Annotated in this window: 50 protein-coding genes (1 of these 50 only partly in view); 29 read left to right on the forward strand and 21 right to left on the reverse strand. The window is 45.8% G+C overall.

The features are described from left to right. Positions 1–94: 94 nt before the first annotated feature. Both ylqF and HGO26_RS06410 read right to left on the reverse strand, forming a co-directional pair. Positions 95–1,036, reverse strand: coding sequence for a ribosome biogenesis GTPase YlqF (gene ylqF, locus HGO26_RS06405; protein WP_011919190.1), 942 nt, complete (start codon positions 1,034–1,036; stop codon positions 95–97). A gap of 150 nt (positions 1,037–1,186) precedes the next feature. After that, positions 1,187–2,026 (reverse strand): isopenicillin N synthase family dioxygenase, encoded by an 840-nt coding sequence (locus tag HGO26_RS06410; RefSeq protein WP_168824015.1) that lies wholly within the window; start codon positions 2,024–2,026, stop codon positions 1,187–1,189. 359 nt (positions 2,027–2,385) lie between these two features. Between HGO26_RS06410 and HGO26_RS06415 the strand changes: the two genes are divergently transcribed. After that, on the forward strand, positions 2,386–3,291 hold the full coding sequence (locus HGO26_RS06415; RefSeq protein ID WP_168824017.1) for a bifunctional methionine sulfoxide reductase B/A protein: 906 nt from the start codon (positions 2,386–2,388) through the stop codon (positions 3,289–3,291). Positions 3,292–3,445: 154 nt separating this feature from the next. On the opposite strand, the gene hemB is transcribed toward HGO26_RS06415, so the two are convergent. Further along, entirely contained in the window at positions 3,446–4,429 is a 984-nt protein-coding gene (hemB, locus tag HGO26_RS06420) for a porphobilinogen synthase (protein WP_028760201.1), read from the reverse strand. A gap of 351 nt (positions 4,430–4,780) precedes the next feature. Between hemB and tsaB the strand changes: the two genes are divergently transcribed. The 7 genes from tsaB (at position 4,781) to rnd (ending at position 11,602) form a co-directional block, all read left to right on the forward strand. Beyond that, positions 4,781–5,494, forward strand: coding sequence for a tRNA (adenosine(37)-N6)-threonylcarbamoyltransferase complex dimerization subunit type 1 TsaB (tsaB, locus tag HGO26_RS06425; protein ID WP_168824019.1), 714 nt, complete (start codon positions 4,781–4,783; stop codon positions 5,492–5,494). A 106-nt stretch (positions 5,495–5,600) separates the two neighbouring features. Continuing rightward, entirely contained in the window at positions 5,601–5,915 is a 315-nt protein-coding gene (locus tag HGO26_RS06430; RefSeq protein WP_168824022.1) for a hypothetical protein, read from the forward strand. Further along, a complete protein-coding gene (locus HGO26_RS06435) occupies positions 5,908–6,636 on the forward strand; it encodes a M50 family metallopeptidase (protein WP_168824024.1) in 729 nt (242 codons plus the stop codon). The genes HGO26_RS06430 and HGO26_RS06435 overlap by 8 nt, the downstream gene beginning before the upstream one ends. A 210-nt stretch (positions 6,637–6,846) precedes the next feature. Beyond that, on the forward strand, positions 6,847–7,659 hold the full coding sequence (locus HGO26_RS06440) for a class I SAM-dependent methyltransferase (RefSeq protein ID WP_168824026.1): 813 nt from the start codon (positions 6,847–6,849) through the stop codon (positions 7,657–7,659). A gap of 21 nt (positions 7,660–7,680) precedes the next feature. Then, on the forward strand, positions 7,681–8,544 hold the full coding sequence (locus HGO26_RS06445; protein ID WP_168824028.1) for an alpha/beta fold hydrolase: 864 nt from the start codon (positions 7,681–7,683) through the stop codon (positions 8,542–8,544). Between the two features lie 204 nt (positions 8,545–8,748). Next, entirely contained in the window at positions 8,749–10,422 is a 1,674-nt protein-coding gene (gene fadD / locus HGO26_RS06450) for a long-chain-fatty-acid--CoA ligase FadD (RefSeq protein WP_028760195.1), read from the forward strand. Positions 10,423–10,492: 70 nt separating this feature from the next. Beyond that, positions 10,493–11,602 carry a ribonuclease D gene (gene rnd / locus HGO26_RS06455; protein ID WP_113939519.1) on the forward strand — a complete coding sequence of 370 codons (1,110 nt, stop codon included), beginning with the start codon at positions 10,493–10,495 and terminating at the stop codon, positions 11,600–11,602. Positions 11,603–11,694: 92 nt separating this feature from the next. On the opposite strand, the gene minE is transcribed toward rnd, so the two are convergent. The 3 genes from minE to minC are packed head-to-tail and all read right to left on the reverse strand — an operon-like array spanning position 11,695 to position 13,457. Continuing rightward, positions 11,695–11,952: a cell division topological specificity factor MinE gene (gene minE, locus HGO26_RS06460; RefSeq protein WP_028760193.1), complete on the reverse strand. Its 258-nt coding sequence runs from the start codon at positions 11,950–11,952 to the stop codon at positions 11,695–11,697. A 2-nt stretch (positions 11,953–11,954) separates the two neighbouring features. Beyond that, positions 11,955–12,764 (reverse strand): septum site-determining protein MinD, encoded by an 810-nt coding sequence (gene minD, locus HGO26_RS06465; RefSeq protein ID WP_006086391.1) that lies wholly within the window; start codon positions 12,762–12,764, stop codon positions 11,955–11,957. Between the two features lie 27 nt (positions 12,765–12,791). Continuing rightward, entirely contained in the window at positions 12,792–13,457 is a 666-nt protein-coding gene (minC, locus tag HGO26_RS06470; RefSeq protein WP_168824030.1) for a septum site-determining protein MinC, read from the reverse strand. A gap of 122 nt (positions 13,458–13,579) precedes the next feature. Between minC and HGO26_RS06475 the strand changes: the two genes are divergently transcribed. Both HGO26_RS06475 and HGO26_RS06480 read left to right on the forward strand, forming a co-directional pair. Further along, on the forward strand, positions 13,580–13,858 hold the full coding sequence (locus tag HGO26_RS06475; protein WP_028760191.1) for a YcgL domain-containing protein: 279 nt from the start codon (positions 13,580–13,582) through the stop codon (positions 13,856–13,858). A gap of 143 nt (positions 13,859–14,001) precedes the next feature. Continuing rightward, entirely contained in the window at positions 14,002–14,442 is a 441-nt protein-coding gene (locus HGO26_RS06480) for a YcgN family cysteine cluster protein (protein ID WP_028760190.1), read from the forward strand. Positions 14,443–14,614: 172 nt separating this feature from the next. Here the strand turns inward: HGO26_RS06480 and HGO26_RS06485 are convergent, their stop codons facing one another. Then, positions 14,615–16,135, reverse strand: coding sequence for a methyl-accepting chemotaxis protein (locus HGO26_RS06485; protein ID WP_105253108.1), 1,521 nt, complete (start codon positions 16,133–16,135; stop codon positions 14,615–14,617). A 469-nt stretch (positions 16,136–16,604) separates the two neighbouring features. Here HGO26_RS06485 and pheS point away from each other — a divergent pair, with 469 nt between their 5' ends. The 4 genes from pheS to lpxM all read left to right on the forward strand — a co-directional run bounded on the left by pheS (position 16,605) and on the right by lpxM (position 21,334). Beyond that, complete coding sequence (gene pheS, locus HGO26_RS06490; protein WP_168824032.1) at positions 16,605–17,588, forward strand: phenylalanine--tRNA ligase subunit alpha; 984 nt, start codon at positions 16,605–16,607, stop codon at positions 17,586–17,588. 15 nt (positions 17,589–17,603) lie between these two features. Then, on the forward strand, positions 17,604–19,991 hold the full coding sequence (gene pheT / locus HGO26_RS06495; protein ID WP_168824034.1) for a phenylalanine--tRNA ligase subunit beta: 2,388 nt from the start codon (positions 17,604–17,606) through the stop codon (positions 19,989–19,991). 3 nt (positions 19,992–19,994) lie between these two features. Beyond that, the gene (ihfA, locus tag HGO26_RS06500) at positions 19,995–20,291 is read left to right on the forward strand and encodes an integration host factor subunit alpha (protein ID WP_006081370.1); all 297 of its coding nucleotides are present in this window, start codon (positions 19,995–19,997) and stop codon (positions 20,289–20,291) included. A gap of 104 nt (positions 20,292–20,395) precedes the next feature. Continuing rightward, positions 20,396–21,334: a lauroyl-Kdo(2)-lipid IV(A) myristoyltransferase gene (lpxM, locus tag HGO26_RS06505; protein WP_168824036.1), complete on the forward strand. Its 939-nt coding sequence runs from the start codon at positions 20,396–20,398 to the stop codon at positions 21,332–21,334. Between the two features lie 155 nt (positions 21,335–21,489). Here lpxM and hypA read toward each other — a convergent pair whose 3' ends face one another. The 11 genes from hypA to hyaA all read right to left on the reverse strand — a co-directional run bounded on the left by hypA (position 21,490) and on the right by hyaA (position 33,818). Further along, a complete protein-coding gene (gene hypA / locus HGO26_RS06510) occupies positions 21,490–21,843 on the reverse strand; it encodes a hydrogenase maturation nickel metallochaperone HypA (RefSeq protein WP_168824038.1) in 354 nt (117 codons plus the stop codon). Next, on the reverse strand, positions 21,843–22,859 hold the full coding sequence (hypE, locus tag HGO26_RS06515; protein ID WP_168824040.1) for a hydrogenase expression/formation protein HypE: 1,017 nt from the start codon (positions 22,857–22,859) through the stop codon (positions 21,843–21,845). The genes hypA and hypE overlap by 1 nt, the downstream gene beginning before the upstream one ends. Then, complete coding sequence (hypD, locus tag HGO26_RS06520) at positions 22,852–23,991, reverse strand: hydrogenase formation protein HypD (RefSeq protein ID WP_168824042.1); 1,140 nt, start codon at positions 23,989–23,991, stop codon at positions 22,852–22,854. Before hypD ends, hypE begins: the two co-directional genes overlap by 8 nt. A gap of 62 nt (positions 23,992–24,053) precedes the next feature. Next, positions 24,054–24,299 carry a HypC/HybG/HupF family hydrogenase formation chaperone gene (locus HGO26_RS06525; RefSeq protein ID WP_028760183.1) on the reverse strand — a complete coding sequence of 82 codons (246 nt, stop codon included), beginning with the start codon at positions 24,297–24,299 and terminating at the stop codon, positions 24,054–24,056. After that, complete coding sequence (gene hypB / locus HGO26_RS06530) at positions 24,299–25,096, reverse strand: hydrogenase nickel incorporation protein HypB (RefSeq protein WP_168824044.1); 798 nt, start codon at positions 25,094–25,096, stop codon at positions 24,299–24,301. Before hypB ends, HGO26_RS06525 begins: the two co-directional genes overlap by 1 nt. Positions 25,097–25,283: 187 nt before the next feature. Then, the gene (hypF, locus tag HGO26_RS06535; RefSeq protein WP_425596653.1) at positions 25,284–27,803 is read right to left on the reverse strand and encodes a carbamoyltransferase HypF; all 2,520 of its coding nucleotides are present in this window, start codon (positions 27,801–27,803) and stop codon (positions 25,284–25,286) included. Next, positions 27,796–29,712 (reverse strand): Kae1-like domain-containing protein, encoded by a 1,917-nt coding sequence (locus HGO26_RS06540; RefSeq protein WP_168824048.1) that lies wholly within the window; start codon positions 29,710–29,712, stop codon positions 27,796–27,798. Before HGO26_RS06540 ends, hypF begins: the two co-directional genes overlap by 8 nt. Before the next feature lie 3 nt (positions 29,713–29,715). Continuing rightward, on the reverse strand, positions 29,716–30,273 hold the full coding sequence (locus HGO26_RS06545) for a HyaD/HybD family hydrogenase maturation endopeptidase (RefSeq protein ID WP_105252281.1): 558 nt from the start codon (positions 30,271–30,273) through the stop codon (positions 29,716–29,718). A 7-nt stretch (positions 30,274–30,280) separates the two neighbouring features. Beyond that, positions 30,281–30,955 (reverse strand): Ni/Fe-hydrogenase, b-type cytochrome subunit, encoded by a 675-nt coding sequence (cybH, locus tag HGO26_RS06550; protein ID WP_028760178.1) that lies wholly within the window; start codon positions 30,953–30,955, stop codon positions 30,281–30,283. Between the two features lie 19 nt (positions 30,956–30,974). Further along, complete coding sequence (gene hyaB / locus HGO26_RS06555; protein ID WP_168824050.1) at positions 30,975–32,678, reverse strand: nickel-dependent hydrogenase large subunit; 1,704 nt, start codon at positions 32,676–32,678, stop codon at positions 30,975–30,977. Between the two features lie 3 nt (positions 32,679–32,681). Continuing rightward, entirely contained in the window at positions 32,682–33,818 is a 1,137-nt protein-coding gene (gene hyaA / locus HGO26_RS06560; protein WP_028760176.1) for a nickel-dependent hydrogenase small subunit, read from the reverse strand. Positions 33,819–34,202: 384 nt separating this feature from the next. Between hyaA and HGO26_RS06565 the strand changes: the two genes are divergently transcribed. The 10 genes from HGO26_RS06565 to mepK all read left to right on the forward strand — a co-directional run bounded on the left by HGO26_RS06565 (position 34,203) and on the right by mepK (position 46,409). After that, positions 34,203–34,670 (forward strand): TlpA disulfide reductase family protein, encoded by a 468-nt coding sequence (locus HGO26_RS06565; protein ID WP_028760175.1) that lies wholly within the window; start codon positions 34,203–34,205, stop codon positions 34,668–34,670. Positions 34,671–34,673: 3 nt separating this feature from the next. After that, a complete protein-coding gene (locus tag HGO26_RS06570) occupies positions 34,674–34,892 on the forward strand; it encodes a DUF4266 domain-containing protein (RefSeq protein WP_028760174.1) in 219 nt (72 codons plus the stop codon). Between the two features lie 164 nt (positions 34,893–35,056). Next, the gene (locus HGO26_RS06575; RefSeq protein ID WP_168824052.1) at positions 35,057–36,376 is read left to right on the forward strand and encodes a DUF3570 domain-containing protein; all 1,320 of its coding nucleotides are present in this window, start codon (positions 35,057–35,059) and stop codon (positions 36,374–36,376) included. 130 nt (positions 36,377–36,506) lie between these two features. Continuing rightward, positions 36,507–37,415 (forward strand): FAD:protein FMN transferase, encoded by a 909-nt coding sequence (locus HGO26_RS06580; protein ID WP_168824054.1) that lies wholly within the window; start codon positions 36,507–36,509, stop codon positions 37,413–37,415. Between the two features lie 20 nt (positions 37,416–37,435). After that, positions 37,436–38,095, forward strand: coding sequence for a response regulator transcription factor (locus tag HGO26_RS06585; RefSeq protein ID WP_028760171.1), 660 nt, complete (start codon positions 37,436–37,438; stop codon positions 38,093–38,095). An 84-nt stretch (positions 38,096–38,179) separates the two neighbouring features. Beyond that, on the forward strand, positions 38,180–39,577 hold the full coding sequence (locus HGO26_RS06590) for an ATP-binding protein (protein ID WP_168824057.1): 1,398 nt from the start codon (positions 38,180–38,182) through the stop codon (positions 39,575–39,577). Positions 39,578–40,067: 490 nt separating this feature from the next. Then, positions 40,068–41,696 carry a glucan biosynthesis protein G gene (locus tag HGO26_RS06595; protein ID WP_049821716.1) on the forward strand — a complete coding sequence of 543 codons (1,629 nt, stop codon included), beginning with the start codon at positions 40,068–40,070 and terminating at the stop codon, positions 41,694–41,696. A gap of 23 nt (positions 41,697–41,719) precedes the next feature. Next, positions 41,720–43,903 (forward strand): glucans biosynthesis glucosyltransferase MdoH, encoded by a 2,184-nt coding sequence (mdoH, locus tag HGO26_RS06600; RefSeq protein ID WP_105252289.1) that lies wholly within the window; start codon positions 41,720–41,722, stop codon positions 43,901–43,903. A gap of 324 nt (positions 43,904–44,227) precedes the next feature. Beyond that, positions 44,228–45,706: a L,D-transpeptidase family protein gene (locus tag HGO26_RS06605; protein ID WP_425596654.1), complete on the forward strand. Its 1,479-nt coding sequence runs from the start codon at positions 44,228–44,230 to the stop codon at positions 45,704–45,706. Between the two features lie 154 nt (positions 45,707–45,860). Beyond that, on the forward strand, positions 45,861–46,409 hold the full coding sequence (mepK, locus tag HGO26_RS06610; RefSeq protein ID WP_028760165.1) for a peptidoglycan L,D-endopeptidase MepK: 549 nt from the start codon (positions 45,861–45,863) through the stop codon (positions 46,407–46,409). On the opposite strand, the gene HGO26_RS06615 is transcribed toward mepK, so the two are convergent. Beyond that, positions 46,360–46,791: a hypothetical protein gene (locus tag HGO26_RS06615; RefSeq protein ID WP_028760164.1), complete on the reverse strand. Its 432-nt coding sequence runs from the start codon at positions 46,789–46,791 to the stop codon at positions 46,360–46,362. The two genes, mepK and HGO26_RS06615, sit on opposite strands and share 50 nt — an antisense overlap. 303 nt (positions 46,792–47,094) lie before the next feature. On the opposite strand from HGO26_RS06615, the gene rplY reads away from it, so the two are divergent. Further along, on the forward strand, positions 47,095–47,382 hold the full coding sequence (rplY, locus tag HGO26_RS06625) for a 50S ribosomal protein L25 (RefSeq protein WP_028760163.1): 288 nt from the start codon (positions 47,095–47,097) through the stop codon (positions 47,380–47,382). A gap of 176 nt (positions 47,383–47,558) precedes the next feature. On the opposite strand, the gene tamB is transcribed toward rplY, so the two are convergent. Beyond that, entirely contained in the window at positions 47,559–51,539 is a 3,981-nt protein-coding gene (tamB, locus tag HGO26_RS06630; RefSeq protein WP_168824059.1) for an autotransporter assembly complex protein TamB, read from the reverse strand. Then, complete coding sequence (locus tag HGO26_RS06635; protein WP_028760161.1) at positions 51,536–53,386, reverse strand: autotransporter assembly complex protein TamA; 1,851 nt, start codon at positions 53,384–53,386, stop codon at positions 51,536–51,538. The genes tamB and HGO26_RS06635 overlap by 4 nt, the downstream gene beginning before the upstream one ends. A 120-nt stretch (positions 53,387–53,506) precedes the next feature. Between HGO26_RS06635 and HGO26_RS06640 the strand changes: the two genes are divergently transcribed. The 4 genes from HGO26_RS06640 to HGO26_RS22550 all read left to right on the forward strand — a co-directional run. Further along, on the forward strand, positions 53,507–54,538 hold the full coding sequence (locus HGO26_RS06640; RefSeq protein WP_168824061.1) for an isoaspartyl peptidase/L-asparaginase family protein: 1,032 nt from the start codon (positions 53,507–53,509) through the stop codon (positions 54,536–54,538). 387 nt (positions 54,539–54,925) lie between these two features. After that, positions 54,926–55,930, forward strand: a complete 1,005-nt coding sequence (locus tag HGO26_RS06645) for an isopenicillin N synthase family dioxygenase (RefSeq protein ID WP_168824064.1) — start codon at positions 54,926–54,928, stop codon at positions 55,928–55,930. A gap of 18 nt (positions 55,931–55,948) precedes the next feature. Continuing rightward, positions 55,949–57,109, forward strand: a complete 1,161-nt coding sequence (locus HGO26_RS06650) for a trans-sulfuration enzyme family protein (RefSeq protein WP_168824066.1) — start codon at positions 55,949–55,951, stop codon at positions 57,107–57,109. Between the two features lie 287 nt (positions 57,110–57,396). Then, positions 57,397–57,671, forward strand: the 5' portion of a protein-coding gene (locus tag HGO26_RS22550) for a DUF4118 domain-containing protein (RefSeq protein ID WP_425596655.1). 85 nt of this gene lie beyond the right edge of the window; 275 of the gene's 360 nt are visible here — the first part of the coding sequence; the start codon lies at positions 57,397–57,399; its stop codon lies off the right edge, out of view.

Genomic DNA, 57,671 nt, shown 5'->3' on the forward strand with positions numbered 1-57,671 from the left:
TAATGAGCACTATAAGCTGGAATATAAAAGTCATCAGCATCTTGTCTTTAACAAACTATGCGCCTTATATTCCAAATGCAGAGTGACAGGCTGACTAGTCGTTATGACGTTTGCCTGAACGTTTAAGTCTCTCTGCTGCCAGTTTGGCTTCTTTCTCTGCTTCTTTTTCGGCCATGATACGGGCGACTTCAATCTTTTCAAGCTCTGCCATCGCAGGCGTTTCTAGCGAGAGTAAGCCTATTTTCCCCGAGCGATATTCATGCAGTAATAACTCTGATGCCTTGTGCATATCGATGCGACCACCGGGACGCAGCGCACCACGTTTGCGGCCGATTTCCTCGAGAAGTGCGACATCATCCTTGGGTAATTCACTTAAGTTATAACGCTCACAAATCTCTTTTGGATAAGCGGTTAAGAAATACTTGGCGGCGAACAGGGCCACATCTTCATATTCCATTGCCGTATCTTTAATTGCACCAGTGACGGCAAGGCGATAGCTGCTCGCTTCGTTATCCACTTTGGGCCATAAAATACCCGGGGTATCCGACAGCACGATACCGTTACGTAAATTGATCCGTTGCTGGGTTTTGGTTACCGCAGGTTCGTTACCAGTTTTGGCGATAACACGGCCAGCTAAGGTATTTATAATGGTAGATTTCCCAACGTTGGGTATCCCCATGATCATAGTGCGAATGTCTTTTTCGGTTTTATCGCGACTTGGCACTAGCTTACGGCAGAGATCAGGGATTTTTTTCACCATTGCCGCTTGCAGCGTTGTGATCGCCGTGGCTTTGACGCCTTGCTCACGCTCTAAGTATTCAATCCATTGTGCGGTGATCTCTGGATCGGCCAGATCAGATTTATTGAGCAGTTTGATACAAGGTTTGTCGCCTCGAAGCTGAGCCACCATGGGGTTTTCGCTACTGTAGGGAATACGCGCGTCCAGCACTTCGATAACAAGATCGACCTGAGGCATTGCCTCTTCAATCTCCTTGCGTGCCTTGTGCATATGCCCCGGATACCACTGAATTGCCATGATAACGCCTTGTCCTAAATAACTTAAAGAACGGCTATTCTACCTTGAAGGTGGCGAATGTCATAAAAAAAGCGCCCTAAGGCGCTTTAATCGCTTAATCCTTGACTGTCTCTTGCGATTGTTACTTGGATTAATAGGCTGAATTAAGGCTTAGATCACCCCAAGTTCGCGCAATCTTTCCATTAGATAACTGTCAGCCGTATAGCGATCCGATAGCACGACTGCAGGGTTTGGATGTAAAAATAACGGCAAAGAGATCCGTGACTTGGTTTTATCCGTACCTTCAGGATTGATGACGCGGTGTGACGTCGATGGGAAATAGCCGCCAGAGGCTTCCTGTAACATGTCACCGATATTGATAATAATGTTGCCAAAATCGCTTGGGACATCTAACCAAGTGCCATCTTTGGCTTTCACTTGTAACCCAGGCTCATTGGCTGCAGGTAACACTGTGATAAGGTTAATATCTTCGTGGGCCGCGGCGCGAATGGCGCCCATTTCTTCACTGCCTGTCATCGGCGGGTAATGCAGGATACGCAGTAAGGTTTTTTGGCTATTGGTGATCATTTCTGGCAATGGCATCGAAAACTTGGCTTTTACGTCTTCTGGTGAGTAGGTTTCGATCCACTCTAATAGTTCTGCAGCCAGTGCGTTGGCTTTATCGTAATAGGCGAGAATATTGGCACGCAGTGAATCGGGGATACGGCCCCAAGGGTACACGTGGTAGTACTCTTTAATGTCTTTGACTGTGTTGCCTTTGGCGGTTTCAGAAATCGACGCTGGGAAGAAACCGTCGTGGGTTTCTTTTTTAAACATATAGTCGTTTTTGGCTTCTGAATTAAAAAAGGCTTGCCACTCGGTGTAGATGTCTTCAACTAAGCGCTTATCAATCGGATGATTAGATAAAACACCAAAGCCAGTTTCCCGAAGTGATTCAACGAATTGCTGGGCACTGTCTTCAGCGCGGTAATCAATGGTTTCTAATTTCATTTTGGTTTCTACTTGTTATATTTAGTTGTAATTTGACCCGCTGCAAGTGTAGCCGTGTGCTGATGTGGGTGCAAATACTCAGCTACTGTGATCTGGATCAACTGCCGTATTTTCCGTCATTTATGCAGTCGCTTATATAAGCACTTATATTAGTACTTACTTGAGTGGTAAGATTTTAGTCACCAAATCCGTTAGTATGGGCATTAGATTTGTTGTGATTGGATTGATGTCAGCTGCATTTTGAAGCCGAGTGCAAGAAATCTTGCTTGGAGTGGGTCTTATGTTGGCTTCCTTATAAATCAGCTTCTTAATCAAAGAATATCGAAATACACAACGACGTGAGTCGAAAGGGCATTAATATGAATAAACTGACCGATTTTGAACGCTATGTTATCGAAGAGAAAGGCACTGAACGCCCCTTTAGTGGTGAGTATTATGAGCACGATGCTAAGGGTTTGTATTTATGCAAAAAATGCCATGCCCCCTTGTATCGCTCTGAGCATAAATTTAATGCCCATTGTGGCTGGCCTGCCTTCGATGATGAAATTGCCGGCGCTGTAACCCGCCATATAGACGCTGACGGCCGCAGAACTGAAATTGTTTGTAGCCAGTGCAGCGGTCACTTGGGGCATGTCTTTGAAGGTGAAATGTTAACACCTAACAATATCCGTCACTGTGTTAACTCAGTTTCTATGGTGTTCAAAGGGATGGATGATGCTGTTGAACAAGCACCGAATCACTTTGCGACTTTTGGTGCTGGGTGTTTTTGGTGCGTCGAAGCGATTTTTAAAAGCCTAAAGGGCGTGGTGAATGTCACTTCTGGCTATGCTGGCGGTGATGCCCATGATGCCGATTATAAATCTGTTTGCTCGGGCCAAACCGGCCATGCAGAGGTTGTGCATATCGAGTTCAACCCTGAGGAAATTGATTTTACGACGTTATTACAGGTCTTTTTTGAGAGCCATGATCCGACCACGCTTAATCGCCAAGGTAATGATAAGGGGCCACAATATCGCTCCGTGGTGTTTACCCATAATGCTGAGCAGATAGAGCAAACTACCGCTATGCTGACTCAGTTAGCAGCAGCCAAGGTTTTTGATGCGCCGATAGTGACCCAAGTTTCAGCATTTGATACTTTTTATCCCGCTGAAAATTATCACAACGACTACTTCGCTTTACACGGTGAGCAGCCCTATTGTCAGATGGTCGTGCGTCCTAAAGTCGAAAAAGTGAAAGCCTTGTTTACAAGATTGCAGAAGGCTTAAGCGATTTAGCACAGGGTGTTAAATACAAAGACGCCACCGATAAAGGTGGCGTTTTTTATGGGGTTTCTAAAGTGCAAAACCTAGTTGTTCTCTTAACAAGCCGCTTAGCTTGGGTTTAACGATTAGCGTAACTTTTGATTCGCTACCGACGCAACTATCGGCTTTCAGTTAACCATTGGGCGTATTGTTTGGTGTAATAGCTGACAATCAAATCTGCACCCGCCCGCTTTAAGCCGATAAACGTTTCAGTCACCACCGCACGCTCATCCAACGCGCCCGCAAGGGCGGCAAATTTAATGCCCGCATATTCACCGCCGACTTGATAGGCGGCGAGTGGTAAGTGGGTTTCTTGTCTTAAACGGCTGAGCACATCTAAGTAGGGTGTGCCGGGTTTAACCATCAGGATATCGGCGCCTTCGGCTTCATCTAATGAGGCTTCTAACAGGGCTTGACGACCATTAGCATAATCCAGTTGATATCCCTTGCGATTTCCACTGAGTTCACAATCGACCGCGGCTCTAAAAGGACCGTAGAAGGAAGAGGCGAATTTTGCCGAGTGGGCCAGAATCGCCACATGTTCAAAACCTGCGGCATCGAGCCCTTGGCGAATGGCTTTTACTTGACCGTCCATCATGGCCGATGGTGCTAACATATCAGCGCCCGCTTTGGCGGCTGTTATCGATTGCTTAACTAAATTTTCGACTGTGAGGTCGTTGCAGACTTCATTATTGTGAACTACGCCGCAATGGCCGTGATCTGTGTATTCACAAAAACAAATGTCGGGGATCACCATCATCTCAGGCACGGTAGCTTTAATGGTGCGCACCATACGGGCGAGTAAACCATTGTCGTCCCATGTATCGCTGCCCTTATCATCCTTAGTGTGGGAAATCCCAAAGGGCATCACATAGCGGATCCCGAGGGCATAAAGCTCGCGAACTTCATCCGCCAGTGCGCTCTCAGGTAAGCGGCTGATGCCAGGTAGCGTGGAGATGGGCACGGCATGGGTGATGTGCTCTTCAATGAACAGGGGATGGATAAGATCGCTCAGTGAAATATGGGTTTCGCGCAGCAGATCGCGCATTGCTTCTGAATTACGTAAGCGTCTTAAGCGACGCAATGGAGGCGTGTTTAACATGAAATGTCCTTATCGAAGGCGGGTTAAAGCAATCGTACAATACTAAGGGAATAGCAAGGGATAAATTCGTCCCTTACTTTTGTGCTCTGACAATCAAAGTTGAAAAAGTTTCCCCAAGCGAGCTATATTCATTAATGAGTTTATTGATCATTGACTTAGATCACATAAATCCATCTCGTCCAGATTTGCGACTGAATATCATGCGGGCGCTATTTTAGCTGAGTTGCTTGCTTAGCCCTTTGTTTTCGGGCATTTGATGTTATTATTTGCGCCAGTTTTCTCATGGCATATTCGCGCAATACAGATTATGTAAATTTGATGCGAAATCTTGCCCGCTAATCCGGTTTTGAAATGACAATAACACACGAACACTCTGCTTGTATTCTTGCCTTAGACACTTGTACCGAATCCTGCTCAGCTGCGCTGCAATACCAAGGTCAGATGTATGCTGAACTTGCCGATGCACCGCGTGAACACAGTCAACGTCTGCTGCCTATGGTCGATTCAGTGCTCAAGCAAGCGGGCATTCGCTTAGATAAAGTGACTGCGATTGCTTACGGACGAGGCCCTGGCAGTTTTACGGGGATCCGTATCTGCACTAGCATGACGCAAGGTCTGGCACTGGGGTTAGATTTGCCTGTGATTGGTATTTCAACCTTAGCGGCAATGGCACAAATGGCGATTAGCCAGCATCAAGCCGAGCAAGTTTTGTGCGCCATTGATGCGCGCATGGGGGAAGTGTATTGGGGCCAGTTTGTGGCCGTTGACGGTATTGCAACGCTTGTCGGTAAAGAAGTGGTCAGTTCACCTGCGGACGTACAACTTCAGCTCGATACTCAAGCGCCAATTGTGGGCTGCGGCACAGGTTTTGATGCTTATCCCGATTTGCTGGCACTCGGCAAGGGGATTTTAGCTCTCGAGGCCGTGAAATATCCCGATGCAAAGGCTATGCTGATATTGGCTGAAGCAGGCATAAAAGCTGGACTGACAACCTCGGTCGATGAGCTTGAACCTGTGTACTTACGTGATACAGTCACATGGAAAAAGTTACCCGGTCGTGAATAAGCTGTTCTTTGCCTGAGTATCTGCGATAGAATCTCAGGCAATTAATGCTAAGCATTCTTTACGATGAATGGCTTAACGATGGATAGTGCAAACTTAAGGCTTCTTGATGCAAGTTAATGTGAATCAAATGAGTTTGACGAATGCCGTAGCGAGTAATAGACCCGCTATCGCTCAGGGGCTGACTGCGCCTGAATCGTCACGCCCAGTGATTGAGCAAGATGCCGTCGAAGCCCTTAGTTTAGAAACTCAGCCTAAAAGTAAAAACGCAGCGGGAAATTTACAGTCAAGGCTTGGTGCGCACCTCGAGTATGAGCAAGATACTCGCGGCCATCAGGGAGCGATTGCCCAATATTTACAAACCCAACATGCCGCCAAACGCGATGAAATTCAGCAAATGGTGGGTGTGGACTTGTATGCTTGAGCATCAAAAAACGTCTTCTAGTTCAACCTCGCGATTTTCCTCTTCTAAACTGACAGGCTTAGCCACAAGCGGTGTGCCAAGCCGTGGTTTGTTTATTATCGAGCTAGTTTTAGCTTTATTGATAACTCGAATTCCCTATTTGAGCGTGCCGTTTAAATGGCTTGAAAGCTATTTTCATGAACTGTCCCATGGCATTGCAACGATTTTAAGCTCGGGCGTGGTCAGCCATATTCAGTTGTTTCCAAACGGCGCAGGATTTTGTTTTAGCCAAGGCGGCTCGCCGATGTTTATTGGCTTTGCTGGGTATTTTGGCGCAGCCTGTTGGGGATATTTAATCTATTTATTAGCGACTTGGCCAAAGGGGATCCGCGTGAGTTTTGCCTTGCTAGGTGCCTTAGTCGTGCTAAGCGGCTTGCTTTGGGGCAGGGATATTCTCACGTTAGTGATTTTAGCTGTGCTGACTATTATTTTGTTGTTACCGCTTAAACTCAGTCAAAACAAAATATTGACTCAGTTTTTGCGTATTATTGGCTTGATGATCATGCTTAATGCACTTGCGAGTCCGACTGTGTTGCTCGGGCTTGATGGTCAAGGTGATGCAGTGATGTTGGCCGAGCGTTCTTGGATCCCCGTGTGGATTTGGGTGGGATTATGGTTATTAACCAGTGCCTGCGCTTTGTATTTTGCGTGGCGCCGCGTAGATAATGCTGCAAGTCGTTAGTTCTCAAGCTTGTTTAATGCCTCAGTCGTCTAGTGTTTTTCCCATCTTTTTTCTGCTTTGAACTTTGTTGATTTAGGTAAAGGTGATTTTGCTCATCACTTTGAGCCATAACCACTTATGTCACTCAAAGCTTAGTTTTCCGACTTCTATTCCTTGGATTTTTGGCCATTGGCTGCTAGGTTAAGCCTTCGGTATCCATGGAGAATTACAATGAAAAAAGTCACCTTAGTTGCCAGTCTGCTGCTTGCTGGTTTATGTTCGAGTGTTACCTATGCCGATGAAAGCTTAGATAAAGTCTTAAAAAGCGATTTTCGTCAGGCTAAAAATGCCAGTCGTGACGTTTATCGTCATCCCGCTGAAACCTTAACTTTTTTTGGCATTACCCCAAAACAGACTGTGATTGAACTCTGGCCGGGTAATGGCTGGTACAGTGAAATATTAGGGCCTTATCTTGCTAAAGAGGGCCAATATATCGCAGCCAGTTTCGAAACAGCTCCTGCAACAGATACTCCCGGAAATCGTTATCGCGCGAACGCGGGTACTAAGTATGCTACGTGGATGACGGCCAATAAAGACGTCATGGGCAATGCTAAGATTGTTACCTTCGATCCTCCACATAAGATGGATTTAGGTGCTGACGGTAGTGCTGATCTGGTATTAACCTTCCGAAATCTACATAACTGGGCATCGACAGATCAGCTGGAAAACGTGTTTGCCGCGTCTTATAAAGTGTTGAAGTACGGCGGTATCTTTGGCGTGGTAGAGCATAGAGCTAACGAAGGAATGAACTTCAGCACTGGCTATATGGATCAAGCGGCTATGGTTGCTTTAGCCAAAAAAGCAGGTTTTACCTTAGTTGAAAGTGCAGAAATCAATGCGAACCCCAAAGATACGAAAGATTACGCCAAAGGTGTTTGGACGCTACCGCCCTCTTTTGCCTTGGGTGATACCGATAAAGAAAAATACCAAGCGATCGGTGAAAGTGACCGTATGACACTTAAATTTGTCAAAAAATCATCTTAATTACCTGACATCAGAGGCATTATGTGGCAATCTTTCGCCCCCAAAAATCAAATCGAATTTGTATTACCTCATATTACGGTCGCGGGCCGATTATGGGGGGCGAAGGATAAACCTTTATTGCTTGCCTTACATGGTTGGTTAGATAACGCCAACAGTTTTGAACCTTTAACAGCGCATTTACTCGATTATCAAGTGCTCGCTATTGATTGGCCAGGACACGGCTTTTCTGCACATAGGCCGGGACACTATCCGCTGCATTGGATTGATTATTTGTATGATTTAGACGCGTTGTTAACGGCATTACCGCAAAAGCCAGCGGCAATGATTGGGCATTCGCTTGGCGGTATAATCGCCTCAGCTTACACGGCGACATTTCCCGAAAAGGTTAACAAGCTGGTATTGATTGAAGCGTTAAGCCCCTTGTCTGAGTTGCCAACGCAAGCTAAGGCGCGATTGAAAAAAAGCTTCTATCAGCATGAGAAGTATTTAACTCAGAAGCATGGGCAGGCAAAGATTTACGACAGTATAGATACTGCGGTGCGGGCGAGGGCACATTTAACAGGACTTGCCGAACCTTGGTGTCGTTTGTTGCTCGATCGTAATATGCAGCCCGAAGGTGATGGCATAGGTTGGCGTAGTGATCCTCGATTAAGATTAGATTCACCCCAACGATTAACCTTCGCCCAAGTTGATGCCTTGATGCAGGACATCAATGTCGAAACCTTATTAATTTGTGGCAAACAGGGATTTAGCCAGTTGCAGAGCGCGATACCTAAGGCCAGAACGTGGTTCAAGCATTTGTCTGAACACATAATTGAGGGCGATCATCATGTGCATATGGACAATGCCGAAGGCGTTGCACGTTTGATCCGCAAATTCGTTTAATAGGTTGCTTATATGGGTATAAAAAAGACGCTAGGTTTTTTGTTTTTTTTATGTGATGATGATCAAAATTAAAACGCTCGTATGATTTATGACGAGTAAATCAATAACTATAAAATGTAAGCCGGTATTTTAACTCGGTATTTATCGAGTCTTGACGCTTGTATGGATATTGTTTCCGCAGTTGTGGGGATTTAGGAGAGAGTAGTGGATCAGCCTTGGATTAATCATTTGCCAGAAGATGTGCCTGCTGAAATTAATGTGGAACAATACTCATCGCTTGTCGATATGTTCGAGACAGCGGTGGCTAAGTATGAAGATCAACCTGCATTTATCAACATGGGTGCCACGCTAACCTATCGTAAATTGGAAGAACGCAGCCGAGCATTCGCTGCGTATTTACAAAATGAATTAAAGCTTGAAAAGGGCGACCGTGTCGCCTTGATGATGCCAAACCTGTTGCAGTATCCCATTGCACTGTTTGGTGTTTTGCGTGCAGGTATGGTGGTTGTTAACGTTAACCCACTTTATACACCGCGCGAGCTTAAACATCAGTTGATTGACTCTGGCGCCAAAGCCATTGTGGTGGTGTCAAACTTCGCCCGCACTTTAGAAGAAGTGGTCGATCAAACTCCCGTTGAAAGCGTGATTATCACCAGTTTAGGTGATCAATTAAGTGCACCAAAACGCACCTTAGTGAACTTTGTGGTGAAGTACATCAAGAAGTTAGTGCCAAAATACGATTTACCCCATGCCTTATCAATGCGCGATACCTTATCAACGGGTCGTCGCATGCAATACATCAAACCTGAAGTCACTAACGATGATCTAGCATTTTTACAATACACAGGTGGTACCACTGGGGTCTCTAAAGGCGCTATGTTGACCCATGGTAATATTGTCGCAAACGTATTGCAGGCCGATGGTGCATATTCTCCCGCTTTAAACGATGGCAGTGAGTTTGTCGTAACGGCCTTGCCGCTGTACCACATCTTCGCCTTGACCGTGAATTGCCTGCTGTTTTTGCACAAAGGTAGTCAGAATTTACTCATCACCAATCCTCGCGATATCCCAGGATTTGTGGCTGAGTTGAAAAAGTATCCTTTCACCGCATTAACTGGGGTAAATACCTTATTTAACGCTTTAGTGAACAGTGATGATTTTTCCCAGTTGGATTTCTCACGCTTAAAACTCTCTATCGGTGGCGGCATGGCGGTACAAAAAGCCGTGGCGGATAAATGGCAAACTATTACTAAAACCCGTTTACTTGAAGGTTATGGTCTGACGGAAGCCTCACCCTTATTAACCTGTTGTCCATATAACTTAGACGGTTATAACGGTTCAATTGGTTTTCCTGCACCTTCGACACTGATCCAAATCCGTAATGATGACGGCAAGGTATTAGCCCAAGGCGAAACCGGCGAGCTGTTTGGTAAAGGTCCTCAGGTGATGAAAGGCTATTGGCAACGTCCTGAAGAAACCGCCAAAGTGATCGACACTGACGGCTGGTTAGCCACGGGCGATATTGGTTACATGGATGAGAAAGGTTTCTTCTATATTGTCGACCGTAAGAAGGATATGATCTTAGTCTCAGGTTTTAACGTATTCCCTAACGAAGTCGAAGAAGTGGTCGCACTTCATCCAAAAGTGATTGAAGTGGCTGCTGTTGGTGTGCCAAACGACGCCAGTGGCGAGTTAGTGAAGGTATTTGTGGTGGCAAAAGATAAATCTTTAACCGCTGAAGACATCATTAAGCACTGCCGTATTCATTTAACGGGATATAAAGTGCCGAAGCTGGTAGAATTTAGGGACGAGTTACCTAAAACCAACGTGGGTAAAATCTTGCGACGAGAGCTTAGAGACGAAGCTAAGCGCGCGTAAGATTGAAGCCGGCATTTGCCGGCTTTTGTTTTTATGGACTGTGATTGACCCACAGGATCTGGAGAAGAATTTGTCAGCGTTTCAATATGTGAGTGATGAAGTAAGCCTTAATGCCCTCGTTGCCCAATATAAACAGAGTAAGATACTCGTGTTAGATACCGAGTTTGTTCGTACTCGTACTTATTATGCCAAGTTAGGTTTGATCCAAGCCTATGATGGTAAAACCTTAGCTTTGATTGATCCGGTGGCTTTACCTGATTTAGCCCAGTTTTGGGCGCTGTTATCGGACCCGAATATCGTTAAGCTAGTGCATTCCTGCAGTGAAGACTTAGAAGTTTTTGCGCACTACGGTAAATGTCAGCCTACGCCTTTGTTTGATAGCCAAATTGCCGCCTCTTTGTGTGGTATGGGTCATGGGGTGGGTTATGCCAAGTTAGTTGAAACTTGCCTTGGTGAAGTGATCGATAAAGGTGAGTCGCGTACAGATTGGATCCGTCGTCCTTTAACGGAAGCCCAGTTAAGCTACGCCGCCAATGACGTCCTGTATTTGTATCAGCTCTATCCTCAACTGGAAGCGAAACTCAGCGCCCAAGGGCGTTTAGCTTGGTTATACGAGGAAGGGGAAAGGATGACTCAGGGCAGGCTTGCCGATCCTGATCTCGATACAGCCTATTTGAAAGTGAAAAATGCTTTTCAACTCACTGAAATTCAATTGGCTTACCTTAAAGTGCTCGCCAAATGGCGCCTTGAAAAAGCCTTAGTCCGTGATTTAGCCTTAGGTTTTGTGATCAAAGATCATGGTCTTATTGCATTAGCGAAGAAGCAACCTAAAACTTCGGCTGATTTGTTTAAGCTCAATGACTTGACCGAACAGGAAAAACGCATTCACGGCAAAGATTTATTACGTGTGCTACAAACTGCGGATTTGGTTAATTTACCCGAGTTAGTGGATGTATTGGCGTTAAAATCAGGCTACAAATCGGCCTTTAAAGCGATTAAAAGCTGTTTGGTCGAATTATGCGAAAAGCATGATGTGCCGCAGGAAATGCTCGGTTCTAAACGTCATATCCATGAGTTTTTGCAATGGCGTTGGGATAAGCAACAAGGGGATTTACCGGCAGTGTTATGCGGTTGGCGAGGGGAATTGGCAACTGAGGCTTTAGCAAAGCTTGAGGTCTAGTGCTTAATATTTCGTACTTGAATCCATTGCTGAAAAACATCCACATCAAAATGTCATCTTCAATTGAAGATGACATTTTTTGTGTCATCGACTTATCTGTCAGGCAAAGTGACGTTAAGCTCGAGTACCGACAGGTTGGCGTCGTTTTGATCTAACTGCACAGAAACTTGATCATCAGAAATCGGCACATATTTGCGAATAACGGCAATGATCTCTTGTTTCATCTGTGGGAAATAATCGGGAGTGTCCCTTTGTCCACGTTGATGAGCCACGATGATCTGTAGGCGCTCTTTTGCCATTACCGCAGTGCTAGGCTTTTTCTTGCTTTTGAAATAGTCGAGTAAAGACATAATTAGCTACCAAATATCCGTTGTAAGAAACCTTTCTTTTCTTCCGTAATAAAGCGTACTGGTACATCTTCACCCAGTAAGCGTGCGACTGTGTCACTGTAGGCTAAACCTGCATCACTTTCTTGGTCGATAATCACAGGTACGCCTGAGTTAGAGGCTTTAAGTACAGATTGTGACTCAGGAATAACGCCGAGTAACTCAATGGCCAGAATTTCTTGAACATCGTCGACACTTAACATTTCGCCCGATTTTACACGGCTCGGTGAATAGCGAGTCAAGAGTAAATATTCTTTTATCGGCTCTAGATTCAGTTCTGCGCGGCGTGATTTGCTTTGCAACATACCTAAAATACGGTCTGAGTCGCGCACTGAGCTGACTTCTGGGTTCGTGGTCACAATGGCGATATCGGCAAAATACAATGCCATCATAGCGCCTTGCTCAATCCCTGCGGGAGAGTCACACAGAATAAACTCAAAGTCTTTGGCCAAATCGTCTAGAACACGGCCGACGCCTTCTTTGGTCAGTGCATCTTTATCACGGGTCTGTGAAGCGGGTAAAACGAATAACTTATCGCAGCGTTTATCTTTGATCAGCGCTTGATTTAAATTGGCTTCACCATTGATCACATTAACGAAGTCATAAACAACACGACGCTCGCAACCCATGATCAAGTCTAAGTTTCGTAAACCTATATCGAAATCAATAACGACTGTCTTGTGTCCTTGCATGGCAAGACCGGTCGCAATTGCAGCACTCGATGTGGTTTTACCTACGCCGCCTTTACCTGAAGTGACAACAATAATTTGTGCCATGTTTCTCTCTATCCTTTGTTCTGCCATTTAGAGGGGCAATGATTCAACCATAAGCGACTCACCGTTTAGGCGAATGCAGCCGCTTTTATCTGAGCTATGTTGTTGTAGATTTTCAGCGAGCCAATATTGCCCTGCTATTGAAACGAGTTCGGCCTCCAGAGAGTGGGCAATGATAACGGCGCTGGTATCGCCCGCGGCGCCTGCCATGGCTTTCCCTCGTAATGCGCCATAGATATGAATGCTACCATCTGCGATGACTTCTGCGCCATTGCCTACCGCACCAAATATGATTAAATCACCATTTTTTGCGTAGACTTGTTGGCCTGAACGAATATTTTGCTTCACTATCTTAGTTTGGCGTGGGGCTGGCGGCGGGGTATTACTCTGTTTTCCCGCTTTGACTATGGCAAGGCCTAAGTCTTTTGCTTGTTTACTGAGTACGGTTGTCGCGCCCGTTATGCCAACAATCACTAATTGACGTGAGATCAGCAGATCCTTTAACGCACTTAAATTCAAGCTGTCGTGCTGAATGGCACTCAGATTGACGACTAAAGGAGCACCCAGAAAAAACTGAGGGGCCTGTGCCAACTTATGGTCTAATTCAGTCATGACAGCTTGTAAATCGCTGCTATTAATATGAAGCACTGAAAGAGTAAAAGAAGCGCCTTTTAACTCTAAGCTAGGTTTTGACATCCCGGCACTATTCTCCAGAAATCATCAGTCGGTTCGCTGATTTTACAATTAAATTACTAGGCGACCATGTTATAGTGTGCCCCATTGACTGGCAAGTTTGAACTATTGGATATTTGATTCTTATGCTATGTGCCGTTTATAAAAGTAGCCGAAAGGCTGATACTTATTTATTTGTGAAGAAAAGAGATTGTTTTGACGATGTTCCAGTGCCTTTGATGGAAATGTTTGGCGTGCCAAAGTTGGTGATGGTGTTTCCTATCGCTAAACGCGACGCGTTAGGAATGGCAGATATACATAAAGTCAGAGCAGCAATGGCAGAAAATGGCTTTTATTTACAAATTCCACCACCTCAGGTGAATTTATTGGCTGAGCATAAGTTGAGCCTTGGGATCAAAGATTAACCAGGTAGCATCAAGACGCTGCTAATGAGCTCTGGCGCGTCAAACCACACTCGTTAATCTCAGTGGCATTGCGTATCTGACGACAAATTAGTGTAAAATAGCCCGCATTGAGCGGGTTTTTTATTAAGAAGATACAGTTAATCATGGCATTTTGGCAGAGTAAAACATTAGCGCAGATGAGCACAACCGAGTGGGAATCCCTGTGTGACGGTTGTGGTAAATGTTGTTTAAACAAGTTGATAGATGATGAAACCGAAGACTTGTATTACACCAATGCAGCTTGCCTTTTGCTCGATCATCAAACGGCAGGCTGTCAGCATTACAGTGACCGTTTCACCTATGTCCCCCAATGTACAGTGATCACGATTGATAATATCCATGAGTTAACTTGGTTGCCCGACAGTTGTGCCTATCGCCGCCTAGCGGCAGGGCGTGAGCTACCGAGTTGGCATCCGCTGCTCACAGGCTCCAAAGAAGCGATGCATTTAGCGGGTATGTCGATCCAAGGCAAGGTGGTGGATGAAAGACGCGTGAAGGATATTGAAGATCATATCGTGCTATGGCCACTTAAAGACGTTGATTAACAGACGTGAATTCATTTTGCTGTAGCGTTATCGATTGAAAATTAACTTATTAATTGAAACGACACTTGTTGATTGGAACGTGACCGTCAGAATGAAAACAACAAGGGAGCGATTCGCTCCCTTGTGCATTTTGGGTGTTAAGTGAATTTAAATTCCATCAAATAATGCTCGACTAGATTTTTAATCCCACCATCAACTGATCAAGTTGACCAGCTGTTGCTTGCAGCTCATCACAACCTGAAACCGACTGGTTGGCCGATTGCTCCACATCGTGTGATTGGTTGCGAATTTCCATTAAGTTAGTCGCAATCTCGTTGGCCACTGCCGATTGCTCTTCGGCCGAGGTCGCAATTAGCACACTCATTTCAAACACTTTGTTGCTGTGGTGGGCGATAAACTCTAAGTCTTTACCCGTTTGCAGTACGTGTTGTTTACCTTCATTAGCTTGATTCACAGTACGTGACATCACTTGTGTCAGATTGCGAGTACCCGATTGAAGTGATTCGATCATGGTTTTGATTTCAACCGTTGCGGCCTGAGTTCTCCCCGCTAAAGTACGTACCTCATCGGCCACCACGGCAAAGCCACGACCTTGTTCACCTGCGCGTGCCGCTTCAATCGCCGCGTTGAGGGCCAGTAGGTTAGTTTGCTGGGAAATCGCATTAATGGTTGATACCACTTCATCAATTTTACTGGCGTTGTCATTGAGTACACCCACCGCATTTGAGGCCGCGGAGATCTCATCCGATAACACGTCAATAGCTTTGACTGTGGTTTCAATATCTTTCCCGCCCGCGCTAACCTGTTGATTGGCTTCTTGGGTTTCGGCTGAGGATTGTTCGGCATTGCGGGCAACTTCTTTCACTGCGGCGGTCATTTCTTCCATTGCCGTCGCTAAGGAGTCCAGATGTTGTCTCTGGTTTACCGCCAAGGATTGACCTTGCTGCGCAGTGCTACGAAACGATGATACAACTTCGCGTATTTTAGCGGTCGATTCTGCGATTTGCTTTACTAAGGTATGTTGACGTTCTACTAAGGTATCTATGCTGATGGCTAAGATACTGAACTCGTCCTTCACTTCGAAGAAGTTTAAACGCCCCGTTAAATCACCCGATGCGGCCCGTTTTAATGCCATCACCGTCGTATAAAGTGCGCCGCCTACGAAGGTTGAAATGTAATAGCTGAACAAAAATAGCACAAACAAGAGTGCCGCCATTAGGCCATAAACCAGTAGGTTATCGTTGGCGAGCAAGGCATCAATTTCTTTGCTGTCTAGGGGAATAATCGTGATCAGGTTTTGATCGTTAACCCGACTCACAGCTCTAGGTTGCTTACCGCTATCATCGATACCACCGCCACTGCGAGCGATGGATTGGGCTTTGCTATCGGCTTCATTTACCGAAACAATGCTGACATTACCTTCAATTTCGCGACTAAGTTGATTAAGGATAGTTTGGCGTTCTTGCTCTGGTAGTTTGTTATATAAGCTGCCAGTGACTTGGTTAATTTGTTGTGAAGCATTTTGCAAACTGTTGAGCTGTCCTTGAATTAAGGTTTGCTGGGATTGGTTATCTAGGAAAAGCGCCAGTCCGACAATCATTAACATGGGAACGATAGAGAGAATAGCGAATTTAGTTTTTAAGGTCATATGGATAAGATATTGATCTATCCAGCGAAATTTTACTTCTTTCATGAATGCCTCGATAAAATGGGCCATGAACCGAATTTATATCGGTCAGTTTGCCATAGACTTTATAGTTTTCTGTTTTGTAATAATTTATATGGTTAATGTAGTCTAATTGCAGTCATTATTGTGTTGTTTGTTGCAACTTTGGCAAGGTGCAGGTGTGAGTTTACAATTTAGTTGCAAATGCTGCTAGTGGCTGAAAGCGGAAGTTGTTTACGTCAGAATCGAGGTTTGGGTTTCCCCTTGAGTAAAACTCAGGCTCCAAACTGGGGTAACACATGAATTTGCATGATAAAAACCCCCAATAAGCCCTAGTAATATGCCGCTCGCTCGCGTAAAATTTCTATCCTTTTATTTCGTTATAGCTAGCAAAGCGTCTGGCATTAACGCCCGATAACCTGAGCACCCAAATAGCCTGAAAGTTTGGCGCCCATAGCACTTGTTTATCAAGCGCGACTATGCAGTGGAAGAGAAAATGCAGCAGTTAACTGAGATCGTAGAACAAGCCTTAGTCATTATTGACCAGGCCAGTGATCTAAAAGCACTGGATGATATCCGTGTCGATTACCTTGGTAAGAAAGGTAAGATCACCGACATGATGAAAATGATGGGTAGCTTAAGCCCTGAAGAAAAGCCAGTCTTTGGCCAAGCGGTCAATGATGCTAAACAGGCGATTCAACAAAAATTAACTGAGCGTATCGATGGTCTGAAAAGTTCGGAATTGGAAGCCAAATTAATCGCCGAAAAGATTGATGTGACTTTGCCAGGCCGCACCCAAGAGATCGGTGGCTTACATCCTGTGACTCGAACCATTGAGCGTATCGAAACCTTTTTCGGGGAATTAGGGTTCTCGGTAAAGCAGGGGCCTGAAATTGAAGATGATTTCCACAATTTCGACGCACTGAATATCTCTGAGCACCATCCTGCGCGTGCTGATCATGATACCTTTTATTTCAATCCTAAACTGATGCTGCGTACCCAAACTTCGGGCGTGCAAATCCGTACTATGGAAACTGAAAAGCCACCATTACGCATTATTTCTCCTGGTCGTGTTTATCGTAACGATTACGACCAAACTCACACGCCTATGTTTCACCAAGTGGAAGGGTTGTTGGTTGATGAGCATGTTAACTTTGCTGAATTGAAAGGCATTTTGCATGACTTCCTGCGTAATTTCTTCGAAGAAGATCTGCAAGTGCGTTTCCGTCCATCTTACTTCCCATTCACTGAACCTTCAGCGGAAGTGGACGTGATGGGCAAAAATGGTAAATGGCTAGAAGTGCTTGGCTGCGGTATGGTACATCCGAATGTGCTGCGCAGCGTTGGCATAGATCCAGAAAAATACTCTGGTTTTGCTTTTGGTATGGGTGTCGAGCGCTTAACTATGTTGCGTTACGGCGTAAACGATTTACGTGCGTTTTTCGAAAACGACCTACGTTTCCTGAAGCAATTTAAATAACGGAGCTGTAATAGCATGAAATTTAGCGAATCTTGGCTTCGTGAATGGGTAAACCCTTCAGTCAGCCGTGAAGCATTATCCCACCAGATCACTATGGCCGGTCTCGAAGTCGATGACGTTGAAGCCGTAGCTGCCGATTTTAGCGGTGTAGTGATTGGTGAAGTGGTTGAGTGTGGTCAGCATCCCGATGCCGATAAACTGCGCGTGACCAAAATCAACGTTGGTGGTAGTGAACTTATCGATATCGTCTGCGGTGCACCAAACTGCCGTCAGGGTCTTAAAGTGGCCGTGGCTATGGTTGGCGCCGTATTACCTGGCGATTTCAAAATCAAGAAAGCCAAGCTGCGTGGCATGCCATCAGAAGGCATGTTGTGCTCGTACAGCGAGCTTGGCATTAACGTCGAAAGCGATGGCATTATCGAATTGCCATTGGACGCGCCATTAGGCACTGACATCCGCGACTATCTGCAACTTAATGATGCCGTTATCGATGTGGATTTAACGGCTAACCGTGCCGATTGCTTAGGTATGGCAGGTCTTGCCCGTGAAGTGGGCGTGTTAAACCGCCAAACAGTGGTTGAGCCACAGTGGCAAGCCGTTACGCCAACGACAGATGCACAGGTCACGATTAACGTTAACGCGCCTGCAGCGTGTCCACGTTACTTAGGCCGTGTGGTTAAAAACGTTAATGTGAAAGCGCCTACGCCATTATGGATGCAGGAAAAACTGCGCCGTAGCGGTATTCGCTCTATCGATCCTATCGTAGACATCACTAACTTTGTGTTGATTGAATTCGGTCAACCTATGCACGCTTTCGATCTTGCCAAATTAACAGGCGATATCCAAGTGCGTTTAGGCACTGGCGAAGAGAAAATCACCCTGCTTGATGGCAGCGAAGTGACCATCCCAAGCGATACCTTAGTGATCGCCGATGATGTGCGTCCATTAGCCCTTGCTGGTGTGTTTGGCGGCGAATATTCAGGCGTGAGCGACACGACCCAAGACATACTGCTTGAATGTGCCTTCTTCGCGCCGCTCGCCATTATGGGTAAGTCACGTCGTTTAGGTTTGCACACAGATTCATCACACCGCTTTGAGCGTGGTGTTGACCCTGAGATGCAACACACGGTTATCGACCGTGCTACGCGTTTAGTACTGGATATCTGTGGCGGTGAAGCTGGCCCTGTAGTTGAGGCTAAATCAGAGGCTGATTTACCCAAACCTGCACAAATCGTTTTACGTCGCAGCAAGTTAGATCGAATTTTAGGTCATCATGTACCTGATAGCGATGTCGTTGAAATCCTACAACGTTTAGGTTTTAGTGTGGTTGTTGGCCAAGATAGTTGGCAGGTCACTACCGCGACTTATCGTTTTGATATGGCGATTGAAGAAGATTTGATCGAAGAAGTTGCCCGTATTTACGGTTATAACAATATCCCGAATACGGCGCCTGTTGCTGCGCTGCGTATGTCAGATCATAAAGAATCTGACTTAAGCCTAAAACGCGTGCGTGCCTTATTGGTCGCTCGTGGTTTCCAAGAAGCGGTAACCTACAGCTTTGTCGATCCAAAATTGCAAAATCTGGTTCATCCTGGTTTAGACGCTATGGTGTTACCAAACCCAATTTCCAGTGAAATGTCAGCCATGCGCCTGTCAATGTTCACCGGTTTATTGGCCGCCGTTGGCTACAACCAAAGTCGTCAACAGAGTCGCGTGAGACTTTTTGAAACTGGTCTGCGCTTTGTTCCTGATATCAATGCAGAATCCGGTGTAAGACAGCAAGCAATGCTCGCTTGTGTCATTACTGGGCTCCAAAATGATGAACATTGGGCTATGGAATCGAAAACTGTTGATTTTTTCGACCTTAAAGGTGATTTAGAAGCAATTATCGGCTTGACAGTTTCCGCATCAGAATTTAGCTTTAGAGGAGCGACGCATTCTGCTCTCCATCCGGGGCAATGTGCTGAAATATTGAGAAATGATCGAGTGATCGGTCATATAGGTGCAATCCATCCTAGTTTGGAGAAGCCTTTTGGACTCAATGGTAAAACCATCGTTTTTGAGTTGGAATTGGATGCTTTATTGCATACCAGTTTGCCGCTAGCCCAAGCTGTATCTAAGTTTCCAGCTAATCGTCGTGACATCGCAGTCGTAGTAGATGAGAGTGTATCTGCAGGTGATGTAATGAAATTGATAAGAAAAGTTGGCGAAAATCAGTTGGTTGGCATAAACTTGTTCGATGTATACTTAGGTAAAGGTGTTGAACCTGGCAAGAAGAGCCTGGCGATAGCACTTACATTACAAGACACTACTCGTACGCTTGAGGAAAAAGAGATTGCTGAGACCGTTGGTTCAGTCGTTTCTGCCCTTAAGTCCGAGTTCAACGCATCGTTGAGGGATTAAAGTATGGCACTTACCAAAGCCGAAATGGCAGAACATCTTTTTGAAACACTCGGAATGAACAAACGTGTCGCCAAAGAGATGGTTGAGTCGTTCTTTGAAGAGATTCGGGGCGCACTTGAAAGTGGTGAGCAGGTCAAGTTATCTGGCTTTGGCAACTTTGACCTTAGGGACAAGAATCAAAGACCGGGAAGGAACCCAAAAACAGGCGAAGATATCCCAATTTCTGCTCGTCGTGTCGTGACTTTCCGTCCCGGCCAAAAGCTGAAAACTCGTGTAGAAGCAGCAAACACGGGTAAGTAATTTCGTTTGTTTGATGGGAAAGCCACTCCTTAGAGAGTGGCTTTCCTGTTTATTTTTTCGTGCAATATCTCCATTGTTTTTATCCACTGTCTGAGGTGAATTCTTTGTCAAGACAGCCCAAACATTTTGACCGTCGTTTTAAACTCGCCTTATTACACCCTAGATACTGGGCCACTTGGTTAGTGATTGGTCTATTAGTGATTTTCGGACTCATGCCCGCATGGCTGCGTGATCCTATTGCAAGATTATTGGCAAAAATAGTGATGCCAATTGCCAAAAAGCCCATTAGCGTTGCCAGAGCCAACTTAAGGGCGTGCTTTCCTAATCAATCCACCGCCGAGATTGAAGTGTTAATCCGTGAGAACGTGCAAAACTTCGTTTTGGTGTTGTTAGCACAGGGTGAATTGCTGGTGCGCTCAAAAGCGCATTTACGTCGTAGAGTCAATTTAATCGGCTTTGAGCATGTGACTAAAGCGCAGGCTGCGGGGCAGCCGATCATTTTTATCATGCCCCATGTGTGGCCAATCGATTATGCTGGTTTACGCCTTAACCTTGAGTTGCCTATGGTGACTATGGCCAAAGCCCATAAAAACGGGTTATTCAATTGGTTTAGTAATCGTGTACGCAGCAGTTGTGGTGGCCATGTGTATATGCGCGAGGCGGGCATTCGGGCGTTATTGGCTGAGCTTAAGCGCGGTAACAGTTTCTTTTATCTTCCCGATGAAGACTTAGGTCCTGAACAAAGCGTGTTTGCGCCTTTTTTAGGCACAGTGAAGGCAACGCTACCTGTTGTTGGGCGTTTAGCGCAGGCGGGTAATGCCCAAGTGCTGCCAGTAAAGATTGGCTACAACCAAGCGACACGCCAATTTGATCTCACCGTGATGGCGGCCGTTGCGCCTGAAGACATGGTGGGCAAAGAAAACGAGGCGTTGGCACTGAACAAAGTGGTCGAGCAAGTGATCTTAGCTTACCCTGAGCAGTATATGTGGTTCTTGCGCGTTCTCAAGACGCGCCCAGAGGGTGAAGCTTCTATTTACGGCTGATATAGCGTGACTGAAATAGTGTGGTTTAAAATGGCTTTGAGCGCTGATTGCTCGAAGCCATTTTTGTGTTGAAGGGCGTTATTTATTGATAGCACTCTTTATTTATAGAGCGTTTTATCAATAGCGCTGTCGTTAACCATGCGTATCGTGGATGATTAATCCTCGTTCTGTTCCATCTCAAGTTGCATCAGTAACATATCTTCGCCATCGAGTACGCGAGTACGAAAGCTTTGACATGCAGGGCAGACGACCGTGCGCTCACTCAGTACGGATTCAGTCTGGCAGTCTTGGCAAAGTATCACTAGCGGCTGAATTTGCATATTGAGTAGGGCTTCTTTGCAAATCCCATCGAGCTTAAACGTATCGAAGGCTGTTTGTAGCAGGCTAGGTTCAACCCCGCTCATGACGCCTAGTTTGATATCCACTCGGGTGATTTTATCGGCATGATTGGCCTGCGCGTGCTGTTCGCATTGCTCAATCAGGGCACTCACAATCGAATATTCGTGCATCAGCAAATCCTTGGCAGCAGTTCACCCTGGGGAAGATCGAGATAACGCTTAGTATTCCAAGGCGTTCTTAGTACGACTTTCCCCACTAAATCCTCACTCACAGTGCCGATTATCGCTGCATGCTCACAGCGCCCAAAGCGTTGCATGATCTCGAGCGCACCTAAGGCGATGTCGTTGGGAACGGCGAGGATGAAAGTGCCTTCGTTGGCAAGATCCATGGCTTCGAAACCATAGAGTTCGCACAGACCTTTGACTTCATCGCTAACGGGAATACTGGCTTCATTCACTGTGATACCAACATTGGAGGCGACAGCCCATTCGTTCAGCACTGCCGATAAGCCACCGCGAGTCGCATCGCGCATCGCATGAATGGGAATATTGGCGGCGATTAATTGCTCGACTATGGGCCAGAGCGTCGCGCAGTCACTTTGCAATGCCGATTCGAGTGTGAGTCCTTCACGCGCCATTAAAATCGCTGCACCGTGGCAGCCAATATCACGGGAGACAATAATGGCATCGCCCACGGTGACATTCGCCGAGGAAATATTGGGACGCAAGATGCGACCAATGCCTGAGGTATTAATAAATAAACCATCGGCGCACCCCTTGGGTACGACTTTAGTGTCGCCGCAGACTATCCGTGCACCACTGTGTTTTAATTCTTTCGCCATACTGCGGACAATCGTAGTTAAATCCTTGATAGAAAAGCCTTCTTCGATGATCACACTACAACTCAAATACTGAGGTTCTGCGCCCATCATAGCGAGATCGTTGACTGTGCCTGCGATGGCAAGCTTTCCGATATCACCACCGGCAAAAAATAAAGGGGATACGGTGAAAGAGTCTGTGGTAAAGGCGTTGGCACCGTGCAAATCGAGTTTGGCAGCGTCTTCTTCGCTGCGAAGGATTGGATTATCAAACTCGGCAAAAAACAGATCACGGATCAGTTTATTCATTTCTTTGCCGCCACCGCCGTGGCTGAGTTGAATGGATTTATCTTTAAGCGTATCAGCCATGATGTGGCTCCTTGATATCGATACCTTGATAGCGGTAATAGGCATTGCAGGCACCTTCGGAGCTGACCATGCAACTGCCTAAGGGCGTTTCGGGATTGCAGCCGCGGCCAAAAACTTTACAGTCCTTTGGTTTAGCAAGCCCACGAAGTATATCGCTGCACTGGCAGGCTTTATGATCGTCAATTTCCTTCACAGGTAGGCGGTCTTTAAAGCGCAGTTCGGCGTCTCTGTGGGCATATTCGGGTTTAAGCTGCAGCGCTGAATTGGGGATTGGGCCTAGGCCGCGCCAGCGAAATTGCGGTCTGACATTGAAGAATTGATTTACTTTGGCCTGCGCCGTGAGGTTGCCGTCCTCCGAAACTGCGCGGCTGTATTGGATATCGAGCTCAGCTTTACCCGCGGCTTTTTGGCGCACAATCCGTAAAATCGACTCCATCACATCAACGGGTTCAAATCCTGCGACAACCACAGGCGTACCATAGTTTTCGACTGTGCTGCGATAGATTTTGGCGCCGCTGATCACGCTCACATGGGCGGGGCCAATAAAGGCATTCACTCTGACTTTCGGGTCGTGCATCACGGCATCAATAGCGGGGGGCACTAATACATGATTAATATGGAATAACAGATTTTCGAGATTTTCGTGCTCGGCCAGCTGCAATAAAATTGCTGTCATTGGGGTTGAGGTTTCAAAGCCAATGGCGAAAAACACCACGGTTTTATCGGGATTATCGCGGGCAATTTTGAGCGTATCTAAGGGATCATAAATCGGCCGAATATCGCAGCCTTTCGCCCTAAAACTGGCTAAGGAACCCTTAGAACCGGGCACACGGATCATATCGCCCAGCGTCACAAGAATAACATTTTCTTGGGAGGCTAGCGCCGCCGCTTGGTCAATGCGCTCTTTAGGCATAATGCACACTGGGCAGCCAGGACCATGGATAAATTCAATATTATCCGGCAGTAAATCTAGCAAGCCGTATTTCATAATCGTATGAGTATGGCCGCCACAGACTTCCATGATATTGATTTGTTGCTTAACCAATTTAGCGGTTAACTGAATATCCCGTGCTAAATTGGCAATCGTTTGGGGATCGCGAAAGCCTTGATAGAGGTGTCTTAGTTCAAGCATGCTTTTTCCTCGGTGCACTCGATAGGGGTGCGCCTTGCGACTTAATCCTGCACTGCTGATGGTCAGTGTATGGCTTCATTTTCAAGCTTAGTGACGATTTCTTTGTATAGATCAATGCTTTGCTGCGCATCTTCCTTATCAATTTTGTTCATCACAAAACCAATATGGATAAGTACATAGTCGCCAATTTCCAGTGGCTCATTCATTAAATGACTGCTGACATCGCGGCGCACGCCTAAGGTATCGACGGTGACACTCTGGCGCTCAATATCGACCGCCACCACTTGGGAAGGTATGGACAAGCACATTATTGTGCACCTCGAATATTGTCTTTAAGCCAAGCGGCTACAGCCTGCATGGAGTCGCCATCTTTAATTGAGACTTCAATAATTTGAGTTGCTGGATTGAGTTTTTTAAGCTGCGCTCTGGCTTCGTCCATCTTGAAATCAAAATAGGGCAGTAGATCGCACTTTGTGATAAAAACTACATCGGCGCGGCGGAACATCACAGGATATTTCTCAATCTTATCATCGCCTTCTGGCACTGATAGCAGCACGATATTTTTGTGAGTGCCCACATCATAACTGGCTGGGCAGACGAGATTACCGACGTTTTCGACAAAGCAAATATCGAGTCCTTCAAGCGGCAGATGATGTAGGGCACCGTGCACCATAAAGGCGTCGAGGTGGCAGGCGCTGCCCGTTTGAATTTGATAGGCCTTAATGCCTTTAGCGATGAGGCGGTCGGCATCGCGGGAGGTTTCTAAGTCGCCCTCGATCACTGCATAGTTGAGCTGCGTGTATTCTTTGAGATTTTCTAATAGGGTGGTTTTGCCACTGCCCGGGCTACTCATGATGTTGAAGGCAGTAATGTTATGTGCCTCAAAGTGGGCGCGGTTATGACCTGCTTCGACATCATTTTTATCTAAAATTTTGTGGATGACTGACAAGGTTTTTTTATCGTTTAACTGAGGATTTGTGTGTAACTCTTGATGGTTATGCTCATGAGTATGTGAATGGTCATGATTATGCTCATGGCTATGGGCATGCGCGCCTAGATGATCATGGTCGTGGCGGGTAAGGGAGCAGCCGCAGTCTTTACACATTTTACCTCTCCTTGTATCGGCAGAGTACGAGGACTTTGCCTGACAAATAATGATTGATGTACGAATCGTTAATTTGGTTACGCTAATGTTGAGTGTGATACAAATTGCGCTACGGATCTTTGATGTTCGTCAGGTTTATGGGGATAAAAATGGCGAGCGAACATCAGGGGTTATCAAATAGGTAAGGTTATTGACTCTGATGAATGCCATACCAAAGTTGGCCTAGGGCGATGCCGCCATCATTGATTGGGAGCTGTTTACTGGATAACACTTTATTTCCTTGGGCGCAGAGCTTGCTCAGGCAGTATTCCAATAGATATGTATTTTGAAATACGCCACCGCAGAGCACGGTTGGGAGGTGTTGATACTGGGCAGCATAATCACAAATAGCATCACCTAATGTGTGTAAAAAGGCGCGGGCGATGGCATAGCATCTATTGTCTGTTAGCGGTTGTGCTGTAATCAATTCAACAATTTGCTTGAACATCTCACTGCTGCGCCACTGGTCGATGTCAAGAGGTAAGTTAAGCGAAATGACTTCAAGGGCTAATGCATCGGCGCGATTGGCCGCGGCTTCTATTGCCATGCCCGCTTGGCCTTCAAACAGTGTTGTTTCGATTAAGCCTAAGGCGCAGGCGAGGGCATCGAACAGTCGCCCGACAGAGGAGGTTTTTATCGCGCTGCCGTTCTGCCAGATCTTATGTAAGTTAGTCAGAGTGTTTGGGCGCATGTTGTTTAATATAGGTAATTGCAATGCGAGCACAGCATCGAGGCTCATTTGCTCGAACAATAATGCCAGTAACAACCTAACGGGTTGCTTAATGGCTTGCTCGCCGCCTAACAGGGCTATGGGCTCAAAATGGGCTAGTCGCTGCGCTTTATCGAGCGTAGTTAATAGCACTTCACCGCCCCATAAACTGCCATCGTCGCCAAGCCCAGTACCGTCAAAACTAAAGCCCAATACGGGCTCTCGATATTGATTAACCGCCATTACGCTGAGCACATGGGCATGGTGGTGTTGCACCGATAAACATTGGTTTTGACGGGTATCGCTGAGTTTTACACTCGAGTTTGAGTGCATTTCAGCCCAGCGCGAAGGGGCATAATCTGGGTGTTTATCGCGAATAATAAGATTTGGCGTAAAGTGATACAACCGAGCAAAAGTGGCTAAGGTGCGCTCAAAATACTGCTCGGCGCTGACACTGAACAGGTCGCCAATATGGGGACTTAAAAACACATTATTGCCAAAGCCTAAGGCGATGGCATTTTTTTGTTGTGCGCCCACGGCCAAAATCGATTGGGTCAGCGGTATCTCTAAGGGGAAACTTAACGGTGCATAGCCGCGGGCGAGGCGCAATACTTGCACCTCTGCGGAGTAGTCCAGTTGCGGCTTAATCACTTGCACCACACTGTCATCGCAGCCATTAATAATCGGCCGATTATGATCGACTATGGCATCCACCACATGGCTTAAGCTGTTAATCAGCTCGTCACAATCTGTGATGATAGGTTCACCGGAAACATTGGCGCTGGTTGCAACTAATGGCCCTTTGAAGAGACCTAATAGCAAATGATGTAGCGGTGTATAGGGTAAAAATACCCCGAGTTTATTCAGATTGGGGGCGACAGCTAAGCTGAGATCATGTTCGGCTCGGCTGCTCATCAGCACTATGGGCCTTTCCTGCGAACTCAGTACTCGCCACTCGGCATCCGTCCCTGTGACATAGTGCTGCGCCATGGTGATATCCGCCATCATCACCGCTAGCGGCTTGGCTTGGCGCTGTTTTCGCAGCCGGAGTGCGTTGACGGCATTGTCACTTCGGGCATCACAGATTAAGTGAAATCCACCCAATCCTTTAATTGCCAGAATCTGCCCTTGGCGTAATCTATCTGCCGCTGCTGTCAGTACCGCAAGGTCCGTACTCAATTCAGGTGCGCTGACATTTGAGGCATTGGGAAGGATGTATTCCCCTTGCGGTGTTTTTAAGCTGAGTCTGGGGCCACAGGCGGGGCAACTCACGGGCTGGGCATGGTAGCGGCGGTCGAGTGGGTTTTGATATTCTTTGGCGCACTCGGGACACATGTCAAAATCGGCCATAGCGGTGTTGTGTCTATCATAGGGTAAAGCATTGATAATCGTGTATCGAGGGCCACAGTTAGTGCAGTTGGTAAAGGCATAGCCAAAGTGACGGTCATCAGGATTATGCATGTCGTTCAAGCAATCTTGGCAGGTACTTTTATCCGCCGATACTGCCACCAGTGCACCTATCGGTGAACTTGGGTCATCGTCCTCATGGCTGTCGCTTTTTATAATCTCAAACGTGGTTTGGCTTAATAAAATCGGCAGTGGTATTTGGCTGATATTGTCGATACGGGCGAGTGGTGGTGGGGTGGTATTGAGTACAGTGATAAAGCGAGTGAGGTTTTCATCATTACCTTGCAGCTCAATGGTCACGCCCTTGGCATTGTTGAGCACAGTGCCCGTCAGTTGAAACTCAAGGGCATAACGATAGACAAAGGGGCGAAATCCCACCCCTTGTACTATGCCAGTGACGTGCAACTGACAACGCTTTAACGTGGCTCCCTTGTGGACAAGGTATTCCAATGCCAGCCTTCGTTTTATCTGCAGGTCACTGTGCTTTTTGTGGCGACTATTGTGCCTATGTGGCTTCATACGTTGTGACTTAACTTTTGGCCTCCTAATCATGGGCATTTAGTTGTCGCTGCTTAACGTAAAGTGCCCCAACGGCTAAGTTATCGCCGTCTAAATCTAGGCTGCGATTGACCACTAAGGGGAAGTTCTTTCCTAAGCGCAAGCTGATGCGTTTGCACAGGGTTTCATTGATTAATTCATTGCCCGCTAAGGCTATATTGTGCACGCCGATATTTAAGTCGATATGCTCGATCCAGTTAGATAAATAGTCCGCCAGCGAGTCTTGCATCGCAAAGGCGAGCTGACTCGGATCGTCATTACCCGCAATACGAAAACTTAAGACAGTGCCTAAGGTTTTACACCAATTTAGGCTGCGGTGGGCTTCACCTTTGGTCAGCGGATAATCGATACGCGGTGCATTAGCACCGTGGTAGCGCATGGCGGCGGCCATGAGTGCATCGCTGAGCCTTGCTTGGCTTTGAGTCTCTTCTTGTGTATTAAGGCCAATTAATATGGCAGCAATCGCCCACAGGCTTTGTAAGTTGTCCCGTCTGCCGTGAAGCTTTAGGCTTAAAAGTTTTAGGTAATCTTCGGGGAATAGGCTCTTAAATTTTTGCGCTACGGCTTTTTGCGGACTGCTGTCCAGTTGATGGAAGATTTCGTAACCGTTATCGGGCAGCTCGGGCAGGGCGAAGAAAAGTTCAGTGTCGGCCTTATTATCGCAGGTGACAATTTGACTGGCGTGGGTATGGCTTAAGTAAATGACTGCGGCATTTTTTGCCTGTTTATGACTGGTAAACTTACCGTTGAGCAGCGCACTGAATAGCGCTGCGTCTGCAAGGGTGTGATTTTCTGTGTTGACTGTATTTTGATTATTATCGCTTAGCATACTAGTGCAATGAATATCACTGTCTTCACTTGACGGTACTTGAGTTAATACTGCCACACTCAGTTCGCCTTGGTGCGATCGTGAACGTTTCGCCGCTTGCCATTGGGCTTGATAGCCGTGAAAACTGACTTTTTCCCTTAAGGGTTCTGGAGCGATAAAGTGCTTGGTTTGAACCTGTGTTGAGCTTAAATCGTGACTGGCGATTTGTGCCCAAGCACCATCGACCCACGCTAGCTTCGGCCTATTATGCGGCCCTTTAATGTAAACCCAATCGACCCCTTTTTGTCGTAATACTTCCCCGAGCACTAAGATTACTCGGCTGTAGGCAAAGCAAATGTCGTACAGTGGCGCACTGAGTTTGTCGTGTTCTTGCGTGGGTCTCGCGCAGATAAGCGGCTTTTCAATACTCGAAAGCGCGAGCACCTGCGCATCGTTCAGACAAAAATGGGCGTTCAGCGTATTGGGATTACAAATTAACAGTTGTGGCCGCTCGCTTAAGGGCTGCTCAAACGGTGTCAGGCTGATTTGCAGATTATCGGCGGCCGCTAATGTCAGTGGGCCTTGTGTCAGCAGTCCCTGTGCCATGGCTTTAATATCTGACAAGGTTAACGCTTTTTGTGCGGACGTTAATTGTGTTTCGCCCTTGCAGCAAGGGCAAATTAAATCGAGTGTGCCAAACTTAGCCGACTGATTATCGCCAATCAACGGATAACAATGCTGGCAAAAAGGCACTATGGCAGGGCTTGATACAGACTGTGGAAAGGGCAGTAAGGTTTTACTGCCCTGGGGCTCGTCGATGACTTTAATACTAGAGTCAATCAACCAAGCGGAAATCAAAAAGTCCGCGGCAATGGCATCGGCCAATTGTTCTAGTTGGTTTTGCTCGCCCTGAGCTTCAATAAAATAGCTTTGAGGGCCAAAGTCATGTTGGCCAGCACTATATTGACCTGAGCTATGTTGACCATCACAGCCTATGCTGATATTTAGCTCATCGTAATTTAGATATTGATTACATAAATGCGCATACAAAGGCACCTGACGTGAGCAGGTAAAATCAAATCTGATGTTTTTCATCTTCTATATACTTTCACCAGTAGTAACGCCACGTTTATAAGAGTCAGGGATCAGCGAGTCGATACTATGCTCGGCAACACGCGTCGCAGTGAACCCAAGGGAGGCTAAGTGGGATAACAAGCTTGATTCCATTAACGGTACCGCGGCGGCGACTTTAGGGGTCAAGCCTAGCACCATAGGTTCGAGCACGGTTGGGGTGACGCCAAGCACGAAGGTTTTAGGCCTGTCGCCAACCATTTCCATCATATTGAGGGTTTGCAGCATTTCGACTTCATGGGCGCTGCCTTGCCAGTCGATTTCCTTCGGCGCTTTATCAAAATCGAAGAAATAGACTTCGCCCGCTTCTACGCCATTGGCATTAACTGTATCGACCACGATTAAATAATCGTATTGGCAAATAATAGGGATAAGTCCCTGAGCCAAGGTGCCGCCGTCGAGCAGCGTTAGCTGATGGGACTCATGGGTAAACTGATAATTATCAGCTATATAATTGACAAAATGTACGCCGATGCCTTCATCGGCGTACAGGACATTGCCAATACCGAGTAGCAATATCTTCATTGGACTCCTAGTGGTGTGAGTCTGGCTTTGGGTAGTCATAGCCAGAGACAATCGAGTCAACTGAGTTATGTTTGAAGCGTATCCCTGACCAAACCGCCATATAGACGTGGATAACCACAAAGATAACAAATGCCCAAGTTAAGTAGTGATGCCAAATCCTAACTTGTGCGAGCCCACCCATTTGTGCCGTGATCCAAGCGGCGCTGCCCCAAAGCATGCCACCTAAACCTTGGTGATACACATTGGCGTACAACACCAGACCCGTTATACATATCACAAGAGCGACCAGTGAGATTGCTACATAAGTCACAAATTGCAGCGGTCCATAGACACCGGCTTTATGTAAGTGCCCCATCCATAAGTAAGATTTCAGTTGAGTGATCCAGCTTTTTACGCTCATGACATCGCGAAATGAGCGCCGCTCAATGTCGCTTCGGCTGAAAAAATACAGGTAGAAGCGCACTAAAGTGATTGCGGTTAGTACAAAACCGCAAATCAGATGAGCGAAGCGGATCCAGCCTTGTACGAGTACGTCCGTACTTTCAGGCGCCACAAGAAACGGCCAAGCAATATAGAATCCGGTGATCACTAGCACCAGAATTGATAGTGCCCTGAGCCAGTGGAAAATCCGAATTGCCGGACTAAAAATCAGTGTCCGAATGCGGGTTGCAGAATGGTTCATTTTGCGTTCCCTCCCTCGATTATTGACCATTGGGACTGACACGGAACTCGCTCAATGCTTGGCCTTTGAAATCCATTACGTGTACAGAACACGCCATGCAAGGGTCAAATGAGTGAATAATACGTATCACCTCAAGGGGCTTAGTAGGATCTTCCAGTTTCAAGCCAATTAAAGAGGCTTCATAGGGACCCATTTTACCGTTGGCATCCACAGGACCTGCGTTCCAGGTCGTCGGTACGACGGCTTGATAGTTCTCAATCACTCCATTTTTAATGCGGATCCAGTGGCTTAACATGCCGCGTGGCGCCTCGATCATGGCGTGACCTACATACTCTTTATTTGGATCAATATTGGGTTTTACATAGGTAGATTCATCGGACTGGATATTCGTCAGCAGCGCATCAAAGGTTTTTAACCCTTCTTGGGCGACGATGACTGTCTGCAACATACGGGCTGCAGTGCGACCTAAAGTGGTAAATAGAGCCGCTACGGGTAGACCTGTGCGAGCGAGCAGGCCATTAACCGAATCCACGACCACCTTGTTACCGCGGGCATAACTCACCAATAGGCAGGCGAGTGGACCCACTTCGACAGGCTCACCTTGATAACGGGGAGATTTCACCCATGAGTATTTGCCATCACCATCCAGTGTTGGCAATTTGCCGTAGACAGTGTCGCGTTCAACAAAACCAGTGTAATTAGGAATCGTTGTACCGTCATAGGGATGTTGCGGTGCATCGGCGCTATACCAAGCGTGGCTGACGTCTTCGGCAATCAGATCTGGATTCACATCACTGACGCCAGCAAGGTCGCCATTCATGATCACGCCTTGATTAAACATGTATTCGCCATTGGCTAACACAAAGTCATCGGTCGCCATGAAGTTTTTCACGTTTACGCCGCCCAACACGCTAGGTTCAGTACCAAAGGCCTCGGCCGCCATCACGATATCTGCTTGATAGGCACGCAGAATAAATTCAGTTACTGTCGCATGTTTTTGCTTCCATTCCTGCAGGCGAGCAGGGCTGAGCATGTCGCGCACCGAAGTCACACCACCGACAACAACGGATTGTGGATGTGGTGATTTGCCACCAAAAATGGCTAGCATTTCTGCCGCAACACGTTGTACTTCAAGTGCTTTAAGGTAGTGAGATAGCGCGATAAGGTTTTGCTCTGGGGTAAATTTATAGGTGCCGTTGCCCCAATAAGCGTTGGCAAATGGACCTAATTTTCCCGTTTCGACAAAGCCTTTAACTCTTTCTTGTACCGCTTTTAAATCACCTTCACCCGCCGCTATGGGATGGTCTGTGTATTTCAGGGCAACTTGTGCCGCTTTAGCAGGATCGGCGCTCAGTGCAGAAACCACATCAACCCAATCTAAGCCGTGTAGATGGTAGAAATGCACAATATGGTCATGCATGTATAAAGAGGTTTGCATTAATGAACGTAAGTATCTCGCGTTCAATGGAATTTGAATTCCTAACGCATTTTCAACCGCTTCAGTACCGCAGCGGTAGTGGGAATAGGTACATACGCCACAGATACGTTGCACAATAAGGCCAACATCCATAGGCGTGCGGCCTTTGAGAATGACTTCAATACCGCGCCAAAGTGTGGAGGATGACCAAGCCTTGTTGATGACGTTATTTTCATCAACTTCGACTTCGATACGTAAGTGACCCTCGATACGTGTGATAGGGTCTATAACAACGCGCTTGCTCATGGGTTATTCCTCCAGCGGTTTGGCAAAAATACTGGCAACGGCATGGGCTCCAATGCCCACCACAGTCGCGCCTAAAATCACCGCACCAATAGTATCTGCGGTCGCATCCAATCCATGGAGGAGTTGACGGCCAAGGGGTTTTTCAAAGTCAGCCATATCGTCCCAGAAGTTAGGTTCTGAGCAACCCATACAACCGTGTCCAGCGAGTACTGGCCAGCTAGTGTGATGGTTAAAGCGCTCGGTTGGGCAGTTGTTGTAGGTGTAAGGGCCTTTACAACCGACTTTATAAAGGCAGTAGCCTTCTTTCGCACCGTGATCGCCAAATTCTTCAACGAATTCACCAGCATCGAAGCGGCCGCGGCGTTCACAGTTATCGTGTACCCGTGCGCCGTAAGCCCATTTAGGTCTATTAAACATATCCAGCGCAGGTAATTTTCCGAACATGATGAAGTACATCAAAGTGCCGACTATGTTCTTTTCACTCGGTGGGCAACCGCCTAAGTTAATCACGGGTTTACTGACCACTTCATGCACGCCTTTAGCCCCCGTTGGGTTTGGATAAGCGGCTTGCACCCCACCAAACGCCGCACAAGTGCCGACAGAGATAATCGCGGCGGCGCCTTCTGCAGCATGCTTGATGATTTCTAACCCTGTGTGGCCTTTACAACCCACAGTTAAGAAACTGCCGTTATTTGCAGTCGGAATCGCCCCTTCAACGGCCAGTAAATAGCGGCCCTTGTAGGTTTCGAGTGCATGTTCGAGGTTTTCTTCGGCTTGCCAACCCGCTGCAGCCATTAAGGTTTCGTGATATTCCAAGGAAATATGATCGAAAATCAGTGAGTCTAGATTGGGGGTATCGGTACGAATTAAAGATTCGGAGCAGCCAGTACATTCGGCCATATGTAACCAGATTAAGGGTACACGATCGGCTAATTCGGCAGCTTCGGCCACTAAGTTACTAAAGGGGAGGGGTAATGCGAGCATGCTCGTCACCATGGCACTCCACTTCATAAAATCACGGCGACTAATGCCGTGCTGTTGCATTTTTTCAATCAGCGATTGTTGTTGACGGGGAGCGAATTGGCGTAACGCATCTAAGCGCGCCTTTCCCTGTTCATATAGGGCTGCATGTGTGTCCATGGGTCAACCTTTTTTGTTATTTAAATGTAAATTGGTAAGGGTTTACATAATTGACAGTGCCAGTTTAGGCCGTTGGAGTGTAAAGATTATTGATGTATATCAAGAATTTTTAAGAGATGTGACCGAACTGATTTTGACATTTAATTAACATGACACAGATCTAATTTCACTTTTTCTAATGGGACAAAATGTCTCACATTTGCCATTTTGGATGAAATCGGTCACTTAATCAGCACTCATGTGATTAAGGCCATGCAGATGACTATGGTTCATTCGCGTGGTGAGTCTGGGCGAGCAGGTTAATTAAACTTATATAAGCTTGTTTAAGAAAACCTTAAGATTCAGTTAATAGATTCGAACGTAATCGTTAACGCGGAATATGCTATGAAGAAAATATTATTGTTACTCAGTTTATTGGCCGCAGGCGTACAAGCCGCGCCATCGCTGGACTATCAAGTGTTTAACGCGCAAAACCAAGCTGTTTCCCTGAGTGAGTTTAAAGGCAAAGTCGTCTATGTCGATTTTTGGGCATCCTGGTGTGGCCCTTGCCGTAAATCGTTTCCTTGGATGAATGAAATACAAAAAAAGTATCAAGATCAGGGATTAGCTGTTGTGGCAATCAACCTAGATACAGATAACGAGTTAGCCCAGGAATTCTTAAAACAAGTCCCTGCCAATTTTTCAGTGCGTTTTAACCCCGAAGGTGATGTCGCTCGCAGTTTCGATTTGCTGGGCATGCCGAGCAGTTTTATGTTCAATCGACAAGGTCAGTTAGTACAGCATCATGTTGGCTTTTATGCCGATAAAACCGCTGAATACGAGCAAGAGCTCGTCAATTTACTGAAGGAGTAATTTATGCTTAAACCCGCATTAGTCGCAGTAACGCTCATCATAGGTTTGAGTGGATGTTCAAGTTTAGGAGTGCAGCCGTGGGAGAAAGGCCAGTTGGCCCGCAGCGATATGGCGCTCGACAGTGAAAAGCTCGATCTTGCACTCGATGATCATATTTATTTTAGTAAAGAAGGCAGTAGCGGCGGTCGTGCATTTGCCGGTGGCGGATGTGGCTGTAACTAAACTCTCCGTTGGTGTTATTTGCCCTTAGATGTAACGAATAGATGTAACGCACAGATGTAATGAACAGACGTACTAAAACAAATGTGACGAGCAGATGTTCTAAAATCTGGGGCGAAATCCCGCGGTATTGAATAGATTGAAGTGACCTACAGGTGTTGTCAGCTATGACTCAAAAAAAGAACCAAATAAATACAAGACAATCGAAGCAGATAGCGGGTGCTCTCGCATTAGCCAGTTGTGGACTGTTTGCAACAAGTGGCCATGCGACTGAATTATCTAAAAAAGCTGACGACTGGAAGATTGATGCTGCGTTAATGTATTACGGTGAGCAAGATAGAGTACAAGCCATCGAAGCCATAGGCACAGCGCAAAAAGCCTTTGGCGATGACAGTGTGCTGGATCTCAAACTCGTGGTTGACAGTCTAACGGGTCCTTCAGCATCGGGCGCTGTGGCCCAAAGTACCAGCCAAACGTTTACTCGACCATCAGGTAATGGGCAATATCATGTTTCAGCGGGGGAAACGCCGTTAGATGACACCTTTCACGATACTCGCGTACAAGCCAATGTCGGTTGGAGTGAAGTGCTAACACCAGATTGGAAACTCAGTGTTGGCGCATATGGCTCGAAAGAGTTTGATTATATGTCAATGGGCATCAATGCCGGAATTGAGCGAGGGTTTAATAAAGACAACACCACTTTATTTTTAGGTACGGCTTATAGTTTCGATGTGGTTGACCCCGTTGGCGGTCGTCCGGTGGATTTATCTTCGATGGTCATTCGCGATAACTTCACCAGTGAGGAAGCTTATCGAAGCGCATTCGATGCGACTCGTCAAGGTGGCAGTGATAATAAGCAGACCGCGGATGTGATGTTAGGTATCACCCAAGTGCTTAGTCAGCGCTGGTTGTTGCAGGCCAATTACGGCTTGTCGAGTGTGAATGGCTATTTAACGGATCCCTACAAGGTGCTCAGTGTGGTGGATAACAACGGCATTACTCAGGATTTATTGTATGAAAGCCGCCCCGATTCGCGCTTGAAGCACAGTTTTTACGTGATGACCAAAGGCGCATTAGATGCGGGTGTGGTGGATTTTTCCTATCGTTATAATACCGATGACTGGGACCTCACATCGCATACCTTAGAAACCCATTATCGGTATTACTTTACCGGCAATTTCTATGGTCAATTACATTTGCGCTATTACCAACAAACGGCGGCTAACTTCTATCAACCTTTCTTGATGGCTGATACGCCACTGCCAGAGTTTGCCAGTGCCGATTATCGTATCGGTGATATGTCGGCTTATACGATAGGGATTAAATTTGGTCATCGATTATCGGGCGGTCATGAGATGTCGTATCGCTTAGAGTATTACCAACAGGATCCGAAAAATAACGGCGCTACGATTCCTGGAGAGCTGCAAAACTTCGATCTGTTTCCGACTCAGAAGGCAATTACAGCACAGTTTAGTTATTCTTTTTAATACGAAATAATGCTACTGGCTCAGATAGCAAGGCGTTAAACTGTATGGGTAGCTTAGCTACCCATACTCAATTTGTGCCTGAACTTATTCAATCGCAATCCCAGTGGGATGCCATGTGAAGAGGTGATTTATGATGTCGACATCGTCCCTAAAGACCGCACCTTATTCGTTGCAGCGCCGTGATTGGGGTTATGTGGGTGAATTTAGGGCCATGGCGAGTCCCTGTGAAATACTCATTGGGTGCGATCAATTTGATATTGCAGACGATATGTTGGATATGGCTGTCACTGAGGCGCTGCGTATCGAACATAAGTACAGTCGCTTTATCGCGCAGAATTGTCTGTGGCAATTAAACCATGCCAATGGTCATAAGCAGCTTATCGATGAAGAAACCTGGCAGTTATTGGCTTTTGCTAAACAATGTTTTCAGCTCAGTGATGGACTCTTTGATATTTCTGCTGGGCCGTTAATGGAACTGTGGCGCTTTGATCCCAAAGCCCAATTGCCCGAACATGGCCGCATACTTGCCGCGAAAGCCTTAGTGGGATTTGAGCGCATCGAGTTTGATTCGCGCCATATTGAGATGCCAACAGGAATGAAATTGGATTTTGGTGGTATCGCAAAAGAATATGCGGTCGACAGAGTCGCCTATGAGTTAGCCGAATGTTATCCAGACATTCCAGTGTTAGTGAATTTTGGCGGTGATATCGCTTGTCCCGTGTCCAAAGTGACGCCATGGCAAGTGGGAATTGAAGACCCACGACACCTCGATCACGCTGCGAGTGTACTGGCGATTAGTCAGGGTGCATTAGCGACCAGTGGCGATACGCGGCGATTTTTTGAAGTCGATGGAAAGCGTTACGGCCATATTGTCGACCCACGCACTGGCTATCCCGTTATCCATGCGCCGCGCTCTGTGACTGTGTTAGGGCCAAACTGCGTGACTGCAGGTATGCTCGCCACTATGGCTATGCTGCAGGGGCGAGACGCGGAAGATTTTTTACAGCAACAAGATGTTAAGTTCAGTATTTTCCGTTAGGGCTAAGTTAAGGACATTGAATGCGTATTATGTTGGTTGAAGACAATGAGTTATTAGCCCAAGGAATTTGCTTGAGTTTGGCGAAGCTGGGCATGCAAGTTGATCACCTTAATAGTTATCAGCAAGCCTTGCTGGGGGTTAAAAATGAAAGCTTCAGTGCCATAGTGCTCGATCTGGGATTGCCTGACGGTAATGGTAAAGAGTTACTTAAAGCTTGGCGCCAGCAGGGAGTGTCAATTCCCACAATAGTTTTGACCGCGAATACGGATTTTGACACTAAGCTCGAATGTTTAGACATGGGCGCCGATGATTATCTCGGTAAACCTTTTGATGTGCGTGAACTAGCCGCGCGCATTCGTGCTATCGTCAGGCGTCAGTATGGGCTCGATCACAACAGTTTGATTATTGGTGCGCTTTGCATTGATTTAAATACCCGTGAAGTGACCTTTCGCGATCAAAATGTGCTGCTTTCACGGCGTGAATTTCAATTACTGCTCGAACTCGCTCAGTCGGCAGGGCGTGTATTGACCCGCAGCCAGTTAGAACAGTTAACCTATGGCTGGGATGAAGTCGGCAGTAATTCAATAGAAGTGCATATCCACCATCTGCGCAAAAAACTTGCCAATGAATTAATCAAAACCGTGCGTGGAATAGGCTATACCTTGATTGAAATAAATTAATTTGAAGAGTTAAGTGACAAGCTCCACGTTTGTGGGTACTGATAACGCAGTGATGACTTGAAGCATAGTCGTTAGGAAAAAGAAGTGATTCGATTAAAGGGGCTAGATGTGTATTCACTGCGTTTGGTACTGACATTATTAATTTTGTCAGGTATTTCAGTATCCGTCGCTGTATCTAGCTGGTTGAGTACTCGGGATTCTAAGCATCAAATAGAAGAACTCTTCGATGCGCAAATGCTCCAAACCGCTAAAATGTTGGAGTTGTTCTATCATACTGAGCCCAATGCAACAGCTCAGGATCTCGTCATACCCCAAGTGCTCCACGTTCCCGATAGCCAGATCAGTTCCTTTGCCGAAAAGGCCGATGCGCTGAAACTGGCCTATGAGCATAAATTGGCGTTTCAAATCTGGAGTGAGGCGGGTGAGGCCTTAGTTTTATCGGATAATATTGGTCATCAACCTATTAGTCGATTCGTACAGGGCTATCATAAGAAAGTGTTCGAAGGAGAACTTTGGCATGTGTTCAGTTTTTTTTCGGTTAAAAATCATGTTTGGATTGTCACTGCTCAACAGGATGAAGTACGCCGAGAGCTTGTATCGCAAATCATGCATAACGCCGTTATTGTGCCTTTAATGGTAGTGCCTTTAACATTAATTATTGTTAGCTTCTTGTTTTATCTCTTGTTTCGGCCATTAAAAACCTTTGAAAGAGAATTAATTGGACGGGCGCCCAACGATTTGACCCCGTTGACTATGTCATTGCCTAAAGAATTAGTCCCTGTTCGGCGCGCATTGAACTTATATATCAATAGTATCGCGCGATTTATCGCCCGTGAGCGTCGTTTTAGCGCCGATGCGGCCCATGAGCTTAAAACGCCATTATCTGTGATTAAATTACATCAACATGGCTTAGAGAGTCTGATTGATGATGATCCGCAGCAGAAATTCCATTTAGCTGCGATAGATGCTGGCGTCGTGCACATGAGTCATACCGTTGAACAATTACTCGTATTAGCAAGGGTGGACTCGATTAATGAGCTTAATGTGTCATCCCACGCCATTTTGCCTATGGTCGAAGATGCGCTTAATCAATTAATGCCACAAATCACAGATTATGAATGGAATATCGATATCGCATCCAATCTAACGGTGACCTGTGATCGTTTTTATTTGCTACTTGTACTGAAGAATATTATCGAAAATGCCTGTAAATACAGTCCACAGGAATCGGAGATTTCAGTGTTGGCCCATGCTTTGGATGATGAAATCTGTATTTGTGTCGCGGATCGAGGCCAAGGCATGACAGAGCCGCAGATTGCCAATGCGACAGAACGTTTTTATCGTGTGAATGAAAATGAAGGCATAGGAGCGGGATTAGGTTTGTCTATCTGTTATCACATCATAGAATTGCACCAAGGTCGTTTAGTGATTGCGCCTAGGGATCAAGGTGGATTATCTGTGACACTTTTTCTGCCAAAATAGTTCAGGCAATGAAATGTTAAAATAGATCCGCAGTTTCAGTGACATCAGCTCAGTTGTTTTGATACATTTAAGCGGGTAAAATTTTGAAATTTCCTGCTGTCTTAGTGTTAATCCTTAGGCTTACCAACAGATTGATTCGCTTATTGTGATATTTCATCTAAGATCATCAACACTTAGTTGAGGCGTAAAAAGGCTCATTTTACTTTCAATAATGTAGCATTTGGATCACTTAATTTGTTTTTGTAACTTTGAAAACAGAAATAAGCATGATAATGTTATTTTAATATTCATTTTTGGTATAAGCTTATTCTCAAATAGTATTGTGTAGAAGGGGTTAACTGCATCTTTATTTATGAGTTTTTTTCTCCTTCTGATATCTTTCGCGATATGTAAGCAACTGTTTTTTTTCATCCCTAAATCAGAGTGAAAAAAATTCACTGTATACATAAAAAACATTGATTTCTTAGTTTATTTTTTAGGTTACCTATCTATGGTTAGCTTGTTGCGTTGCCCATCGTCCAAACCTTATTCGTCACTCATATGTTCACTGACGCTAGGCGCTGTAGTCGCCCTGTCTGGTGTCGCGTACGCTGAAGAGACAAAACCCGCCGAGGCAGTTCCTGTGGTTACTCCACCGAAAGTGATTTCTCAGCCCAGTACAAAAAATCAAATCAGATTCACTAAGACAGGCGCTTTTGATAGCGAAACTGTCGTGAAGATTGCAAAACGTTTGGCAGCGAAACCTTATGTGACCCTCAAAGATCCTTTGCCAGCTGGCCTTGCTAAACTGTCATACGATGAATACAGAGATATTCGTTTTAACCCGACTGCGTCTATTTGGCGTGATCAGGGCGTGCCATTTCAAATGCAAATGTTCCACCGTGGTTTCTATTTTCAGGATCTGATCGAGATTGCGATTGTAGAAGGTCAGAATGCAACGCACTTAGCCTATGAGCCTAAATATTTCACCGCGGGTGAAGTGATTACTCAAGCGCTACCAAATGATGACATTGGCTACTCAGGATTCCGTATTCATAACCAATTGAATACGAACGGTGTATTTGACGAGCTTATGGTATTCCAAGGTGCGAGTTATTTCCGTGCTTTAGGTAAAGGTAACGCCTATGGCTTATCTTCCCGTGGTTTGGCGTTAAAAACGGCTGACGCTGAAGGGGAAGAATTCCCGATATTTCGCGCCTTCTGGGTTGAGCGTCCACACAATGACAGCAACTTGATTGTTGTGCATGCCTTGTTAGATAGCCCAAGCGTAGCAGGTGCCTATACTTTCTCTGTCCGTCCCGGTGATAACACCTTGATTGATGTAGAAGCGACACTGTTTCCTCGTGTTGAGCTGAGCAAAGTCGGTTTAGCACCAAGCACTAGCATGTTCTTACATTCACTCAATGGTCGTCACGACACCGATGATTTTAGACCTGAAGTACATGATTCTGATGGTTTATTGATGTTAAATGGTCGTGGTGAGCATTTATGGCGCCCATTAGCTAATCCACGTCAGTTACAAGTCAGTGCGTTTTCTGACAACTCGCCTCAGGGATTTGGTCTGATCCAACGTGAGCGTGACTATGCGTCATATCAAGATTTAGAAGCCCATTACGAACGTCGCCCAAGCCTATGGATTGAGCCTGTGGGTAATTGGGGGCAAGGTTCAGTGGTGTTGACTGAAATTCCGACAGAGTCTGAAATTCATGACAACATTGTTAGTTATTGGAAACCACGTCAGCCTATTCCTGCTGGCGGTGAATTTCATTTTGCCTATCGCATGAGTTGGGGTGAAGAACCTGCTGCGAAAGTTGGTGCTGTACATATTTCTCGCTCTGCCAGTGGTCGTGCCGATATTGCTAAGGCGACTCCAAGACGTTTATTTGTGGTCGACTATCAAGTTGAAGGTCCGATGACAGATGAAATGCCAGTCGCTAAAGTTGAAGCTTCTGGTGGTGTGGTCACGAACGTGGTGATTGCCCGTAATGCCGCTAAAAATGGCTATCGCTTAGCTTTTGAATTAGAGCCAGAAGATAAAGATCTTATCGAACTGCGCGCTGAACTTAAGTTCCCAACTCCTCGTCAGGTTGAAACCTGGCTCTATCGCTGGACGCTTTAAGGTTCATGACGGAGCAACATGATATGACTGTATCCGATAACTCGGTACTCGAGACGGAAGTCCTCGTGGGTGGTAGTGCTATGCCAAATGAACGGCCTGGCGCTATGGAACCCCAAAATTTAAGTAAGATGCCAGAGGGATTCCCTCGCCGTAGCACTGTGGCTGATGGGGTACGCTCGCGTACCTACCGTCGTGTGTTTGTGGTGGGTGGGGCTTTATTATTATCTTTGTTTGCTATCTATGAAATGGGGGCGGTATTTAGCATTGGCGGAATTACTCCTCTGGAATATTTAGTGCTAGTGCTGTTTGCGGTTAACTTCTGCTGGATTGCTTTGGCGTTTTGTAGCGGTATTGCAGGTTTTTTAATTTTACTGCGAAAACCGCGGGCAAAAGATTTGCAAGTGACTGAACTGCATACGCGAACCGCGATTTTGATGCCGACCTATAACGAATCTCCTGATAGGGTATTCTCGGCGGTTTCAGTAATGGCTGAAACCTTGTCGCAAACGGGTCATGGTCATGCTTTTGATTGGTTTATCTTAAGTGATACTACCGATCCCGATATTGCTTTGCTCGAAGAGCAGGCGTTTCTGGTGTTACGTCAAGAAACCCATAAGCATTCGCGGGTGTATTACCGTCGCCGTCGTAAAAACGTCGCCCGTAAAGCGGGTAACGTAGCCGATTTTTGCCGTCGTTGGGGGTCGCGCTATGATCACTTGTTAGTGCTTGATGCCGACAGTTTGATGGAGTCTTCAACCATCACTGGCTTAGCTCAGCGCATGCAGGCCGATCCTGATGCGGGTTTGATCCAAACGATTCCGTCGTTGATCAATGGCACCACTTTAATGGCCCGTTTACAGCAATTTGCGGCGCGTATTTATGGTCCGGTAATTGGTACCGGGTTAGGCTGGTGGGTACAAAAAGAAGGTAACTTCTGGGGCCACAACGCCATTATCCGCACCGAAGCCTTTATGACCGCAGCGGGATTACCCAACCTTAAGGGTAAGCCACCTTTTGGTGGTCATATCATGAGCCATGACTTTGTTGAAGCTGCGCTGATCCGCCGTGCGGGCTGGAGTGTGGTTATTGCCTATGATTTACCGGGTTCATACGAAGAATGTCCACCGTCGATTATCGACTTAGCCGTGCGTGATCGTCGCTGGTGCCAAGGTAACTTGCAGCATTCGCGTATTTTGCCGACTAAAGGTTTGCACTGGGTAAGCCGTTTACATTTACTGACGGGTATCATGGCTTATTTGTCATCTCCTTTCTGGTTGATGTTGATTTTGACCGGTTTGATGTTGGCTTTGCAGGCACACTTTATTCGACCTGAATATTTCACCGATCAATTTTCACTGTTCCCGACTTGGCCCATCATGGACTCGGATAGGGCATTAAGATTGTTCTACATTACTATGGGGGTTTTGTTTGGCCCTAAAGTATTCGGTGTCTTGTTGCTGCTTAAAGACGGTGAGTTTGCTCGCAGTGTTGGTGGTCGAATTAAAGCGATATTCAGTGTGATCTTTGAGGTTATACTTTCAGCGCTGATTGCACCTATCATGATGTTTATCCATTGTGGTGCTGTGATGTCAATTCTGATGGGGCGGGACAGTGGTTGGTCGCCGCAACGTCGTGATGACGGCAGTATGCCTTGGATGACGTTAATTTATCGTCACCGCTGGCATATGCTGGCAGGTGTGATGTTAGGTTATGCGGCAATTTTGGATTCTTTGACTTTGTTAGCTTGGATGAGTCCGGCGTTGATCGGTCTGTGGATTGCTGTGCCAATTTCGGCATGGACAGGTTCAGTCAAAATTGGCGAAGTGTTCAAGCGTGCCGGTATTCTTGCAACACCAGAAGAACGTAACCCTGCGCAAATTTGTCTGCAAGCGCAAGAAGCGCGCGCCGCTTACCAAAGACACATTGCTGAGCCTTGGACGTTAGCACAGGTACTTAAAGACCCTGCGTTGATGGAATTGCATTTAGCCATGGTGGATAAACAGCCTTTGCGTGCTGCGGGTACACCAATTGAAGCGATGGAAGCAATAGTGCATGTGAAGGTGCATGAAGCTCGTTGTCAACAGAGCGCATTAGCTTTACTCAATCGTCAAGAAATGGCGATGGTGTTGGCAAACCCTTTGATGTTACGTAGCCTACAGAAATTACCAGAGCAATTTGTCGAAGAAGATCTGGTGTCTTTTTGCTAACGAACACTTGATCAGCATATTTATGCGAGTTTGTTTGATATCAATGCCACTGACGACCTCAGTGGCATTTTTCTTTTCATTATCTGGAGTTAACCCCTAGTAATTAATTGATCTCCATGGAATAGTCATATCATAGTGTTGTTGATTGATATACCCGCTGGCTCTCAGGTGACCTTAAAAATAGCTAAGGGAGTATTTATGATATTGAAAAAGATCATTCGCTATTTGCCCCCATCCATGCGTGTAACGGTAAACGTGAGAGAACTCAAATTGATAGAGCAGGAGTTCCACATCGCGAACTTGAAAGCATTGCAGATTAACCCGATGCCGACGAGACGTAATCTCGCGCAACTATTACTCAGCTTTTTTTTCTGTATTCCAATAATTTTAGTGCCAAAGGTAGGTGCAGCTGATGGCGCTCAATCCTTAACATCAAATTCGAGTATTGCTGCGCAGCCAAATCTTGAGGGTAAAGCTGAAGATCTTACTGCTGTGCTGCCGCTTGCGGCCTTAGTGCCACAGGTGTTGCTATTGGATCTCGCAGGCGTTAATCCAGTATTTGGCCAGCATTATCGTGACTTAACACTTTCTCCTAATACCTTATCTACTGCTGATTTAGTACGAATCCAAGCTGATGTTACCGGTTACTGGCATTATGTGATGACATCCGCAGAATGTAACAACGCTGGAGCCCCAGAGACGGTTTCATCCGTTATTCCAGAGGATCCCCAATATCAAAGGGTGCTTAAGCAAATCGCCCATTTAGTGCAATTGGACACAATTGAACCATGGGAAACTTTAGTGCTAGATGAAAAGCTAACCTTAGGAATGAGTCATCAGATCGTTGATACCATAGCAAAGCGTGTGTGGATATTGGGAGACTTAGCCACTGAGCCTAGAGTGAATCAAGTTTATACCGAAGAACTTATGATTGGCATTAAGCGCTTTCAGCAAAAGCATGGGTTAAAACAGGACGGGGTGATAGGTAAGCAGACCTTATTTTGGGTGAACCAATCGCCAAGGGCGAGGGCGGTACTATTAGCTAAAAACACTATTCGACAAAGAGTGTTTGAACGTAAATTAGAGCCGAGTTATTTGCTGATTAATGTGCCCGCTTTTGAGATGACGTTGGTCGATAATGGTACGCCAGTGTTAAGTTCCAAGGTCATTGTGGGTAAATCTTCTCGGCAAACCCCGATTTTGGACAGTCAGATTTCTAGCGTGGTGCTTAACCCCAGTTGGCGAGTGCCTAGCAGCATTTTACGGCGGGACATTCTGCCGCAAATTCAGCGAAATGGTCATTATCTTAATGAACGTCAATTTGATGTATACGATTATAACGGTCAACGGGTGCAACGCATGCCAGAGGAATGGCAGACCTTAGCCAGCGCTTCGTTTCCCTATCAGCTTGTACAACGCCCTGGGGCGAAGAATGCATTAGGTAAATATAAGTTTCACTTTGATAACAGTTTCAGTGTCTATTTACATGGAACTTCTGAGCCAAGTCTCTTTAAAAAGGACGATAGGGCACTATCATCTGGTTGTATTCGTATTGAAAAAGCCACTGAATTAGCCCAGTGGTTTAAAGAACATTTAGTAAAAGACAAACGTTTATGGGACAAGTTAGCCCCTGGTATTACTGAACCTCAGTGGTTTTCACTTTCCGAAAAGTTGCCCGTGCATCTGGTTTACTGGACTGCATGGTTAGACGATAGTGGGCAGGAGCAATACCGTCGCGACATTTATGATTTGGAACCTGAGCTGACGAATGCTGTGCCTGCCACGGTTTTGGAACAACATTAACGTTTTTGTGCTGTAAAGTTGAGCAAGATAAGCATCTGAACTCGCTTGGCATTTTGAAATCCTACTCAGAATGGGGTTGGCAAAACTTGATCTTAGGGCTTATTCAGTATAATTTGCCTTACTAGTGACCAAAAAGCATACAAAAGGTGATCATGTGACTTTAATATGTCCTGCCCGTAGGCAGTTATTGTTAGGCCTTAGTGGTGTGGCATTATGTTCCTTTATTCCCTCAAAAGCGGTTGCCAGCCGTTCAACCAAAGGGATCCGCGAGTTAAGTTTGTTTAATCGTCATACTGGCGAGCGCGATGATGGTAGTTACTGGGTAGATGGTCATTATCAGAGCAAGGTGTTAGACAATTTTAATCATTTGCTGCGGGATCATCGTCAGAATGTGGCAGCACCTATGGATAAGCGCTTATTTGATTTACTCCACTCGCTCAAAACAACCTTGAATACCAACGATGAAATCCATGTGATTTCCGGTTACCGTTCACCAAAAACCAATGCCATGCTCGTGAGCCACAGTGGCGGAGTTGCTAAGAAGAGTTATCACATGCGCGGCATGGCGATGGACATAGCGATCCCTAGCGTTAAACTAAAAACCCTCAGAGAAGCGGCTTTATCCCTGAAACTCGGTGGTGTGGGTTATTATCCTAATTCTGGTTTTGTGCACGTCGATTGTGGTCCGGTAAGGCACTGGTAGCAATGATCTGTTGTTGGATCTGCTGATAAAAATCTTGTTCCAAGGCTTGCGATTCGATCAAGTAATGTCTGAGCAGCGGGATAAATTGTTGATTGAGTTTGTTCATTTCTCTATGTTGTTGCCAATCACAGATCAATAGGCTGAGACGTTGTGAAAATTGATATTGTCTTTGCCTCTGCGACTCAATATCGACAGACTCAATAATTTGCATAAGTAAGATCAAGCTGCGGTTTTTTTGTTGGGTGCAGGCAAGCAATTCTAAGAATTTTAATTCGAGGGTATTTTGCTGATAAGGAACGGTTTCGATAAGAGAGACGAGTTCACGGGCCAGTTGGCATGAAAGTCTATTTTCTTGTTGTAACTGGTATAGCGCATGACGCATTTTTTGACACAGCAGTTATCGAAATTTGCCCGAGCTTAACAGGCTTCTCAATTTCCCAGTGTGATCTAGATCTCGTGTTTTTTGTTTGAGATCAAAGCCTTTTCTCTGCCGTAACAGCCAAGATACAAGTTCCTCAATTTGATAAATAGCGGTCTGTTTTGCTAACGCTGACGCCGATAAATAGAGGGCTTGCGGTATTCTTGTGCGCCTTGGGTATCTATGTTAGTATTCGCGCGCTTTATATGAGCCGTCATTGGTCGAAAATGCCGGCAACTTTTTACTCTAAATTTAAGTGAGAAACACATGTCTTACACTATCCAAGCACAAACCCGCACTGAAATAGGGAAAGGTTCGAGCCGCCGCCTACGCCATGCTGGTAAAGTACCTGCTGTTATTTATGGCCAAGGCAAAGAGCCAGTTTCTATTGTTTTTGATCACAAAGATATCATTAACATTCAAGCTAATGCTGACTTCTACACCTCTACTCTGACTATCGTTGTTGATGGTAAAGAAGTGGGTGTTCGTGCACAAGCTATGCAACGCCACGTGTTCAAGCCAATCATTGAACATGTTGACTTCGTTTACGCTTAATTGTCGTAACTGAAGCAAAAAGCGCCTAAGGGCGCTTTTTTTGTGGCTGATTTTTAGTTGTTTGTATTTATGGGTAGACACTTAGGCTTTACCCAAACAACCTCAACATACTGTAACGCGTATTTTGAGATTGTTTGGCTAGAGTTTTTAGTGTCAATATATTGGTATTCATATGGTTACTTGATATTGAAGTTGTAATAGATATCAAGTGATTGGCCTAAAGTGCCTGACACGGTTTCTAGATAGAGTTGTGAGAGCAAGTAATACCTGACTGTCATTTCGTAACCAGGGTTAAATACACCTACTCCGTATTTCACCATTAAGTTATCGCCGATAAAGCCACTGATCGCCACACGCCCTTCATCATTAGTGTCGAGTTGCACGTTAGAGAAACCAAACTCTTCAATGAGTCCTGTCGCAGTATTCCCTAAGTTGTTAATTGCGCCGCCGCCTACCTGTGATCCTAAACCGAGTGCCGCTCCCATCATCAGCGAGTTATTTTGCTCATTGTTGGCGCTGTTAAAGCCACTGCCTTTGATAATGTAAGACAAGATTTCGGCCTGCTCTTTGGCTGGATTGGAGAATAAGGTCACCACTGGGCGTGATGGCGTGCCTGTGACACGTACACCTGCCACTAAGTCTTCAGTCTTAATTTCCCGTATTGCTTCAATATTCAGGTTTGGTAATGACGTTGGCCCCACAAATTGCACTTCACCAGTGCGGATTTTTAGGGTTTGGCCCATAAACTTGTAGCTACCTTGATTGACTTTGATATTACCGAAGAGCAAAGGAGGACGGAAAGCTTGCTGCTGTAGCTTTAAGGTCCCTTGGAGTTTACCTTTGAGACCCATACCATCAATTCTGAGTTCGTTCCCCACACTGATATTCAGATCTGCAACGATGGCGTAGGGGCTAGTTTTAGGCTGAGTGGCGGCAATGGAGTCGTCAAATACCACGTCTTCGGAGGCTGCGACACCGCCTTCCGCTAATGGCACAATTTTAATGTTGCCTGAAGGTACTGCTATTTTTCCTTTTACTGCCAGTTGCTTACTGTTGAAGGTTAAGTTGATATCGGGGGAGACATCAAGAATAGCCAGTGGCGGTTGGATCACGGCGAGCTTATCGCCTTCGAGGGCTAACTCGCCACTAAATTGACCTTGGGGCCATTGCAGTTGACCATTCACTCTACCTAAACCATTGCCCATCATCCAGCGTCCCTTAAGCTGCGCTTGTTGACCCGCAAATGACATCGACATGTCAATTTTGTCGATTAATGTTGGGTTTGCTGTTAGGGCTAAGGCGCCCTCAGTTAAGGCCATGCTCCCCGATACTTCGGGCGCATCTAGACTACCCGCAAAGTTAAGTTGACTCGTCAGCAAACCTTGCACTGTATTTAATTGAGGAAAAAACTCTCCAAGTGGCTGCAAGTTGATTTGCTTGATATTGGCATAACCTGACAGGGTGCGATCGGGTGTGACATTGACGTTAATCTCACTCTGCCAACTGGCCACGCCTTCTGATTCAAAATCTAAAACCGTCGCCAGCCGTTTTGCATCTAAGGTCGCTTTTAATGATAGGTTTTGGTAATTAATGGTGACTTCACGATTTTTATCCCGTTTTAGCATAATGCTGCCGGGGGCAAAATCAAAGTTCACATCGGCAGTAGGCTTACGGCCAGCAGCCCATGCAACATTGGCTAATAGCGATGCAGGGCCATTCCAACGCATATTTGTTGGTAATATTGGGACAAGTAATTGCCCTGGATTACCTGAGTAGCTCACCTGTGCGCTGCCTTTTTTACCTATTGGTGTATTACTGTTTAGGCAGATACGGCTATTGGGATTCATGAGGCAAAAGGGCGTAATGCTGCCTTGATTCTTGATTTGGTCCCAAGCCAGATTAATGGTGTTATCGAGCTGCCATAGGCCTACGGGCGTGTTGAGATTTAAACGATCAACATCGAGCTGTAGTCGTGACTTCTTCACATCGTATTGGCTGCTCATCGTTGCATCGAGCCCAAGATCGCCCGTGGCGTTGAGAGTGAGTTTTTGAGCGTTAATGGTACCTTTCGCCCCGAGTGTCACTGTATCTAAATTTTGTTCTGCAATCTGCAAGGTTTTTGATTTTAGCGAGATAGCAAACTCATGTTGATCTAGCGGCTTGTAATAGGCCTTTAAATTAGATTCCTGCAGTTTAATGTTTTGATAGTAAAGTTCTGCCAGCTGCGCTGTAAGCTCGACCTGGGGGTGTTTCTCGTCACCAGTGACATTGATCTGCGCTTGTAGTTGGCCGCTGGCCTTAGGTAACCATAGGCCAAAGTCGGGCACTTGTAATTCACCTTGGAGATCCCAATTGGCATTGGCTTCGCCTTTGAGTGCCAGAGTTGAACCTAGTACTTTGGCGTTCAGCCCTTTAGCACTGACATACAGGGAGTCATTCACACTGATATCCCCTGTAATGTCGAAGGGATAACCTTGTAAAGTGCCAGTGAGCTCAGTATCGCTCAGGGATACTTGCCAACGGGGGTCTGCAAATGAGCCTTTAGTGCGTAATTTTCCTGAAATCAAACTGTCCGGTAAACCCGTTGTACTTTGCGCTGTATCCGTTTGTGGCAGTTGTATTTCTTGTAATTTGACGTCATTGATCCAGAGATTGGCGTTCCAGCTAATGGCTTTTTGATAATCGAGTTCGCCCGTGAGCTTGACCTTACCAATCGCGCCCATTACATCAAGATTATTGATGGTTAACTTAGCATCTTGATGTTGGATGTCAGTGTCTATGTCGAGCACTTTGTGAAAGGGTGTGATCAGTTGGCCAGTAAGACTCGCCTCTTGCCGATTAAGGTCGCCTTGGCTATCGAGTGTGGCATTGCTTACCGAGTATTCAGGGTTCTTCAGTGGCCACTGAAGCCGTGTTTGTTCAAGTTTCACCTTGTAGGGCAGGTTAGGGTCTTGCAGTGTTATTTGGCCATCTAGTGTAAAGTCGGCATCGCCCTTGGCGACGGCATTCACCTGAAGTTGCCCTAAACTTTGGCTCAGCTTTAACGTTAATACTTGATGAGTGAGATCTGGCAATTCGACTAGTTGGTTAAGGGTGAGATTTGCCTCTAAATCGAGTGGATAATCTTTATCAAGTGTTAGGCTGCCTGTGATATCGACGCTGCCATCGGTGTGGCTGATGGCAAGATGGTCTAAGGTCAATTGGTATTCACGGAAACTGCCTTGTAGTTCTGCATGGCCAAAAACATCTTTACGATCGCCGATTTGCAGTGTGGTGTTGTCTAACGTTAGGGCATTGACTGTCACAGGGAAAGGCATAAATACTTGTGGCAATTGTGCTAAAGCCCATTCAGCCTCTTTTGTTAGCGACGGACTGGCCGATGGTGTCGGTGTTGTTCCCGCGGCTGTGCTGGGATTTGCTGCATTCGTTACCGCTGCCGTGCTAGTTTGTGTTGCTACATCGGTTGATGCAGGGATCAGTATGAATAATCCTTCGCTGGATAGCTGTTTAACCGACAAACCTTCGGTAAACCATTGTGCTTCTGCGTTAAGACGATTAGCGGTAAATTGCATATCATCCACTTGGATATTAACGCCATTGAGTTCAGCAGAATCTAAAACAATATCAAAGGGTAATAGGAGCTCGCTGGGTTCTTCATCAAGTGGCGCGACTGGTGCTTCGTTTGAGTCTGCAGAAAGCGCTAGGGTATCAATCGTGACATCGACTTTAGCCGCAGATAAGCTATTCACGCATAAGCGTTTTTGCAGTAAACAGGCGGGTTGCCACAGTAAATGCAGATCCTCAAGTTGCACGTTTATTCCGGCCATAGACCAAGCCGCGTGAGATAGGGCTAAGTCTTTGTTAATGGAACCAGAGGTATAAGTCAGTTCAAGATCGGGTACAAATTGATCGGCTAAACCCACGGTAATGCGTGAGCCAAATTCAGTGCCGAGTAATAGGGCGATTAACACTAAAAGCCCTAATGGCACATAGATAATAATCCGAGTCCAGAGTTTGAACTGCCGCCATAGTCTTTGAATGAATGACACCGATGGGGTGACAGAGGTCACAGTGGCTTCGGCTTCATTGGCTTCAATGATGGGATTATCAACGATATCTTGTTCGCTTGGCTTATTATGCTCTGGGGGCTGGCTCATAGATCTGTCCCCATGGTTAGGTGAATTCGCCATGATCTTTCAATGGTCTCAGTTTCTTTCAATCCGACCCCTAAATCTAATTTGATTGGGCCAATCGGGGAGATCCAATGGATACCGCCACCGACAGAGACGACAGGTTCAAATTGATTATTATCGAAGGCGTTACCTGCATCGATAAATGTGCCGACCCGCCAAGTGGGGGTCACATAATATTGATATTCCAAACTACCAACCATTAAATAGCGGCCACCGATAACTTCGCGATTGGTTTTTCCATCGTCAGCAACATAGTCTAAATAGGGGCCGAGTTCTTGATAACCATAACCGCGGACACTCTGATCGCCACCGGCAAAATAGCGTAGTGATGGTGGGATAGAGGCAAGATCATTTTCGTTAGCTAAGTTGGCGGCTAAATCAATACGAGCGACGATTCTGTGGTTATCGAAGAAGGTATCAATCCATTTAAATTTAGCTTGCAAGCGTGCTAGGCGGGTTTCTGATCCTAAATAGGGATCGGCATAGTCTAGGCTGTAAATTTGTCTAAACCCGGATTTAGGATCCAGTGAGTTATCCCCCCGGCTAGTCCGAGAAAAGTTAATTCCTGCCAGATAAAACGACGGCATATAATCGACGTCAGACTGAGTATATTCTTCGCGTATGGCCTCCAACGAATAACTCATCAGCCATTGATTTTCTAGTCTTTGCTGACGTAATAGCCCCAGAAGGTACTTAGTCGACTCGAGCTGGCCTGTGTTACTAAAATCACGATTCTCGGCATCATATACTTGAGTCACACCATATTTATCCCGCAGTAAACCGAGGCGGATCTTCAATTGATCGTCTAAGGGATGTGTGAGCGGAATCGTATAAGTGGTTAATAACTTTGGTCTATCGGGCGACCATTCGAGACTGGTTTCTTGAGAATGCCCGTATTTATTGATTTGTGGTGTACGCCAAGTCACGCGCACCCTCGGATCAAAGGCTTGATCTGTTTTGCCAATATCGCCACCAAAACCAAGTTCAATTGCGTGACTTGCCTTAGGCGTTAATTCGACTCGCATTGGAATATGGTTATCTTCGACGTTATCGATTTGCGGGATCACTTTGATATTGGCGAAATAACCAGTATCTAATAACTGACGATTCAGGGCGCTTACGCGGCGAGTTGAGTATGAAGCACCTTCTTTAAAGGGGATAAGATCCTCTAATATATCGGGTTCTAAGTTATGGCCATCGAAACTGACTTGGCCAAATCGGTAACGTTTGCCTGAATCAAAATGCAAACTTACCTGTGCGGTATTAATATCGCGGTTAACTTTAATTTGTGATTCAGTAAATTCGCCATCGAAGTAACCTCGTGCTAAGGCTAAGGTGACGAGTTGCGATTTTACGTCGCTGTAAACACCGTGATTTAACACATCGCCGGGTTTAATGTTGACCTTTGCGAGCCATTGATCGAAGGCTCGGTCATCAAGCATTTCACCACTAAAATTAATATCAACCCACTGAACAATGGTTGGCTCGCCGGGGCTGATTTCAAGTTTTAATTCCCACGGTCCCTTGTCATGCTCAATCAGCTTTTCTTCTACTTCACCGTGATAGTAACCCATGGATTCTAAGGCGGTGCTGATATTGTCATCGACATTAAACAAAAAGGCACGGCGCTGCACCTCAGATTCAGGTAAAGCGCCTAAGTGAGCAACTATGTTGCTTCGAAGCGCTTCATTCACGCCTGTAACAGATAATTTGATAAAATCATCTGCTGCCGCGACTGATGTGACTGAAATCAGACTCAGAAACAAGCAAAGACGAATGTAATGTGAGGTGATTTGCAAAAATGGCTGCACTTTATAGTCCCTGTGATTTGGCATCATTGTCGCCAGAATAAAACCAACAGGCAAGGAGATGATTGAAATTACACGATGAAATGGTTACAAAGGACGCTACTTTTTAAGGGGATGTAAAGAATGAAAACAAAATTAGCCACCTTTAGTTTAATTATTTCGGGCCTACTTTTTATGTCACATAACACCTTTGCCAATGATAAACCGTTCGCCATTGCGATCCATGGCGGTGCGGGGACGATTTCTAAAGCTAATCTCACCCCTGAACAACGCCAAGCCTACAAAGATAAGTTAAAGGAAGCGGTCGATAAAGGCTCAAAAGTCTTAGAGGAGGGCGGTGACAGCTTAGTGGCAGTACAAACCGCAATTAATATCCTTGAAAATAGTGCTCTGTTTAATGCTGGTATAGGCGCGGTTTATACCTATGACGGCGGACATGAATTAGATGCCTCTATTATGGATGGCAAAACCATGAATGCTGGCGCTGTCGCTGGAGTGCGTCATATTGCCAATCCAATTGACTTAGCCTTGGCCGTGATGAATAAATCTGAGCACGTGATGCTCTCGGGCGCAGGAGCGGAAGAATTTGCCCTGACTCAAGGCTTTACTTTAGTGCCAAATCATCATTTTGATACTGACGAGCGTTATCAGCAATTACTCGATGCACGGCAAAAACTGCAAGCTGCGGCTAAATCTGAACAAGTTGCTAATGTTGAGATGAAGGACCTCGATTACAAATTTGGTACCGTTGGTGCTGTCGCCTTAGATAAAAAGGGTAACTTAGCTGCAGGTACATCGACCGGTGGTATGACGGCAAAACGCTTTGGTCGTATCGGTGACTCTCCTGTCATCGGTGCTGGCACTTATGCTGAAAACGGTGTTTGTGCCGTATCGGCAACGGGTCATGGTGAATTCTTTATCCGTTACCTCGTCGCGGGGGATATTTGTGCCAAGGTGAAATATCAGCAAAAATCTATCATTCAGGCTGCAGATGAAGTTATTAATCAACGTCTTATCACTGCTGGCGGTTCGGGTGGTGTGATTGCAGTCGATCAGCGTGGCAATATTGCTACGCCATTTAATACCGAAGGTATGTACCGCGCCACCCGTAGTAATGGTGAGCCAGCCCAAGTGCTAATTTGGCATGATCAATAATGTCATTGGTAGAAGCATCTAGGTTTATAACTGACATGACTTAGAAACGTTAAAACTTCGAAACCTTAAAAAGCGAGTGCCGCAAAAGTGGACTCGCTTTTATTTTTATATCTTAATTTTACTAATGTCTTGAAAAATAACCAGATAAATATCATTAAGCAGTATGGCTTATGATGTTTATCTGAGTGGTGCGGTTTGAGTTGGCCTAATAATTAGCGTTGTTTTAACCTTTGAAATTCAAATCTAGCAGTATAGAAGCCTAGATGTCTATATATCTAAATGATCTATTATTACCGTTTAATATATCAAATAGTTATTAATTCATTATCCATCGACCCATAAAGGCATAGAATCCGGCTCAGACAATGCATTAAATGGGAGTCATTGATGGAACAATTACCGATATTGAATTTAAGTGATTGGCATGCCGGTGGACAACGTCGTTACGCTTTTATTACTAAGCTTGCCGATGCTGCCAGAAGAATAGGTTTTTTCTATCTCACAGGCCACGGCATTGAGCTTGCTAGACAGCAGCAAGTACTTCAGTTAGCGGCAGATTTCTTTGCGCTGCCCGTCGTAGATAAACTTGCGGTGAAAATGGCTAATACACCGCATTTTCGCGGTTATACCCGTTTGCAAGGTGAATTGACCTTAGGGAAACCGGACTTGCGGGAACAGTTTGATATCATGCAAGAAGAAGTGGCTAACCCTCAGCAGTCTGATGTGCCTATATGGTGGCAGCTACAGGGGCCTAATCAATGGCCGTCACAATTACCACAGATGAAATCGACTTTATTGGCATGGCAACAGGATTTAGCCGATACCAGTGTCACACTATTGAGGGCTTTAGCTGTTGCGCTGGAGCAGCCAGAAAGCGCCTTTGATGCCACGATTGAAGCGGGTCCATATCAGCATATGAAGCTTATTCGCTATCCCAGCGCGGATGGACAGACTTCTGGCCAAGGCGTAGGGGCACACAAAGATCCTGGCTATTTGACCTTAGTGCTGCAAGATAAGCAATCCGGTTTAGAGGTTCAGACTGACAAAGGTTGGTTAAGCATACCGCCATTAGAAGACGCCTTTGTGGTGAATATAGGTGAATTACTTGAGTTGGCTTCTAATGGGTATTTAAAGGCAACCAACCATAGGGTTACTAGCCCGCCTGCTGGGGTCGAGCGCTACTCGTGTGCCTTTTTTATGGCGGCGCAGTTGAATGCGACAGTTCCTTTGTTACCTTTGCCAAAGCATCTGGCGAACCAAGCTCAAGGACCGGCAAGCGATCCATTAAATCCTCTTTTCCACCAAGTGGGCCAGAACGTATTAAAAGGGCGTTTGCGCTCTCATCCCGACGTTGCTCAAGCACATTACGCCTCATTCGCTCATGCCATTTAATGGTTATTAGGATCTATTATGCAATTTAAAACTAAATTACTTCACACCCATTATGCCGCTGATAACTCGACGGGCGCTCTTACAACTCCTATCTATCAAAGTAGCACCTTCGCCTACGGTAGTGCCGAGGATGGTCGAGCCCGTTTTGCAGGTGAGCAACCGGGCTTTATCTACAGTCGCATGGCGAATCCGACAGTGCAGGCGCTTGAATATCAATTAGCACAACTGGAAGGGGCTGATGAATCACTCGTTGTTGCGAGTGGGATGGCGGCAATCAGCAGTATTTTCTATGCCTTAGCGAGTCAAGGTGATGAAATCGCATTTATCGACCCCGTATACGGTGGCACTGCGGCATTTTTAATCCAAACGTTAACCCGCGCGGGTATTACTGTGCGCCGTTATCAAGATGATGATCATTTATTGGCAGAGATTACCGCCGAAACAAAAATTATTTTATTTGAGCCCATCACCAATCCGACCTTAAAAGTCAGTGACTACCGTAAGGTTAAGCTTGCCGCCGAAAAAGTGGGCGCTATAACCATTTGTGATAATACGTTTTTAACCCCGTATTTATTCAAACCGCTGGAACATGGCATTGATATCGTGATGCACAGTGCCACTAAGTATTTAAGTGGCCATGGCGATTTAATCGCAGGTGTTGTCGCTGGACCTAAGGCATTAATGCAACCTATTCGCACTATAGCGCTTAAACATATCGGCGCCGCGATTGGGCCACAGGAAGCCTATTTATTACAGCGAGGCTTACGTACCTTAGCACTTAGAATGGATGCCCATCTTGCGGGCGCGGCTAAGGTCGCTATTTTTCTTGCAACCCATCCGAGCGTTGCAAAAGTTTATTACCCAGGGCTAGCAGAGGATCAAGGTCATCAAGTTCTGAGTGAAACCATCAACGGCTTTGGCGGTATGGTGAGTATTGAGCTCGAAGGGGGCTTTAATCGAGCTGCGCAGTTTTTAGATCATTTGAACTTGTTTACTCAAGCGGTCAGTTTAGGCGACTTAGAGAGCCTTGCCTGCCACCCCGCTAGTACCACCCATGCCGCTATGGATGCTGCGAGTCGGCTAGCTTCAGGGGTGAATGACAACCTGATTAGATTGAGCATTGGCGTCGAAGATCCTCAAGATTTGATTGCCGATCTTGAGCAAGCCTTAGCCATTTAAGCATATTGATACTAGCCATCCCCAGTTAAATTGATTGGGGATTTCAAAAGTATAATGTTATTAATTTCGTCTATATAAAGTTAATTCCCGTAATTTTTTACGTTTTTTTTACGCGTCAGAATTGTTCTCGTCTGTTAAAGTGAAAATCTGTATGGCATAACGACTTACATTTTGATGGACAAACTAAGTGTTTTTAAACTCTCTGTTAGGTTGAGCTTTATTTCTGAGTGCTTACTCGCTATTTGCTTGTATTTACCCTCTTGGAGGGTGTCATCTAAAGCATTATTATTGTACTCCAACTCGTTGTCGTTATGATTACACTTCAATGTTGTTTTCAATATACGTATATGGCTGCATTTTTTGAAGCTATTCGTGTTCATTTTTTATTTAACGCTCCTTATTATTCCCTCCCAATGACAGATGTGGCTGTTTTTATCAATCTAATCACTTTTATTGTCATAGCCATTGTCGCGACGATAAGTCAACTTGCAATCCACCTTAGACGACAACAAAGAGTATTAGGGGAAGAACTATTTCGTAACCGAACTCTGTTATCGATTGC

Origin of the sequence: Shewanella oncorhynchi (assembly GCF_012584455.1) — a bacterium.
GTDB lineage: Bacteria > Pseudomonadota > Gammaproteobacteria > Enterobacterales > Shewanellaceae > Shewanella > Shewanella oncorhynchi.

Coding starts and splice junctions, on each gene's coding strand:
- pheT (WP_168824034.1), top strand. CDS start 17,604: ATGAAATTTAGCGAATCTTGGCTTCGTGAATGGGTAAACCCTTCAGTC.
- HGO26_RS06445 (WP_168824028.1), top strand. CDS start 7,681: ATGTGGCAATCTTTCGCCCCCAAAAATCAAATCGAATTTGTATTACCT.
- HGO26_RS06440 (WP_168824026.1), top strand. CDS start 6,847: ATGAAAAAAGTCACCTTAGTTGCCAGTCTGCTGCTTGCTGGTTTATGT.
- HGO26_RS06640 (WP_168824061.1), top strand. CDS start 53,507: ATGAAAACAAAATTAGCCACCTTTAGTTTAATTATTTCGGGCCTACTT.
- HGO26_RS06415 (WP_168824017.1), top strand. CDS start 2,386: ATGAATAAACTGACCGATTTTGAACGCTATGTTATCGAAGAGAAAGGC.
- hyaA (WP_028760176.1), bottom strand. CDS start 33,818: ATGGACACACATGCAGCCCTATATGAACAGGGAAAGGCGCGCTTAGAT.
- HGO26_RS06475 (WP_028760191.1), top strand. CDS start 13,580: ATGCTATGTGCCGTTTATAAAAGTAGCCGAAAGGCTGATACTTATTTA.
- HGO26_RS06540 (WP_168824048.1), bottom strand. CDS start 29,712: ATGAAAAACATCAGATTTGATTTTACCTGCTCACGTCAGGTGCCTTTG.
- hypA (WP_168824038.1), bottom strand. CDS start 21,843: ATGCACGAATATTCGATTGTGAGTGCCCTGATTGAGCAATGCGAACAG.
- hypB (WP_168824044.1), bottom strand. CDS start 25,096: ATGTGTAAAGACTGCGGCTGCTCCCTTACCCGCCACGACCATGATCAT.
- minD (WP_006086391.1), bottom strand. CDS start 12,764: ATGGCACAAATTATTGTTGTCACTTCAGGTAAAGGCGGCGTAGGTAAA.
- HGO26_RS06480 (WP_028760190.1), top strand. CDS start 14,002: ATGGCATTTTGGCAGAGTAAAACATTAGCGCAGATGAGCACAACCGAG.
- hypF (WP_425596653.1), bottom strand. CDS start 27,803: ATGATTAGGAGGCCAAAAGTTAAGTCACAACGTATGAAGCCACATAGG.
- HGO26_RS06565 (WP_028760175.1), top strand. CDS start 34,203: ATGAAGAAAATATTATTGTTACTCAGTTTATTGGCCGCAGGCGTACAA.
- mdoH (WP_105252289.1), top strand. CDS start 41,720: ATGACTGTATCCGATAACTCGGTACTCGAGACGGAAGTCCTCGTGGGT.
- hemB (WP_028760201.1), bottom strand. CDS start 4,429: ATGTTAAACACGCCTCCATTGCGTCGCTTAAGACGCTTACGTAATTCA.
- hypD (WP_168824042.1), bottom strand. CDS start 23,991: ATGCTTGAACTAAGACACCTCTATCAAGGCTTTCGCGATCCCCAAACG.
- HGO26_RS06485 (WP_105253108.1), bottom strand. CDS start 16,135: ATGAAAGAAGTAAAATTTCGCTGGATAGATCAATATCTTATCCATATG.
- HGO26_RS06580 (WP_168824054.1), top strand. CDS start 36,507: ATGATGTCGACATCGTCCCTAAAGACCGCACCTTATTCGTTGCAGCGC.
- HGO26_RS06585 (WP_028760171.1), top strand. CDS start 37,436: ATGCGTATTATGTTGGTTGAAGACAATGAGTTATTAGCCCAAGGAATT.
- rplY (WP_028760163.1), top strand. CDS start 47,095: ATGTCTTACACTATCCAAGCACAAACCCGCACTGAAATAGGGAAAGGT.
- pheS (WP_168824032.1), top strand. CDS start 16,605: ATGCAGCAGTTAACTGAGATCGTAGAACAAGCCTTAGTCATTATTGAC.
- HGO26_RS06435 (WP_168824024.1), top strand. CDS start 5,908: ATGCTTGAGCATCAAAAAACGTCTTCTAGTTCAACCTCGCGATTTTCC.
- HGO26_RS06575 (WP_168824052.1), top strand. CDS start 35,057: ATGACTCAAAAAAAGAACCAAATAAATACAAGACAATCGAAGCAGATA.
- minE (WP_028760193.1), bottom strand. CDS start 11,952: ATGTCTTTACTCGACTATTTCAAAAGCAAGAAAAAGCCTAGCACTGCG.
- minC (WP_168824030.1), bottom strand. CDS start 13,457: ATGTCAAAACCTAGCTTAGAGTTAAAAGGCGCTTCTTTTACTCTTTCA.
- HGO26_RS06410 (WP_168824015.1), bottom strand. CDS start 2,026: ATGAAATTAGAAACCATTGATTACCGCGCTGAAGACAGTGCCCAGCAA.
- cybH (WP_028760178.1), bottom strand. CDS start 30,955: ATGAACCATTCTGCAACCCGCATTCGGACACTGATTTTTAGTCCGGCA.
- HGO26_RS06525 (WP_028760183.1), bottom strand. CDS start 24,299: ATGTGCTTGTCCATACCTTCCCAAGTGGTGGCGGTCGATATTGAGCGC.
- HGO26_RS06615 (WP_028760164.1), bottom strand. CDS start 46,791: ATGCGTCATGCGCTATACCAGTTACAACAAGAAAATAGACTTTCATGC.
- HGO26_RS06595 (WP_049821716.1), top strand. CDS start 40,068: ATGGTTAGCTTGTTGCGTTGCCCATCGTCCAAACCTTATTCGTCACTC.
- HGO26_RS06570 (WP_028760174.1), top strand. CDS start 34,674: ATGCTTAAACCCGCATTAGTCGCAGTAACGCTCATCATAGGTTTGAGT.
- HGO26_RS06650 (WP_168824066.1), top strand. CDS start 55,949: ATGCAATTTAAAACTAAATTACTTCACACCCATTATGCCGCTGATAAC.
- tsaB (WP_168824019.1), top strand. CDS start 4,781: ATGACAATAACACACGAACACTCTGCTTGTATTCTTGCCTTAGACACT.
- tamB (WP_168824059.1), bottom strand. CDS start 51,539: ATGAGCCAGCCCCCAGAGCATAATAAGCCAAGCGAACAAGATATCGTT.
- HGO26_RS06430 (WP_168824022.1), top strand. CDS start 5,601: ATGCAAGTTAATGTGAATCAAATGAGTTTGACGAATGCCGTAGCGAGT.
- hyaB (WP_168824050.1), bottom strand. CDS start 32,678: ATGAGCAAGCGCGTTGTTATAGACCCTATCACACGTATCGAGGGTCAC.
- HGO26_RS06545 (WP_105252281.1), bottom strand. CDS start 30,273: ATGAAGATATTGCTACTCGGTATTGGCAATGTCCTGTACGCCGATGAA.
- ylqF (WP_011919190.1), bottom strand. CDS start 1,036: ATGGCAATTCAGTGGTATCCGGGGCATATGCACAAGGCACGCAAGGAG.
- HGO26_RS06645 (WP_168824064.1), top strand. CDS start 54,926: ATGGAACAATTACCGATATTGAATTTAAGTGATTGGCATGCCGGTGGA.
- HGO26_RS06605 (WP_425596654.1), top strand. CDS start 44,228: ATGCCGACGAGACGTAATCTCGCGCAACTATTACTCAGCTTTTTTTTC.
- ihfA (WP_006081370.1), top strand. CDS start 19,995: ATGGCACTTACCAAAGCCGAAATGGCAGAACATCTTTTTGAAACACTC.
- hypE (WP_168824040.1), bottom strand. CDS start 22,859: ATGGCTGATACGCTTAAAGATAAATCCATTCAACTCAGCCACGGCGGT.